This is a genomic window from Deltaproteobacteria bacterium, assembly GCA_016933965.1.
Classification (GTDB): domain Bacteria; phylum Desulfobacterota; class Syntrophia; order Syntrophales; family UBA2210; genus JAFGTS01.
In genome coordinates, this window is the sequence record JAFGTS010000030.1 from 1 (window position 1) to 41,413 (window position 41,413).

The following is a 41,413-nucleotide window of genomic DNA, read 5'->3' on the forward strand; positions in this document are numbered from 1 at the left end:
ACGCCCACGATCCTGACGATCCTGGGCGTGATCATGTATCTGAGGATCGGCTGGCTGGTCGGACACCTGGGGCTCTATCGCATTATCATCATCGTCATCCTGGCCAACGCCATCACGTTGGTCACCACCCTCTCCTTCTCCTCTGTGGCAACCAATATACGGGTCGGTGTGGGCGGCGCCTATTACATCATATCCCGCAGCCTTGGGCTGGAGATCGGCGGCGCCATCGGCCTGCCCCTCTATCTGTCGCAGGTCTTTTCCGTTACCCTCTACGCATACGGTCTTGCCGAATCCTTGCGGTTCGTCTGGCCTGAGATTCCCGTGCAGACGGCCACCTTCGTGATCATTAGTGCCGTGGGTCTCCTGTCCATGGCGGGTGCCCGGCTCGCCCTGAAGGTGCAGATCCCCGTCATGGTCCTGATCGGTGTATCGCTCCTGGCCCTTGCCGCCGGCACGCTGTCACAGGGGTGGGGGAAACCGTTCCCTCTCGATTATCATTCCGGCGACCTGGGATTCTGGATCGGGTTCGCCATCTTCTTCCCGGCCGTCACGGGGGTGATGGCGGGCCTGGGCCTCTCGGGAGACCTGGAAGACCCCGGACGCTCCATCCCCATCGGGGCGATAGCGGCGGTACTGACCGGTTTTACTATATACCTCATCGTTCCCATTCTGCTTTTTATAGGTGTCGACGCAAAGGAGCTCCGCGGTAACGTCCTCGTCTGGCTTTCCCTTGTCCCCCTTGGAGCCCTGCTGATACTGCCGGGCCTGTGGGGGGCCATCTTTTCGTCGGCGGTCGGTTCCATGCTGGGTGCTCCCCGCACGCTCCAGGCCCTGGCAAAGGACCACCTGGCCCCCCGGTTCCTGGGGTGGACGACGGGGGACCGGCGGGAGTTGCTTCCGGGACTCGTTCTTTCCCTGATGATCTCCCTGGGGGCCGTTTTTCTCGGCGACCTGAACGCCGTGGCGACGGTGGTCACCGTGTTTTTCCTGACCACCTACGGCATGATCAATATCGTGGCGGCCCTCGAGACCCTGAGCGGCGATACATCATGGCGCCCGAAACTGAAGGTTCCCTGGGCCGTCAATCTCGCCGGCGGGATCGCCTGCATCGCCGTCATTTTTCTTATCAACGCCGTAGCGGGTGTCATTGCCATCATCTTTGAGCTGTTCCTCTGGCTTCTCCTGTCGAAACGGCATCATACCGCCCGGTGGGGGGACGCACGGCGGGGGATATACGAATCACTGATCCGCTGGGCCCTCCTGCGCCTTGCCGACCGGCCCATGAGCGCCCGGAACTGGCGGCCCCACGTCCTTGTCTTCGTGTCCGATCCCGTCGCGCACCTCGACCTGGTCAGGTTCGGCAACTGGTTCAGCCAGGACCGGGGTATCGTGACCGTCTGCCACCTGATGGTGGGAGACCTGCTCCAGGATGACGTCGACATTATGGAAAAGCAGCAGGAGATCCAGAGGCTGCTCAGCGGCGAGGGGCTTTCCGTCTTCGCGGAATTCCATGTCATGGAGAACATCGTGGAAGGTATCACCGATGTTTCCCAGGCGAACGGAATGGCTGGTATCGAGAGCAATACCATTCTCGTGGGATGGCCGAAGGAGCGCCCGTTGTTCATCGATTTTCTCAAGGTGATGCGCCGCCTTGAAAAACTGAAAAAATCCTTCATCATCGGTCGGATCAAGCCGCGGTACCTGTTCCCCCGCGAAGGGGTGGAACGGACGATCCATGTGTGGTGGGGCGGCCTCAAACAGAACGGGGACCTCATGCTGCTGCTCGGGTATCTGCTCACCCTCAATCCGGAGTGGGATGATGCGCGGATACGGGTCCTGAGCGTTGCCTCCAGCGAACTGGCAAAGACCAACACTGAGCGGTACCTGGAGAAACTGCTGCCCGAGATCCGGATCAAGGCGGAAGCGCAGGTCTTTCTGCGGTCACCGGAGAAAAGCATCCGTGATCTGATCCATCAGGAAAGCGCCAATGCCGAGGTCGTCATCTTCGGCCTCGCCATGCCGGCGCCCGGGGAAGAGGACGCTTACGCCCAGCGTCTGGAAGATCTGGCGGGTGACCTGCCGGTCGTGTTCTTCGTAAAAAATTCAAGTGTTTTTATCGGAGAACTCCTGCAGCCGAACGGCGAAGAAGAGGATGAGAAAAAAGGAATCGCCGCCGTGGAACCGGAGCGGTGACCGGGAGACCGGCCCGGCATTCCCCGGGACAGGTTCATTCTATTCCCTGCCACCCGGATTCTGTTTCATCGGCCGCCTGTTCTTGTCAAGCTCCATTTTCCGCAGGCGGATGTTCAGGGGTGTTACTTCCAGGAGCTCATCCTCGGCGATGAACTCGATGCACTGGTCCAGCGACAGGCGGCGCGGCGGCCGCAGTGAGACGGTGGCCTCCGCCGTGGAACTTCGCACGTTGGACAGATGTTTTTCCTTCGTGATGTTCACGTTCAGGTCGCCGCTCCGGTTCCGCTCACCGATGATCATGCCGCCGTACACCTCCGTGCCCACATCCACGAAAAGCTCGCCCCTGTCGGCCATGGCGATGCTGGCATAGGTGGTCACCCTGCCGGCCCGGTCGGCGACCAGGGCGCCGTTCGCCCGCTGGGGAATAGGCCCGAACCAGCGCTGATAGCCGTCGAATATCGTGTTCATGACGCCGGCGCCCTTGGTGTCGGTCAGGAAATGACTGCGGAAGCCGATCAGGCCCCGTGACGGTATGATGAATTCCAGCTTCGCCCGCCCGCTTCCCTTGTTGATCAGGTTGGTCATGCGACCCTTTCGCTCCGCCAGTTTCTCCGTGACGATACCGATGAACTCTTCCGGAATGTCGACCAGCAGCCGTTCCGTCGGCTCAAGGATCGTTCCCCCCTCTTCCCTGACGATCACCTGCGGCTTGGAGACCATGAATTCATACCCTTCTCTGCGCATGGTTTCGATAAGGACCGCCATCTGCAGTTCTCCGCGGCCGCAGACCTCGAACATGTCCCTGCGGGAGAGGGTCCTGATCCTCAGCGCCACGTTGCGCAGCGCCTCACGTTCAAGGCGTTCCCGCAGGTGGCGCGAGGTCAGGAATTTTCCTTCCCTGCCCGCGGGGGGACTGTTGTTCACATAAAAGATCATGGATACCGTGGGTTCGTCGATGGAAATGCGGGAAAGCGGGCGGGGGGACTCCGCCGATGAGATGGTGTCGCCGATGGCCATGGCCGCCACTCCCGCCACGGCGATGATGTCTCCCGCCTCGACACGGTCGACGGATACCCGCTTCAGACCGTTGAAACTGTATAGGGCCGAAAATGTTATTCCCGGAATGATCTCCTCCGCGCCGCACAGGGCATAGGTCCTGTTCATCTCAAGGGTCCCGTTCGTCAGGCGGCCGATGGCGAGTTGCCCCACGTACGGGTCATAGTCAAGATTGGTGATCAGAAATTGAGGGACCTCGGAATCATCCGCCTCGGGCGCCGGAATGGCGGCAAGGATGCTCTCGAACAGGGGCCGCAGGTCATCGGCACCGTCGTCCGGATCGCGATGGGCCACCCCCGTTTTTGCGTTCGTGTAAAGGATCGGGAATTCTATCTGTTCTTCGCTCGCATCGAGGTCGATGAAAAGGTCGTAGATTTCGTTCACCACCTCGCCGATCCGGGCGTCGGGGCGGTCTATTTTATTAACGACCACGATGATGGGAAGCTTTCTGGCGAGGGCCTTGCGCAGGACGAAACGCGTCTGGGGAAGGGGACCCTCGCTTGCGTCGACGAGCAGCAGGACCCCGTCAACGAGGTTCAGACTGCGTTCGACCTCGCCGCCGAAATCGGCGTGACCGGGGGTATCGACGATATTTATTTTCACGCCGCCGTACCAGATGGCCGTGTTCTTGGCCATGATGGTGATCCCGCGTTCCCTTTCGAGGTCCATGGAATCCATGACCCGCTCCATAACATCCTGATTTTCCCGGAAAATACCGCTCTGCTTCAGCATTCCGTCCACCAGGGTGGTCTTCCCGTGATCCACATGGGCGATGATCGCGATATTTCGAAAGGTTTCTTTGCGCATGTCCTTTTTCCGTTTCTTTCGCCGGCACCGGCCGGATCGAAAGACGCCTTGTAGCAGAAAGCGGGGGGAATAACCACTCGTTTTTTTACTCGACCGGGGTGATGATGAGACCCGCCGCAAAGAACGGTGCTCCCCGTAGCGGCTTCAAACGTGCGTTTCCCCCCGTTACGGGCAACCGGTTGTTGACAAATGTCCGGATCAGTGCGACAGTGCTCGGGGTTTACCGGGATGTGATCCACCATGATTTTTCATTGCGAGGCGAAGGAACAATAATGGGCGGGACCGTTCATTATGCTGATGTTCAGGGGATCACCGTTGTTTTCGCCGAAAGCCACCTCTGGCCGAATCCGGCGAATCTTTTTGTCATCCCCGATACAAACGGGTTTTCCATGATCGATGTGGGAGGAGGAGGAACGTCGGGGCGGGACCACCTTCATGCCGCCCTCGAAACACTGCACCTTTGTCTTGAAGACCTCCATACGGTCGTCCTTTCTCATGCGCACCCCGATCATATGGGCGCGATGAAATATGTGCTCGAGGCGGCCGCGCCGCGGGTGTACGTTCACACCCGGGATGTTGGATCATGCCGGGACCCCTCGAAATTGCATTATTCCTTCGATATTCCCCTTGCAAAGGATGTCTACGCACAGCGGGATCAGCACCAGGACTTTGATCTCTTTCGTTTTTTTGATGACTTCGGCTGTTCCATGTGCGCCGCTGACGAGGTCGAGGGAATACACGAAGGGGACATTCTCCGGTTGGGTGATCTCGCCTTTGAGGTGCTCCTGACACCCGGCCATGCACCGGGCCATATCTCCCTGTTTGAAAAAAATACCGGGATCCTGCTTCCCGGTGATCTGGTCGGAATAAGCCCGGCCTGGTATACGCCCTCATCGGGCGGACTGACGGCATATCTGGCAAGCCTCGATGCAATGGAATCGAAACACGCATCGCTTCTGATCCCCTCCCATGGACCGGTCATGGAAAGAGCCTCGCACAGCATCGGCCGGATCCGCGATAAGCTGATGAAACGGGAGGCGATCCTGCTTGAAGCCCTTTCAACGGGGTCGAAGACGTTCCTGGAATTGAACGCCGCCCTCTTCCGGGATGAGATCCTTCACTTTTTTCCCGGCTGCGGCATCATCGAGAGCCACCTTATCAAGCTCGAAGGAGAAGATCGAATAGAGCGGAACGGGCTGGGGCCGATACGGCTGCGGTAAAGAAATTCGTGACGCCGATCTAACGGATTATGGATTATGGATTACGGATTACGGGTTAATAGGATTAAGGGATTGCGGGATTATGGGGTCAGCGGTAGCGCCGGACCAGTTCGTACATGGCCCGCGTTCCGAATTCCAGCGCGTCGATAGGTATGCGTTCATCGGCGGCGTGTATCTTTTCAAAGAAGTTGAAATCGGGGGAAAGGTTCATGGGGGTGAACCCGTAGGTTTGAATGCCGAGCCGGCCGAAGAAACGTCCGTCCGTCACGGCGGGCAGCAGCATGGGAAGGGGTGTTCCGTCAGGGTCCGCGTCGCGCAGGATCTGTCCGAGGGTATCGAAGAGCCCCATGTCGATCGTGTCGGGACCGGGTTCGAAGGAGACCACCTTGATATCCATGTCGGTTCCCGCTATGTGCCGGAACTCTTCGAACATGTCCCCGGGAGTGAATCCTGGCAGGAGCCGGCAATCCAGATCGATGAATATCTCACTGGGGATGACATTGTGCTTGTTCCCGCCGTGGATCATTACGGCGCTGACCGTGTTTCGCAGCAGCGGGCAGAGGAACTGGCGCTTCTCGCCGAGGAGGTTCAGTATCACGTTCGTCATCGGGGGATGGAGCAATTGCTTCAGCACAAGATTTTTCGGAAATGGGAGGGCCGATACGATCGTTTCTATCATGCTCCGTGTCACGGGTGTCACGTGTACCGGAAGCATGTGCCGGTCAAGAGCATCGAGCAGCCGGGCCGCTTTCGCCATGGCCCCGCCTCTGATGGGACGGGCGCCGTGACCGCCGGGGCCGTGGAGCGTCACCCGGATATGGCAGGATTGCTTTTCCGAGACCTGGACCGGATAAAGTTTCCTGCCGCCGATGTACAGGGAAGCGCCGCCGAACTCTCCGATGGCGTACCTGATGTTCTCAAAATAGTCTCCGTGGTGTTCAACCAGATATCGTGCCCCGTAATGTCCGCCCGCTTCTTCATCGCTCAGAACGGCGAGAACCACGTCCCCGGCGGGCGTGAATCCCTCGGCTGCCGACCTGAGAAGGGCGCAGAGCATCATAACAACAGCGCATTTCATGTCGAGCGCGCCGCGACCCCAGACCGCCCCGTCGGCTACCGTTCCCTCAAAGGGAGGGTGGGTCCATTTCTGGCCTTCCGTTGTGACCACATCCACATGGCCGTACAGCATGAGAGGCGGGGAATCGCCCCTTCCCTTCAGCCGCGTGAGCAGGTTGGGCCGGTTCTCATCCTTTCCCACGAGCCGGGTGGAGAACCCGGCGCCGGTGAGCAGTGCGTCGATATGGTCAACGCAGGCCTTTTCGTTTCCCGGGGGGTTGGTGGTGTCGAAACGGATGAGGTCCCGCAGCAGAGCGGCGGGCTGTTCCCAGATGTCCTGCCTGTTTCTGAAGGAAACCATGAAAAACGGCCACCTTTCCTATCGTAATCCTGCCGGTATGAACATGGACTGCCCGTCCCGGTCGACGCACTTGACGCGGCATTTGCTTCCTACCACCGGAGGATCGGTGCGGATGACCGTGATGGTCCCCGGTTCATTCCGGACGGTCATTGACTGGTCGAAGGCTTCTTCGTTCCACCGGGTGTCCAGAAAAATGTAATGCTGTTTCTCTTCGTGGCACCGGCCTACGAAACGGCTCGCCAGATACCGGGCGGCGACATCGTATTCGGCCAGCGAATCCAGGTACCGGGACCGGTCGATACCCTTTTCCTCCATCATCCGGAGCGCAATGTACTGCGGGCAGATATAGGTCAGTCCCGCTGTCTGGAACCATTTCGGGAACAGTTCAAAAGGACGTACAATGCCGCCGGACCACTCCTGAAAACTGTTATCAACCAGAAAATGCAGGGTGAATCCCCGTTCCACAAGTTCCCCCGTGAACACGGCGGCACTCGCTTCGAGGAACTGGAACAGGGCGTCATCGACGACAACGATCTCGCGATTCGCCGCCTTGTAAAGTTCATCCACCATAATGGAGGCAAGGGCGGCGAGATGTTCGTCACTGAGGTCGGCCGTGTGAAGCACGACGGCTGCCCTGATGGCCGACAGTTCCAGGTCCCGTTCGGAGGGCCTGTGTCTGGCCAGTTCGCGGGAACGGCGGTACACGGCATCTTCCCTCTGGTCCCAGTATGCGAGGAGAAATTCCGACACCGCTGTCTTCCTTCCCTGCGCCGCGCGGCAGGACCCGACCCGCCGCGGTTTTAACATTGCCGTTCATGACCACATATACAGGAGTCTTTCCTTCTGTCAATGTCGAAGTGGCCGTTCCTTCCGGCGCCGTCGATCACTTTTGTGTCGCCCCGCGTCCTGATTTATGCTATTAGGCGTGAAAATACAAAAGGAGGGTGTTTTATGTCTGAAACGAAATTGGGGAATCCCGCGGTCGTGGGGCTCGCGGGGTTCGGTCTGACAACGCTCGTGTTGCAGTTTCACAATGTGGGGTGGTGCGGTGCCGGTCCGGTCGTTGCCCTGGGGCTGATCTTCGGGGGGTTGGCGCAGATGATCGCCGGATTGCAGGAAATGAAAACGGGTAATAATTTCGGCTACAGCGCTTTCACCACGTACGGAGCCTTCTGGATATCGCTTGCCGTTATTCTCCTTTTGAACCACTTTGAGATCTACAAGGCGAACACCACCGATGTGGGATGGTTCCTGGTGGCCTTTACCATCTATACGGCGATCATGTGGATCGGCTCGATGAGGATAAATGGGGCCCTCGCCATTACCTTCACGCTCCTGCTGATCGGGTTCATCCTTCTTGATTTCGCCCACTTCGGGCATCCGTCCCTTACGAAGATCGCCGGTTACGAACTGATGGCCTGCGCCCTGATGGCCTGGTACACAATGGCGCACATTATCCTGGGCGATGTCTTCGGGAGAGATGTCCTCCCGGCGGGCAAACCCTGGTTGAACTGATAAAGTGCCGGAAAAGGCCCGCGGGCATACATCGGCGGGCCTTTTTCTTTTTGAGGAGGCGGGTTATGTTATTGAAAAAGATCCTGATCGTGTCGGCGGCAGTGCTTGCCTGCCTGTGTTTTTCCGGGCCGGCGGCGGCGGCGGAGATACAACCGGCGGAAGAATTCGGGAGTCTTTTTGATGCCGTGGAGATGGAACGGGTCTTCCAGGATTCGAAAGCATTTTGCGACAGTCAGCCGAAGTACCCGCCCCGTGAGATCATGCAGAGTTACCGCCTGCTCCTGGAAATATTCGTAACGAAGCATTTTGATGTTCCCTCCGATGTTCCGGGAACGTTCAAAAGCGACCCTGCCATGCCGGTGGAGGAGCATATCGGCCGCCTCTGGCCGTTTTTGACCCGGCAGCTTGAAACGAAGGATGGGTCATCGCTCATTTCACTTCCTCACCCCCACATCGTGCCGGCGGGGCGATTTCGAGAGGCCTATTATTGGGACAGTTATTTCATCATGCTCGGCCTGCAGGCCCAGCGGCGCGTCGACATGATGGAAAACATGGTTGACAATTTCGCGTACCTGATCGATATGATCGGCTTTATTCCCAGCGGCAACCGCAGTTATTACAAAAGTCGCTCACAACCGCCCTTTTTCTCCCTCATGGTGTCGCTTCTCGCCGAAGAGCGCGGAGATGCCGTCTATGAAAAATATCTTCCCTTTCTTGAAAAGGAGTACCGCTTCTGGATGGACGGTGCTGAAAAACTGGGTCGTTCGAACAGGGAGGAACGCCGGGTGGTGCTGATGCCCGACGGCGGGATCCTGAACCGTTACTGGGATGACGATCCATCGCCGCGGCCGGAATCATATTATCAGGATGTCATGCGCGCACGTGACAGCGATCTCGACCCGCGGGAACTCTACCGGAACATCCGCGCGGCCGCGGAATCGGGGTGGGATTGCAGTAATCGATGGCTTGCCGCCGGCTCCGGGCTTGACACCATCCATACCACCCATATTATCCCGGTGGACCTGAACGCGCTTCTCTACAATCTTGAGATGACCCTCTCCAAGGCCCACGGTATCGCGGGCGACCGCAAGAAGGAACAGTATTACCGGTATATGGCGGAGCAGCGGATGTCGGCGGTAAACACCTATTGCTGGGACAAGGAAGACGAGTTTTACCGGGACTATGATTTCAGGTTGGAAAAACAGACCCCCGTTCTCTCCCTGGCCGGCATGTTTCCCCTGTTTTTCAGAATGGCCGACGAGGACCAGGCGGAGGCCGTCGCCGATCGGATCGAGGACGAGTTCCTGGGTGCGGGGGGGCTGGTAACGACGCTGGCCCTCGGGTCCCGGCAGCAGTGGGATGCTCCCTACGGCTGGGCGCCGCTCCAGTGGATCAGTGTTCAGGGCCTGCGGAACTATGATCACAAGAAACTGGCCGGCACGATCGTAAAGCGCTGGGTGGAGCTCAATCGAAAGGTATATAAAAATACCGGGAGAATGATGGAAAAGTACAACGTTATCGATACGACGCTCGCCGACGGGGGCGGTGAGTATCCTGATCAGGACGGCTTCGGCTGGACCAACGGCGTGTTCCTGAAAATGGTGTCGGAGGGGACGGGCAAATGATCAACTGGTGGTGTGTTTCCCGGTTTCGCTACCAGTAGCGTATGTTCCCCGTGTCGATGTGGACAAAGTGATTGCGCCGGTAATAGCCGACGCCTCCCGACCTCAACTGTACCGCCTTCTTGCGCAGGGTGGAGAGCGCGACATCAGGCAGGTACACATCAACAGCCTTCCCGGCTATATGGAGGCTGTTCCGGGCCACCTTCCGGCCGATCTTCCGCAAATATTCGTTCGTTTCACGGGTCCGATATGCCGAGACAACATGATAGGCTTCCTTTGTCTGCACGCCTGATTGGATTGCGTGAAGCAGGTCGAAAAGTTCCGGATCGATGCGCGTGACCTCCCCGGTCCGGTAGTCGCGAAGTATGCGGTTGAGCATCTCCAGGGATTCCGGCAGGTAGATACCCCGGGACCGGTAGACATCCTTGAAAAACTCTCCCGTATGGGTGTTGTAAATGTAGAGAAAGCAGTCCTTCTGCGATGACGGGGCCGTCGTTACGGCCGAAAGGACGGGACGTGGTATGTGAAGGATTGCGGCCGCCAGAAGCGTTGTCTTGAGAAAAGAACGGCGGCTGCACGGCTCGAAAAATGCCGCTACATCATTAAAGGTGCCGTTTTTCACCGGTCTCTTCTTCAAGTCAGCAGAATACCCTTACATTTCAAATAGTTACATCACTTCAGGCGCATGGTTCCGAATCGATCGGTTGCGTTCTTATAACAGAAAAACCGACCGATTACAAGAGTTTATATTGAGGGTACAAAGGAAAAGAATACGATCAGAATCCGGGTGGTTTTTCATGGAGGGCGGCGCTGAGAATGGTGTCCCGTTCATAGATGTCCTCCCGGAAATTCACCTGTCCGTTGTCATCCACCCAGGCCGTCCAGTAGAGAAGGTGAACGGGCACCTGTTTTTTCAGTTTGATCTCACGGCGTTTTCCGGAAGCGATGGTTTCTTCTATTGTTTTGCGGTTCCACGCGGGCTCTTCACAGAGAAGAAACTCTGCCAGATCCACGGCCTTTTCGATACGGATACACCCGGAACTGAATCCCCGCCGTATGTTTTCGAAGAGCTCCTTCTGCGGGGTATCGTGCAGGTACACGTCGAATTTATTGGGGATCATGAACTTGATTCGTCCCAGAGGATTCAGGGGACCCGGATCCTGTTTCAGAAGGTAGGGGAAGTTGTATGCCTGATAGGTTTCCCAGTTCACCGTGGCGGGATCGATCTCAGGAGCATCGTGCCGCCAGCTTTCCAGGACATGAATATTTCTGTCGGCAAGGTAGCGGGGGTTCCGCAATATCTGGGGGATGATGTCTTCGACGGCGATCGTTGCTGGCACGTACCAGGCGGGATTCAGTATGACCGATGTTATGACGCTGCTGAAAATTGGGGTCCGCCGGTAATTGGTTCCCACAATGACCCGCATGGCACGTTCCACCACCCGATCCCGGTATGCCTGCAGGGTAAAATCGGCGATATTGACCATGATGTATTCTTCACCAAAGTCTTCGGGGAGCCACCGCCAGCGCTCCATGTTCAGGATGATCTTTACCACCAGGTCTTCTGCCGGGATATTGAGGCGTGCCGTCGTCACCGGACCGATGACGCCGTCTTCCAGAATACCGTGGCGTTTTTGATAACGCCGGAGGGCCTGCTCGAACTCCTTGTCGAACACGGTCGGGTCTGCGGGATCGTTGAGCTCCAGGTCCCCCGTCCGGAGCAGGTGCTCCCTGATCGACGGAACGCGTTCGTCCCGGTCTCCCCGTTTCAGTGCGGGACCGGCGGGAACGGGCGGCCAGCCACCGCCAATGACGATCTCCCGGTATCGCGCCAGGGCCGTTCGCAGGAGCCGATACCCCTCATGGGGAGGGTTCATGCTGTCCAGGGTCGATTCGACATCGAAGGATCCGATGGCGGTGTTCAGAAGATGCACGGGATCAGCCTCGCGGGTCGATCCGTTCCAGATGATATATGTGATCTCGGGACTGACCCTGCCGGAGAGAAGGTTCGACGCGCAGGCGAAGAAGGCGTCCGTCAGCAGGATGTCAAGGTCCACGAAGAGATCGTAACTGCTGACCAGGGATTCGCTGTCATGAACGAGCGAGAGAAGCTCCTCGATGCGGGCTATGTGGTAATCATCAGGCCGCAGGCCGTCCCCGGACACCCTTCGTATCCTCGCGATCAGGGCGTCTGCCTGCGTGGAGATCCCCGTCTGGTCGAACCAGGCCGGCCTGAAGTCCCGTTCCTTGTAAAAACGGTGAAGAAGAAGGGGGTCACACAGGATCGCCGCATTGCCTGCGATTTCAGGAGAGAGCACGGGCCTGTCGAGCCGGGTTTGCAGGCCGTCCCGCAGGTGTGCCAGAAAATACCCGGCGACGGCATCACCGCCGTACAGCAGAAATGCGGCGCTCAGTATGATCACCGCCGCTCGAAATCGCCCGATACCCGTCACAGATAGTCCTTTTCCCCTCTCGTCATCGGTGCCGATAACGCTTTGTCGGTCGTGCCGGTGCAGGTTAGCATAGTCGGGAGCCCTTCTTCAAGCGGAGTCACCAGGCGCGGGAGGAAACAACCGGTAGGCTCCGGGCGTGATTTATGCTATGAAAGGGGCACCGCCCGGATCCCTCAGTGGACAGGGGGGCATGCTACGGTGGGAGAGATCATGATGAAGGAAGGATCCGTTTTTTTCAATGCCGGGACCATCAAACTCGAGGGGCTGATGGGCGTTGCCGGAACCGTAAAGGGGGCCGTTGTCACCCATCCCCATTCGCAGATGGGAGGCAGCATGGCCAACAACGTGGTCTCCGCCATGGTCGCCGCGTTTCAAGGCAAAGAGTACCGGACGCTTCGGTTCAACTTCCGGGGGGTCGGCCGGAGCGGGGGCTTTTTTGATAACGGCATCGGTGAACAGGACGATGTGGCGGCGGCCTGTGCCGCTCTCCGGAAGACGGGGGCCACGGAACTCGTTCTCTCGGGATATTCCTTCGGGGCCTGGGTGAACGCCCGGTTACTCGGTTCACAAGGGGGAGACTTTTCCGATGTTATCGTGGTCTCACCGCCGATCGATTTCATGGAATTCGATTTTTCTCCCCTGGCGGGCCGCTGCGGACTCATCATCTGCGGAGACCGGGACCAGTTCTGTCCTCTTGGCCCGTTGAAGGAGGCCGCGGGCGGCGTCGGTGCCCGCCTCGAGATCATACGAGGTGCAGACCATTTCTACTTCGGACATGAGCGGGCGATCTGCGAGTATCTTTCGGACTATCTGGAGAACAGTGCCCCCGCTCACTGATACCAGAGTTTTCCACCTTCTATGAACGGCGGGTCCTCCTCGTCGATGACGCGGATGATGGTGCGGTTCATCCGCCGTTTCATTTCACCGAAGACCGCGCGGTTCTTGTTCATCGACCGGGCGAACCGGAACACCTCCTCAAGGAGATGCTCCTCCGTGTCGCAGGCCTTTGTAATGACATGATGTTCCTCGAGGACCGCCGCCGTCATCCTGATGCCCGTATATTTCAGTTCTTCAAAGAGGTGACGCGGGACGGCCTTTGCCGTTATCTCGATCATTCCCGGCAGGAAGGGAATACCCAGATCGACCTCGGGGAACCGGGCGAATCCCCGGTCTTTCCGCATGAACCTGAAATCGCAGGCGCAGGCGAGCACCAGGCCGTTCGCCGCCACATGTCCGTTTATGGCGGCGATGACAGGCAGCGGATAGACGAGCATGGTTTTGAAAAGCTCATTGAGCGCGTAGAGAAACTCCCGGACCGAGCCCTGATCTCCTTCGGACAGCCGCTCCGCCACCCAGTCGACATCGACGCCGACCGACCAGTAGCAGGCGTCACTTGAGGTGAGAACAACGGAGGTGACCGCCGGGTCCCCGAGGATCTCGTCGAAAGTACCGCACATGTGCCGGGCGAAGGCAAGGTTGTGCCGGTTCTCACCCCGGGTCATGGTGACGACAGCGACGGTGCCGTTCCGCTCCCATATCGCTGTTTTCATTGGCCGTCGTCCTTTTCGACGCCGAAAAGCCGGGCGGCGTTCCTATAGAGCCACTTGTCCTTGACCTCTTCCTTCAGGGGAAGCTCCCTGACGCCGTCCGCCAGTTCCTTGATGCTTGCCCCCATGAACAGCCACGTGGAAGCAAAGAGGATCCGGTCCTGGAGAATGGAATTCCCGAACTTCATGAGCGGTTCCCAGCCGCTTCCCGGCATGGCCAGGTATTTCGGGATATAGGAGGCTATGTCAATGTATATGTTGGAGTTTCTCCATGCCACGGCCACCATTTCATTTACCCAGGGCCATCCCCCGTGCCCCGCGATGATCTTCAGCTCGGGGAAGTCCTGGGCGACGAGATCGAGATAGATGGGCCGTTCCACTTCCATGGTGTTAGTGGAATAATTGATGGAAAGGTGAAACCACACGGGGATGTCCAGTTCGACGCAGGTCGCATAGAGCGGGTACATTTTCGCGTGATGGGGAGGGATGCCGAACATGAAGGGGCGAACGGCGATGCCCCGGAGCCCCAGGTCGTAACTTCTCCTGATCTCCCGCACCGCGGCCATTCCCTTGAGGGGGTCGATGCCGGCGATGCCGATGAATCTGTCGGGATAGTTCCGGACCACCTCTGCGTAATAGTCGTTGGGCAGCCCGGGGATGCCGCTGGGGGTTTCCTCGTCGAGCTTGAAGATGACGGCGCGCTCGACACCCATGGTGTCGAGCTGCTCAACGAAGGCATCGACGGACATGGTAAGCGGCCGCATCTTCGGTGCGATCGCCTTTCTCAGCTCGTCCACCGTGAGGGACACTTTCATGTCGTAGAGTTCCGCGGCCTCCATCCCCAGCAGGGGACCGACCCGCGGCCCGAAAATATCCTTGAGGTAGCGTGCCATCTGGGGAGGCAGGGAGACGACCAGGTCCACCATGACCTCTTCCGTCGGGAGATAGCAGAGCGCGTCGATGATCCGGTATGATCCTGCCATGGCTACTTCCCTCCCGCGGCTTCCGAGAGGACCCGCATGACCCGGGTGACCACCGTCTCGATCTGGAGCTGCCGTCCCATGGATATTTCCGGGGCAAAGGTCCTGATGATCTCAAGCTCCCTTTCGCCGGGGAGTTCCGTTATTTCCAGTTCGTCGGCCACGGGGATGTCCCAGGGGATGTCCGCAAGCACATCATCGATGGTGACCCCTGGGTGAAGGCCGGCGAGGTACATTTCCTTCGTGTCGGCGGCATACTTGAAGACCCCCTTTGTGGTGATGAGAGCGCTGGGACCGGACCCCTCGGGCATACCGGCCTCATACCGGCTGGTGCCACCCGTTACATAGCCCGGTGTTGTGAAGTAATCGAGCTTCTCCACGAACTCTCCGCCGCGCATCGTTTGAACACCTCTCATGGCGTAACCGGCGAACTCGGGCGCCCCCCCGGCCCCCATCATGCGCATTTCGAAATCCTCGGGATCGCCGATGTAACTGCTGTTCATGTTGCCGAAGCGGTCAATCTGCCCCACGCCCAGGAAGGCCACGTCGGCGTACCCGTGGTTCATGATGGTCGAAAAGATGTCTATCATGTCGCACCCGTATGTGTATCCGCGCGTGCAGCTCGGGTCGGCGATATGAAGCGGAACCTTGAAGGGGTCGATTCCCACCATCCCCGCTTCGGTCAGGATGATCGTGTTCGGTGCGTGGGTTCTCTGCGCCAGCACCCCGGCGGCCATGGGGATTCCCTGGCCGATGACCACCATCTCTCCGTCGTTGATCTCCTGTGACGCCCGGTATACGATCAGTTCGTCGATAGTATATCTGATAGTCATGATAATGCGCTCCTTTTCGTGGATTCCTTATCCTTCAAGCAAGACGCCCCGCTCGTCGAGCATCTTGAGAAATTCCGCCATGTTCACTCCCAGTTTTTCAGAATATCCCTGGTCATCCCATTCCCGAGTGAAGGGGAAGCCGTAATCCGCCGGTACGCTGGGGAACGGTTGTGCCAGCAGGCGGTCCATCTGTTTTTTTCCGAATTTCTCGAGGTAATGGGATACATATTCAGGCCGGCCGGGGATGTTGTAGATCCACTCGTCCATCCAGGCCTTCATCGCATCCGGTGAGCCCACCGAGGCATAGAAGAGGGCACGGAAGATCAGGTCATAATCATAGTATCCTGCCACTTCGGAGGGGTGGGCCCCCCAGGGACATTCCACGACGGCGCAGACCTTGTGGGCCGGTGCAATGGTCAGGTGAGGCGCGGACTGAATGACCTCCCGTTCCACGATCTTTTCCGTTGAGAGAATGATCTTCTTCGCCGCCAGGGCCGCCCACTTGCTGTTTATCATGGCGCCCCAGAGCTGGCCGTTGCCGGCCCGGTCGGCGCGCTGGACATGCATCAGGGCGCAGTCCGGATTGTATCCCTTCACGACGAGGACCGATTCGCCGTTGAAGGGGTCCCGCACTTCGCCGAAACAGTCATCTCCCAGGAGCCCTTTTCGTTTCACCACGTCCGTCACCCTGATGCCGGGCAGGACGGGGATGAAGTTATACCCCATGGCGCCGGCTTTCATCATGCTGAGCAGGGTGAAATTGGTCATTTCCTGGACGCGCACACGTTTTTCCTTCAAGGCCCGGTCAAGCGGCGGTGTCAGCCGCTTGCCGCCGACCCTGAAATTGTAGGCCAGCACCAGCCGGTCAATGATCCCTGCTTCGACCATGAGATCGATCTCCTCGATCCCGCCCTGCTGAAAGACCATGAGGTTCCGTTTGCCCGCCCTGATCACTTCATGCACCAGTGCCAGGGGCATCGCGGTGAGACAATTGGCAAAGACCAGTGAATCGCCGTCGGTGATGAATCGGTTGACGGCCTCCGTCGCCGTCATGACCTTGTCGCGTTCCATGTACTTTTCCATACCGGTCACCTCTCGTGCATCGTTGCCTGTTCGATTGTTGTATTGATTGCCGGGTCCGTTGCAAGCTCGATCCCTGGTGAATAACTCTGCACGAAAGCCGCACCCGAGTCAAGACCGGATGCGGTCCGGCCCGCATTTTTTCTTGACCGGGATCGGTATGCACGACAACGGGTCATGAGATTTCTTGACAGAATCAGGCGGGGAGGTGACGAACCGGACGACAAGACCCCGTCGGGCCTGTGGCCTTCGGATCACACGGGTGTTTTCGGGATTTTGACCATCTCTCTCTTTTCAAGGTAACGAACAGACTGGAGCAGGAGAAGATTCGCTGTGAAAACCTCCTCCTGCCCGTTTAAGCGATTCAATACATTTACCGGTGGGTTTCGACCTCAGCTGTCCGGCCCGACCCATTTGTCCGGTTTTCCATAGAGGAGAAAAAAGGCGGGATTTGCTATGTCGAAATTCCAGGCGAGACACCCAACCCCGAGATAGAGCCGGTCGTTTATCTTCCTGATCTCATCGCGCATGGAATGGTTCAGCCCTTCATTATACGCGGCATAAACGAGGTGAAAGGACTCATTCATGTCAAATCGGGAGGGACCGATGAAGGTGTCCATCTTCATCGTTCTCACCGTTGCGGCATTATACCCCTCGCCGACGGTGAAAACATTGTATCCCCATCCGGACTTTGATCCCGTGGGAATGAACGCCTTGGCCTCCCAGTGACCAGGTCCCATCATGTGGTGTGCATAAAATTCATTCATGAAGGCCTGGGTCCCTATATGGATGAGTTTTGCCCGGTATTCGCCCCGCATGCTCTTGAAATCGGGAGCCGGTGCCGCGAGAAAGAGCTGCGAGATTTCTGATTTTGGAAGAGCTTCTATATCCTCAACAGTGGCTGCCTCGGGGGATTTTTTCAAGATCCGTTCCATTGACCTGCCGTCATACCCGCCGACCCCGTTCTCAAGGATGTTGATCCCCGTCAGTACCAGATGCAGTATGATCAGCACCGCAACAAGAATCAGAATGTTTTTTACGATCTTCATGAAACTCCCTCCTTTATACCAACATCTATCCTTTTGTCTTTGCTTGTTCGTAGTACGGCATCACCTGGGGAATAAGGGCCTTAATATTTCTGATCCTGGTCTGGTCAGAGGGATGGGTGCTGATGAATTCCGGTGGTGATTTTCCGCCCTGTTTTTCCGACATCCGTTCCCAGAACGAAACGGCGCCGTTCGGGTCGTAGCCCGCCATGGCCATGAAAGTCAGGCCGAGTCGGTCCGCCTCGTTTTCCTGGAGACGACTGTACGGCAGGATGAATCCTACCTGGGAACCGAGACCGAATGCTATCATCCAGAGCTTTTTCGTTTCCTCCGGCTTGTCCGAGAGAGCGACGGAGAGTGCCATGCCGCCCAGTTGAACGGCCAGCATCTGGCTCATCCGTTCACTGCCGTGCTGGGCGACTGCATGACCGATCTCATGGCCCATGACGACGGCAAGCCCCTGTTCATCCTGGGTATAAGGAAGAATGCCCGTGTATACCACGACCTTACCGCCGGGCATGCACCAGGCATTGATCTCCTCGCTCTCTATGAGGTTGAATTCCCATTCGAATTCCTTCAGTGTGGAGGACATTCGGTTCTCGGTAAAATATTGTTCCACCGCTGCCTTGACGCGGCCCCCCACCTTGTTGACCAGCGCCGTCTGCTGTTCATCGGTACTCACGGTGTGTGCCTTAAGGAATTCGTCATATTGCTGGAGGCTCAGAGACAGCATGGTCTGTGCTGGTATCAGGTTGAGCTGTTTTCGTCCGGTTATGGGGACGGTGGTGCAGGCGAACAGAAAGAATGAAACAATGATGAACACACAGATAATCCGGGCTCGTTTTGTCATATCATGCCCCTTTCATGGTGTGATCCACCGTCAGGTGCTGTTCGTAATGTCCATGTAGGAACTTTTATACCATCTTTCCGGTCATTTTGTAATGGACATTCTTTTCGACGGTATATGGTGACGGTCCGGGTTGAACATTTCATCGGCGGGTGACCCTCCTTCTCTTACGAGCGCTTCAGGTGCAGGATCGACGAAAGGGCCGTGACCACCAGGTACACCAGGCCGGCAATGACGATCGTCGTGGCCCCCGCCGGCAGGTCCGGGCCATAGCTGCAGGCGAGTCCGGCGGTGGTGAAGAACACGGTCAGCAATCCCGATATGATCATCATGTGCCAGAGTTTTTTTGAGAAATGACCGGCCACGGCGGCGGGCAGGGTAATAAGGGCGATGACCAGGACGATCCCCACAACGGTTACCAGCAGGACCACCGTGAGCGCCGTGAGACAGAGCAGCATGAGATAGTATGCATCCACGTTCAGTCCTCGAAGGCGGGCGAACTCTTCGTCGAAGCACACGGCGAGAAGCTGATTGTAAAAGAAGAGCCCGACGATGATAATGATGACGTCAAGGCCCGCGATAAGCCGCAGGTCGTCGGCGGAAACGAGGAGGATGTTGCCGAAGAGATAGCTCATGAGGTTCTCGTTATAGCCGGGTGTCCGGAAGATGAACAGGATGCCCAGCGCCATACCGACGGCCCAGACGGCACCGATGATCGTGTCCTCCCGCTGTTTCGCCCTGAGGCTGACGGCACCGATGACGAGCGCCGAGATGATTGCCGCCGCCATGGCTCCAATGAGCGGATCAAACCATTCCCAGTGGTACACCACCTGGCAGTACCGCGCGAACCCGAGACCGGCCAGCACGCTGTGGGCGATGCTTCCGGCAATGTAGGTTATCCGCCGGGTGACCACGTAACTGCCGATGACACCGCAGGCTACGCTTGCCAGGATGCCCGTCAGAAGGGCATACTGGAGAAACGTCTGCCGGCCGAGATCCGTCAGAAATTCAGACATCGCATATCCTCTTCATGGTATCGCTGTCGTGTCGCACCATTCTGACATCGGTGCCGTAGATCTCATTGATCATTTCTCCCGATATCTCGCTGGTCGGATGGACCACCACTTTCCGGTTGACGCAGGCGACGTGCTTCACGTACTGGGAGACGAACCCGATGTCATGGGTGACCAGGACGATGGTGATCTTTCTGTTCATGTGGCTCAGCATATCGAACAGTTCCGTTTCCACGGCGATATCGATGTTCGAGGTCGGCTCATCAAGGAGCAGGATGTCGGGGCTTGAGACCAGGGCCCGGGCGATGAGGACGCGCTGGCGCTGCCCGCCGGAAAGTGCCGCGAAGGAACGTTTCGTCAGCTGGTCCATTTCGACCTCTCTCAGCGCCTTCATTGCCGCCTCCCGGTCTCCCTTTTTGAAGAACCCCATCCCTCCTCTCATGCCGAGGCGGCCCATGAGGACCACGTCAAGAACACTGACGGGGAACAGGGGATCAAGAGCGGTATGCTGGGGCATATAGCCGATCCGGTGACGGGCTTTCTCGGGGATCTGCCCGAACACCTTGACGGTCCCGCGGGATGGTTTGAGGAGGCCGAGGATCAGCTTGAGGAGGGTTGTCTTCCCCCCGGCGTTGGGACCGACAATGGAAAGAAAGTCGTATTCCATGACGGTGAGGTCCACCCGATCCAGAACGGGGAACCCGTCATAGGTGAACGAGACGTTCCGAACTTCTATAACCGGCTGATCTGTCATGTTACCGCATCCTCCTTATTCCCGCTGCCGGTTCAGCGATGTCCTGATGAGCGCGGCCATCTCCTTCAGGTTCTGCAGGTAATCCCCGGAAAGAGGATCGAGGGGAACGACGGCGCCGCCGATCTCGCGGGCGATGGTCTCGGCGCCCTTTCGAGAAAACTGGGGCTGTACAAAGATGATCCGTACTCCCTCCTGCCGCGCCCTTGATATCAGTCCTGACAATTGCCGGGGTGTCGGTTCCTTTCCCTCGATCTCCACAGCCTCCTGGACCAGGCCGTAAGAGTCACAGAAGTAGCCGAAAGCGGGGTGAAAGACATATATTTTCTGTCCCCGGTAGGGTTCGAGGACCGTTGCGATCTCGGCGTCGATGCGATCAAGGTCTTCCTGGAAGGCACGGAGATTATTGGAATAGTGCTCGCTGTCGGCGGGATCGATGGCGCAAAGCGCCCGGCAGATGGTCGCCGCCTGGATCTTCACCCGTTTTGGATCAAGCCAGATATGCGGATCCGGTTCCTCCGCTTCGCCGTGGTGCCTGAAGTACAGCAGCGGCACCCCTTTCCGGGTGTCGACGATCTCCAGTTTCTTGAAATTCCTCCATATTTTCTCGATGAATCCTGTTTCGAAGGGTGTCCCTATCCGGAAATACACGCGGGAAACACCAAGGTTCGCCATCTGTTTCGGCGTCGGTTCATAGGTGGCCGGTGACTGGCCGGGACCGACGAGCACGTTGACATCGACCTTATCGGTGCCGATCCGTTCAACGAAATACGCCTGGGGCAGAATGCTGACAAATATCCTGACCGGGGTCGCCTCCGCCCGTGCCGCTCCCGGCATGCCCAGGAGGATCAGCGCCGCCATAAATATCATTGATCTCCGAGCTGTTACAAAAAAGTCGCTCATGTCCGTTCCTTGCCCGATGCCGGTCTTCCCCGCCCGGAACGGTAACGGGATCGGCATTGTTCGCACAATCCCGTGATACTGATACTGACCGTTTCGACCCGGGAAGCCGCCAGTTCTTTCCATATGTCCCCGTCGCCGAAGATGTCCTGCGCTTCGAGACAGGTCATTTTCTTACAGAGCCTGCAATAGAAATGAGGGTGCGGGGGGTTGTGGACACAGGCCATTTCGTAGAAATTGACCCCGTCGCCCGTGGGGATTTCCCTGATAATGCCCTTTTCTTTCAATGTCGTTACCGTGCGATACACGGTTACCTTATTTATGCTTTGAACATTGTTGAGTTTTTCCATCATGTGCCCGGCCGTCAGGGGCCTTTCGGCGTCGATGAGCATTCCGAGAACGATCAAACGCTGTTTCGTCAGGTTCAGCCCCGCCCGTCGAAGGCTCGAAGCGGCATCGCACTGTCCGTTATTGCCGTTCATGATGGCCTATTATACGTTTATTGCAACTCGTTTGCAAAAAGAAAAATGAGCACCCCGTTCGGCGGGTGACGAAAAAAATCTTTGTTCTTGCCCTGGCTTTGGGTTATGGTTTCAGCATTCACCGGATGCGGGGGGCGTCATGAGCGATTCCAGGGCGGATGACATGACCGTGAAAAGGAGGATATGGTTTCTCTTCCTGCTTCTTCTGACCTTCTGTGTTCCGGTGGAGACATACGGTGACGGCTGTGAGTGCCGGCATGTGAAGGTTCTTGCCGATGGTGAGTATTACCCGGCCTTGATCGATGCCATCGATGGGGCGCAGCGAACTATTACCATGGCTTTTTTCCTTTTCAAGACGAGCGGTTACGAGAAAAGTTATCCTGATACGGTCGTCCGGCACCTGATCGAGGCGGTCCGGCGGGACGTCCGGGTAACGGTCATCCTGGAGCAGGACAGCGATGCCCGTTCGTCGGTAACCGCTGATAACCGGGAAACGGCTGAACGCCTGGAAAAAGGTAATGTAACGGTCCGGTTCGACGGTCCCGGCAGGACGACGCATGCCAAGGTCGTCGTTTTTGACGACCGTTATGTCCTTTTGGGGAGCCATAACCTGACGAACTCGGCCTTGAAATACAATCACGAAATGTCCCTTTTCATCGATTCTCCCGCCGTGGCCGGCGAGGTGTTGCGGTATCTCGGGGCACTTCATTGAACCTGAACCCGTCGTATCCATTACCATTGTGCGACGTTTCGCGAGGACATCGACCTTGAGAGGAACCCATACGCGACGGTCCCTGTCGACCATGCGGGGCGGAACATACGGTGCCTTCGGAATAATAGTGATACTGCTGCTGGTGATCAGCAGCTGTGCCACCCTGTTCCCGGCCAAAGAAGAAGCGCCGATCCTTCTGCCTGGAGAGGTGCCTGAATCGGTGCGGCCCCTCTTCATCATGGCCGAGGACGCGCTGGAGGGGAAGCAGTACGACGCGGCCCTTGTTCTCTATGGTGAACTGGCGGCGCAGGTCGAGGGAGGAAAGGTCCTGTGGTGGGCCTTCCTGAGAAAGGGCCAGATCTATCTTCACCAGGGGGAATACGGCAAGGCCCTGCGCGAGCTCGACCGCGTTCCGAAACGCCGTGAAGGTGATCCGCTGTACAATGAAGCACGCTATTTCCGTGCCTTGGCGTACAAGGAGCGGGGCATGCTCGATGCGGCGGAGTCGCTGACGAAAGAACTTCTGAAAGAACCCCTGACCTCCCGTCGTAAGGCCGAGCTCGAATACCTGCGGGGCGATCTTTTCATGGAACGGGAAGCCTATGACAGGGCACTGGAGGCGTACGTGGAGGCTCTTGCCGAACCCGCGTCCGGCGAGCTTGCAGGCACCCTCAGGGGAAGGATCGAGGATATCGTCAGGAACCGCCTGACCGTGAAGCAGCGGGAAGCGGCCCTGTCCCGGTATCAGCGCGATTATCCGTCGGACATCATTCTTCTTTCACTGGCACGCTCCTACCTTGCCGCCGATGACCTTGAAAAGGCACGCCGGGCCGTTGAGACCTTTCTTTCCCGGCATGAAGGTCATCCCTTCTTTGAAGAAGGAAGGATATTGAAGGAGGAAATAGAAGCGCGGGCCTCCGTCCGTCCCTTTACCATCGGGTGCATACTTCCCCTCACCGGCGAATATGCCGCCTACGGTATCCGGGCCCTCGACGCCATCGTATTCGCGGCCGGCATCTTTGAGCCTTCGCAAAAAAGTCGCGTTACCCTGATCTTCGAGGATTCAGGGAGCGACCCCGGCAGTGCCGCCGCGGCCGTCGACAGACTTGCCGCCGACAATGTGATCGGCATTATCGGTCCACTCGGAAGCGCTCCTTCCCTTGCTGCGGCCGAGCGCGCCCAGGAGGCGCACGTGCCGATCCTTACGCTGACCCAGCTCGACACCGTTGCGGAGACCGGTGATTATGTGTTCCGCAATTCAATGACGCCGAGGATGCAGATACAGACGCTCGTCGCCTATGCCGTCGACAACCTCGGCATGAAAAGTTTTGCCGTTCTTTACCCCGACGATCCTTCCGGGATCGGAATGGTTCATCTCTTCTGGGACGAGATCGACCGCCGGGGAGGCAGGATCAGGGGGATCGAGGGGTATGCCGTGGACCAGACCGATTTTGGAGAGGAGATCAAGGCGCTGACCGGGCTTAATGTTCTTGAAGAGGGGATCGCGGCCGGCGAAGAGGTGGAGCCGATCATCGATTTCGACGCCCTCTTCGTTCCCGATACGGCGGAACGCGTTTCAATGATCGCTCCCCAGCTTGCCTTTTACGATGTTACGGCGGTCCAGCTTCTGGGGACCAGTGAATGGAACGACGCGGAACGCCTGACAGCCGCCGGCGATTACCTCGAGGGGGCCGTATTCACCGATGGGTTCTTTGCAAACAGCAGCAAACCCGAAGTGCTTGATTTTATAGATGGATTCTATGCCGCCTTCGGGAGGGAACCGGTGACGCTGGAGGCGCTGGCCTTCGATGCGACCCGCATAATGATCCGGGTCATCGAGGATCGTTCCGTCAGGTCCAGAAGTGAACTGAAGGATGCCTTGCTCAACCTGGAACGGTTTGAGGGTGTCACCGGCGTGACGAGAATGACGCCCACGGGGGATACTGAAAAGACCCTCTCCATTCTCAGGGTTCACAATGATGAGATCGTACAGGTCCACTGAAATGATGACGGGTGATGCCGATGCGGGTTCTTCTGACGAATGATGATGGAATTTACGCCGATGGGCTGCGCTCTCTGTTTAATGAACTGTCGAAGGACGCGGACTGTCTGATCGTCGCCCCGGAGACGGAACAGAGCGCCGTCGGTCACGCGATCACCCTCGCCCGGCCGCTGATGGTGAGGAAGGTGAAGCGCAACGGGCGCTTTTACGGGTATGCCGTGGCCGGAACGCCGGCGGACTGCGTCAAGCTGGGCGTCAAGGAGCTGTCTGAAAAACCGGTGGATCTTGTTGTGTCGGGGATCAACGTCGGTGCCAACGTCGGCATCAATGTCATTTATTCCGGCACCGTATCGGCGGCGACGGAAGGAGCCATCCTCGGTATCCCCTCCATGGCAGTATCCCTTGACACGAGAACGGAAACGGCCGACTTCGCCGTGGCCGCCCGGTGGGCCCGGAAGCTGGTGTCGTTACTCATGGAGAACAGCTTCACCCGGATGGTGACACTGAACGTCAACATCCCCGCCCTGCCCGAAGACCGGATCAAAGGAGTGGTCGTTACGCGCCAGGGGCGGGCCCGTCTGGTCGAGGCCTTTGAACCCCGGGAGGACCCCCGGAACAATCTCTATTACTGGCTGGCGGGGGAAACGCTCCTTTCCGAGGGCGAGGACGAACACTCCGATGCCAGCGCTCTCGCGCAGGGATTCATATCAATCACGCCAATCCAGTTCGACCTGACCCGTCTGGAGGTGCTGGATGAACTGAAGGATCGGATCGGGGCCTTTCTCTCTACCGAATGAGCAGAACGGGAATGGTGCTGTTCCTGATGACGTAGGATGTGGTGCTTCCCAGGATCAGTTCCCTGATCCTGCTGTGTCCGTATGCTCCCATGATCAGCATGTCCACGCCGGGAGTTTCCGTGAACGAGATGATCTCCTGTTCCTCCTTGCCGTCCCGGATGGTGACGGTATAGGCGGTTTCACCGCCGGAAAGGGCGGCATCGATCCGAGCCTGCAGGTCCCTGGTATGGTCAGGGTCGCCCGATATGGAAATGACTGACAGGGGCCATCCCGCTGTCCCTGCCATGTCGGCAGCAATGTCCAGGGCCCGTTCCGCGGCCCCGCTTCCGTCGTAGGCAAGCCCCAGCCCCCTGATCTCCCTGTACTCGAGAGGTGTTATGATGACCGGCTTGCCCGACATGCGGACGACCGATTCCGACGTGGAGCCGAGAAGGCCGCGGCGGATGAACGCCGTATGCTCACCCCGCTGGGCCATCAGTATGCAGTCGGCTCCCTCGGCTTCTTCGACGATGATCTCACTGACGATGCCCGTCCGTTTTATTGTTTCCGCCTCCACTCCACCGCTTCCGCAGCGGTCATGGAAGCTTTTCAGGATCGCGTCCGCCCGTTCATTCAGGCTTTTCTCGATGAGCAGGACGACGTCCTGTGAAGTGGAGATCCCCGTGAACCCTGATATATCGTCGAGGAGCGGTCCCTGGATGACCTTGATGTCGATGATACAGAGCCCCCTGATCCGGGCACCGATAGCCCGGGCGAGGTGTATGCCGTATTCCAGGGAGATCGTGCTGTATTCCGACCCGTCAGTGGGTATCAGTACCGTTTTGTCCATACTCACCCCTTTCTCCGGCGGCCGGGCACAGATGCCGGCAAAAGCAGAGCCATTTCAAACACATGGGTTACTCTACCATGAGTTTTTTTCTGAATCCACCGTTTTTGTACCACAAAAAAACGGTTTTCCTTGCGGGAAAACCGTTCTTCACGTTCCGTGGGACCGGCGGCCCTCCGCCCCCGCCGGGCTTATTCGCTCTTTGCGTCGGTCGTGCGCCGTGAGGGGAGTTTCTTCTGCTTCATAGTGGCCTTCACTATGTCGATGATCGCGTTCATGCCTACATACTGTGTGTTGATGATCAGGTCGTAATGAATGGGGTCGTCGATATCGACCTTGAAAAGTTTCTTGATGAACGCCTTCCGTTCGGCCTCCATCTGGATCACTTTCCGCTCCGCTTCCTTTACAGAGATTTTGAGCCCCTCGGAGAGGTTCTGTATCTTTACTTCCATGGGGGCGATGAGCCGTATCCGGAGCGTTTCATCGGGAGGGAGGATCAGATTGGCCCCGCGGCCGATGATGACGGCACCCCCGTGCCTTCCCGCCGTGCCGATGACCTTTGTCAGGTGAAAGAGATACTTGTCCGCCATCATCCAGCGGGTGGTTTTCAGGAACTGGATCCAGTTGTCGAGAGTGCTCCGCATCTTTTCGTCCAGGGAAGCGATCACCTTTTCGCTCATGCGGGCGCTTTCGGCCACTTCATCGATTATTTTGTCGTCAAAGAGGTCGATTTCGAATTCCTCGGCGATGAGCGGGGCGATCAGGTGGGAACCGCTGCCCGGTTGGCGGGAAATGGTGATCACCGGTTTCGGGAGCTTTCCCCGTTTTTTGCGCGCGCTCTTCTCCAATTCCCACTTTCGAACCTGCTCCTCAATAAGTTTGTCTGTCCGTTGCTGCGTGTGCTCGGTAATCATGGCAACTCCTTGTTGTTCGCGTTTGTCGAGACAAAAGGTGGATGTGCTGAGAAACCCCGCTGACCTATCACTCAATCCTATGGTGCCATGGTAGTATACTCCCCGAGATGTTGTCAATAGCTTAATTGGACGGGTTTCCGTCCGGGCCGCCGGTCACGCCGGTGACCCTCGCTCGCAACCGGTACCACAGGGTCAGGAGCCTGACCGCTGCCAGCGCCATTACAAAGCGCGGCACCCAGAGCCAGAAGGCGCCGATGCCCAAAGGGAGGAAAAGGGTCGGGTCCTCGATCATGGAATGGTTGATGCCGATGGAAAGATGGAGCTCACGGAGCTCCTCTCTCGTGATATTGCCGGCGCGGGCCTCCTCGACGATGACGGCCCCGCCGTAAGAGAGTCCGAAAATGACCGCCGTCATCCAGAGGACGGCCACCTGCCGGCTGAGACCCATGATCTTCAGGAGCGGGGTGAAGGCGCGGACGATGTGGTCTGTCCAGCCCAGGGCCTTCAGGATCTCCAGGCTGGTGAGGATCCCCATGATGATCCCGAATATCTGGATGCTGAGGACCAGGGTCGTTCCCGCCCATTCGGTGAGCGCGTCCCGCAGAGAATGCTCGACCGTTTCCGCCGCCGCTACCGGTACCCCCGTTCCCGCTCCCTCCATCCCGAGAAAGGGTGCCACGATAAGGACGGTAACGGTGGCGAAACAGAGACGGAAAATAAGCGCCACGAAGGGATTCACCCCCGATTTGCCTTGAATGATACTTTCCTGGATAAGGTTATGGGCGATGAGCAGAAAGATGGCAATGAGGGTCATTTCTTCCGTGGTGAAGGGCAGGACGGCCATGGAGGCGATACCGCCGTAGATGCCGGTCAGCATGCCGATGAGCAGTGGCAGGGCCGCCGCCGACGGCAGGTGAAGCACGTTCATGGCGGGGCCGATGAGGGGATTCAAACGTTCGAGCACGCCGCTCCATGCCAGGAGCATCGTCAGGAACGAAACGGGGATGATGATCTTCATCATCCACAGAAAACCCGACCACCCCTTGCGCACACCTTCGGTGAGAGCTTCCCGTAATTGCATCAGCCGATTATTGTCACGCATGAAGGGGGATGGTTATGTTCTTGATCCGGGTTTCTGTTCTTTTCCCCGTAATTTGATCCTCTTTTTCCGTCGTCTCCGCCGACGGTCCAGTTCTTTCTTCCGCTCGATCTTTTTGTGCGCCATAGCCTCTCCCGCGATTTATTACTGTTCTCTCGCTTCGGGACCTCCGTGAACAGTGTTTCATGTATACACGAATGTTTCACATGGTGTCAATCGACCTTTCTTAACGGCTTCTTTCCCGCATCCCCAATCCCCCGTAATCCGTAATCCTCGCCTTGAATGTGCCTTTCAACGCCGGGGAGAGTGTGGTACTATACGGCGCGCTTTTGAAGCGGAGACGGGGGTTGCGGGCAGCCCCGAAACGGGAGGATGAGGCAGCATGTACGACCTGGCGATAGTCGGCGGCGGACCCGCGGGTTCCTCGGCGGGACGGACGGCCGCCCTTCGGGGGCTTCGAACCCTTATCCTTGAGAAGACCCATTTCCCCCGGTACAAGGCCTGCGCGGGCGGTCTTTCGCTTCGGATCCTCCGCCATCTCGACTTTTCCCTCCCTCCCGAACTTTGTGAAAAGAATATCACCGGCGGGTTTATTCATATCCGGGGCCGAAAGCTCGAAGGACGAGGGAAAATGCCGCTGGCCACGATGGTGACGAGAAGCGCCTTTGATGCCTTCCTTCTTGAAAAGGCCCGGGAAGCCGGCGCCGAGATCAGAATGGGTCAGCGGGTCATCGATGTGGAGGAACGCGGAAACTGCGTCGAGTTGAGCACGACGGGCGGGGCCTGCCGGGCGCGGTTCGTCGTGATCGCCGAGGGTGCGCAGGGACGTTTGAAAGAGCGTGTTCGAAGGCGTGATCGGAGGAACGAATACGGTATCTGTCTTGTAACTGAAATATCCGAGAGGAATGACGTCATCGACGACCGTCTCCCCGGCATGGTGGAGATCCACTTCGACGCCGTGTCGAACGGATACGGCTGGATATTTCCTCATGACGGGTATTATTCCGTGGGCATCGGCTCTCTGGCAGCCATTCTCCCGCGGCCGCAGAGAACAATGGCGGGATTTCTTCACGACCGCGGCTTTGAAAGTGCCTGCCGCGTGCGGGGCCATGTCATTCCCGCCGGCGGTATCAGGCGCAGGGTTGTTCGTTCCCGGGTAATGCTCTGCGGGGACGCGGCGGGTTTTGTCGATCCCCTGACCGGAGAAGGGCTCCCTTACGCGATCCGGTCCGGGCAGATCGCGGCATCCGTTGCGGCAGACACCCTGGCCGGGTCAGGTGAACCCGGTCCGGCACGAAGATATGAACGCCTGTGCCGCGGCGAATTCGGCGGCAATCTTCGGTACGCGCTCCTGTCCGCGAAGATCATTTACGGGACCCCGTCCCTTTTTTACCGGGTCCTGACGGGAACCGCGGGGTCCCTCGAAAAATATCTGGAAACATCCCTTGAAGAAGGACAGTACGCCTCCTATCTTCGCTGGCTCGTTCCCCGCCTCCCCGCTCGTATTTTCTCGCGGGGCCGCTGAACAGGTTGACCCTTCCGGAGCATCTGTGATACCCAACAGTTCGTATTCGAGAGAACAACGGGGTTCTGAATGAACAGCGTTATCGTCATAGTCTTTTTCCTGGGGATGATCCTCGTGGGCGTCCTCAGCATGCGACGCATCACAAGTGCCGACAGTTACTATGTGGCCGACCGCGGGGGCGGAACGGCGGCCATTACCGGATCATTGCTGGCCACCACCGTAGGAGGCTCCAGTACGATCGGCCTCGCCGGTCTCGGCTACCAGAAAGGTCTGGTCGGCGCCTGGTGGATGCTGGCGGGCGTCGTGGGCCTGACCGTTCTGTCATTGTGGCTCGCGGGACGGGTCCGGGAAAGCGGGGTCTATACCCTTCCCGGTATTCTCGAGCAGCAGTACGGGGAGCGGGGAACAAAAATAGCCGCCTCGGTCCTGATCGTGACGGCCTGGCTGGGGATCATCGCGGGACAGATCGTCGCGGCGGGAAAGATCATGGCCGTCCTCTGGCCGGAGAACCTCACGATGCTCATGGGCATCGCCGCCGCCGTTTTCATCCTGTATACCGTTCTGGGCGGCCAGTATTCCATCCTGCGGACCGACGGGATCCAGGCGCTTATCATCGGCGCGGGGACTCTGGTCTGCTTCGTTGCGAGCCTGCGCGCCGCAGGTACGGCGGGCATCGCGTACCACCTGCCCCGTTCCTTTTTTTCCTTTCCCGTCAATCCCGGCTTCGGCTGGATCGACCTCCTGGTCTTCCTCCTGTTCGTGGGGTCAACCTTCCTGGTGGGGCCCGATATCTATTCCCGGGTGCTTTGTTCGAGGGATACCCGGACGGCCCGCAGGGCGCTTCTGCTGACGGCCGCCGTCATGATACCCCTGGCGTTCCTGATCACCGCCATCGGCATGTCGGCGCGGGTGCTCTTTCCGGAAATAGCCCCGGAGAGCGCCTTCCCCGTCCTGATCGGAACGGTCGTCCCGGCAGGGTTCAACGGCCTTGTCATCGCGGCGCTGCTGGCGGCGGTCATGTCATCGGCGGACACATGCCTGCTGACGACGGGGACCATCATCGCCGTTGACGTCGTCGATCCCCTGTCCCGGTCCCGCATCAGCGGGGAGCGTCTCCTGTCCATCTCACGGGTGGCGATCATCCTGATCGGCCTGCTGTCCCTCTTTATCGCCCTGAAGCTGCGGGGGGTCATCGCTTCCCTGCTGCTCGGATATACGGTCTTTTCAGCGGGTCTGCTCATGCCCGTTCTGTTCGGTTTTTACAAGGATCGCTTTGCGTTGCGCGCCGCCGGGGTGTATGTGTCCATAGCCGGCTGCGGGGGGCTCGCCCTGGCTCTGAAGCTGGCGGGCTGTGACCGGGCGATCCTCATTACTCTTCCCCTTTCGGTGCTGCTGCTTTTTGCCGGGAGCCGCCTGGGCCGCCGATGGGAGGAAAGGACATAGAAGGCGCGGATATATGTGTGATCGGTGGATATGGGTGGACAAAACGAAAGAACTGGAACGAGCGCGAGCGCATATCGGGAACGCATCGATCATTGCCGTGGATACCGAATACGATTCGTTTCGATATTTTCGGGAAAAACTGTGCCTGATACAGATACGGGCCGAATCGGTCACCTATCTCGTTGATCCTCTTGCCGACATCGATATGGCGATGCTTCGGGAGCCCTTCGGAGATCCCCGCATCCTGAAGGTCATGCATGCCGGGGATAACGATATCCGCCTGCTGGGCCGTGATTACGGGTTCACGGTAAACCCGGTGTTCGACACGCACCGGGCGGCATCACTTCTGGGAAACTCCCACCTGGCCCTTTCTTCGATCGTGGCCGATTACCTGGGTGCGGAGCTGATAAAAACAAAGCGGCTGCAGCGGTCACGATGGGATCAGCGCCCCCTGTCGGATGAACAGATACATTATGCCGTGCGGGACACGATTTTTCTCATCGATCTTTACCGGGTGCTCGAAACCCGTCTGCGTGAAGAAGGTCTGGATGAAAAGGCCCGGGAAACCTTCACGGCCATGACGAAACTGCGCTGGAATGAAAAAACCTTTGATCCCGATGGATATTACAGGATACCGGGCGTTGAGGAACTGGACGGGGACCAGTGTGAACGGCTGCGGAAACTGTATCACTGGCGGTTTGAAACGGCTGAAAGGACGAACCGCTCGCGGTTCATGATATTCAGCGATCAGGAACTGCTCGCACTGGCGCTCCTGCCGGCCGGATCGCCGGATGACCGGGACCTCCGGCACATCCTTACGCCGCGGAAGATCGCCGAATACGGCGATGAGCTTGCCGAGATCCTTGGAGCAGCGGTTGTGGAGGGGCGGGGATGAAAGCCCCCCGCGGTTACTCGAGAACGATCAGGAGTTGGTCCACCTCGACCTTTTCCTTCGGGCTGACAAGAATTTCCTTCACCACGCCCGCCGAGGGCGCGCACACGGGATTTTCCATTTTCATCGCTTCAAGAATGAGAAGCTCGTCGTCTTCCTCTACCTCATCTCCCACAGCCACCAGGATCTCCACGATACTGCCCGGCATGGGGGCCCTGATCTCTTCCGCCATGCTGTCCACCTCCAAAAAATTTTTCAACGGCCGCTTCAAAAAGGACCCGATTCGGGAGAAGGGCCGTCACGCGATGATTACATACCATGACGCCGTCGTTAAGAAAACTGTTTTTCCATGCCGGCCGGTCTTTGAAGAATTATCTGACGGATCATGATGGATGGGTAAAAACGGAGGAATTCCGTGGTGGTGGACTGTGCGCCGTTTTATCTGTTGTCAAGGAAAATGAAATAATATATACAATCCACTTTTTGAGGGAGAATCTTCGAAACGCAAAAGGAGTGAAACAATTATGGGTAAACTTTTCGGTACCGACGGTGTCAGGGGAGTCGCGAACGAATATCCCATGACCGCTGACATGGCGTTGCGGATCGGCATGGCCGTGGCCCATCTTTTCAAGCGTGCCGGGCATCAGCCGAGGATCATTATTGGAAAGGACACGCGGCTTTCCTGTTACATGCTCGAGCATGCCCTTGTTTCCGGTATCTGCTCCATGGGAGTGGACGCTTTCCTGGTCGGTCCCATGCCCACGCCGGGGGTTGCCTTTCTGACGGGCAGCATGCGGGCCGACGCGGGCATCGTCATATCGGCGTCCCACAACCCTTTTCAGGACAACGGGATCAAGATCTTTTCCGGGGACGGCTACAAGCTGCCCGATGAAAAAGAGATGGAGATCGAAGAACTGATTCTTTCGAACGACATGGGGGGGCTTCATCCATCACCGCGGGAACTTGGCAAGGCTTATAATATCGAAGGAGCCCGGGGGCGCTACATCGTGTTCGCCAAGAACACCTTTCCGAAGGAAGTAACCCTCGAGGGCATAAAGATCGTGCTTGATACCTCGAACGGCGCCACGTACCGGGTGGCCCCGAGCACCTTTTTCGAGATGGGGGCCGACGTGCATACCATCTTTTCCGATCCCGACGGGGAGAACATCAATGACCGGTGCGGGTCCCAGCACCCGGAAGTGCTGGCCGCCGAGGTGGTTGAAAAAGGTGCCGACGCGGGCTTCGCCTTTGACGGCGATGGTGACCGGTGCATTGCCGTCGATGAGAAGGGGACCGTCCTGACGGGAGACCAGATCATGGCCATCTGCGCGAAGATGATGAAGGATGAGGGATCGCTCAAGAACAACCTGGTGGTTGAGACGGTCATGAGCAATATCGGGTTCGGCCAGGCCCTGAAACAGCTCGGCATCGAGAAGGCGACGGCGCCGGTGGGTGACCGGTATGTCCTTGAAATGATGAAGGAACGGGGATCGGTTCTTGGTGGAGAAGACTCGGGGCATGTCATTTTCCTCAACCATCACACCACCGGGGACGGCATCATAACGGCGATCCAGGTCCTCAGGGCAATGAAACGCGAGGGGAAGCCGCTTTCCGAACTGGCGAAGATCATGAAGGTGTTCCCCCAGAAACTGATAAACATCGACGTACGATCGAAACCGGACATCAAGACGGTCCCGGAGATCATGCAGGTGATCGGCGACGTTGAGAACAAGCTTGGCGACAAGGGACGGGTCCTTGTCCGGTATTCCGGCACCCAGAACATGTGCCGGGTCATGGTGGAAGGCCCCTCCGACGAGGAGACGGAGCGGTATTGCAAGCAGATAGCTGACGTAGTGAAGGAACGGATCGGATAACCGCCGGGGTGGCGATGCTGTCGGCGATCATGAAGGAGCCTCTGTCATGTTCAGAGTGATCATTACGAGAGATTTCGATCATATGAGCGAAGTGGCCGCGCGCCTGGTTCTCGATGATATCAGGAAACGATGTGACGGGCAGGAGCGCTATGTGCTGGGCCTCGCGACGGGGAACAGTCCCACGGGACTGTACAAGCATTTCGCGAAGGCGGCGAACGCTGGTCATGTGGACAGCTCGAAGATAGAAAGTTTCAATCTTGACGAATATGTGGGGCTTCCCGGAGAGAACGCCCAGCAGCGGGCGCTGCATCCCGAGAGTTACAGTTTTTTCATGGTCCAGGAACTCTTCGGCCTGCTTCGAAAGAAGTTCCGCGAGACGAACGTCCCCTGGGGTACGCTGATCGATCAGGAGAAGCTGATGGCGGAACTGGAGGCGAACCCCGATGACTGGGCGGAACAGGGGGCCGACAAGGGGAAGGCCATCGTGATCAGGAAAGACGCCCGCTCCGGGTACCTCCGGTGGGTGCGGAACGACATTCTTGATGCCTACGCGGCGAAGATAAAGGAACGGGGCGGCATCGATCTCCACGTCATCGGCGTCGGCGGCCGCGGTCACGTTGCCTTTCACGAAGCGGGGATCCCCTTTGAAGGCAACGAGATACTCCTGGTGAAGCTTGACGATAACACCGTTTCCAATGCCGTAAGCGACGGACACTTCGCGAGCATCGAGGAAAGCCCCCGCTACGCCATATCCATGGGTGCCGAACTCGTATACCGGGCCCGCACGGTCCTGCTTCTGGCCAACGGGCCGCGGAAAGCGGAACCCGTGGCGGCGTCCCTGCTGGAAGAGCCGTCACCGGCGGTGCCCATATCCTACGGCCAGAAGTTGGCGAAGCAGGGCGGCACCATGCTGTATGTCATTGACCGGGCCGCCGCCGAGCAGGTCATCGGCCATCGGGAGATCATTGAGGACCGGGGTGTCGTCATCGAGGACATCAGCGGTGAACGGCCGGAACGGATGGTCGCCGACCTCCGGTTTTCCAGGAATCCCGAGACCTGCCTCATGGAATGAAGGATCACCAGTTAAGGCGTGAGATCCATGATCCACAGAATTGAAGTAGGTTTCAAGGACGGCATCCGGGATGCCATCGGTGAAAAGACAAAGCGAAAGATCATCGAGCACCTGGGTATCACCGTCGAGGAAGTGAAAACCATAGAGGTGTACACCGTCGAGGGAGACCTGTCCCCGGCGCAGCTGGAAGAACTGGCCGGCGGCCCTTTTTCCGACCCGGTGATCCAGCGTTTTTCCATAGATGCATGCATCGCCCGGTCCTTCGACTGGCTTGTCGAGGTCGGGTTCCGGCCGGGTGTCACCGACAACGTGGGGAAGACGGCCACCGAGGCGGCCCGGCTCCTGTTCAACGGTGCCGGGACCGTTCACGTCTACACATCACGACAGTATGTCATCTCCGGCGACCTTTCACGGCATGAGGCGGAACAGATCGCATCGGGACTTCTGGCAAACGACCTCATCCAGCGTTACGAGATCTGCGACGGGCATGAATGGGACCCCCGGACGGGGATCAGGCCCTATGTTCCCCGGGTGGTCATCGATGACGAGCCCACCACCGATGAGATAGACCTGAACGTCGGGGACGATGAGCTCCAGGCGATCAGCAATACCCGGGTCCTGGCCCTGACCATCGACGAAATGAAGGTCATCAGGGATTATTTCAGTGATCCCCGGGTCGTGGAGCGCCGGAACCGGGTGGGCCTCGGCGAAAAGGTCACCGATGTGGAGCTGGAATCACTCGCCCAGACCTGGTCCGAGCACTGTAAACATAAGATATTCAACAGTTTCATCACCTATCGGGACGAACAGGGGGGTGTGGAGCAGATCGATTCCCTGTTCAAGAGCTGCATCAAGGCAGCGACAAAACATATCAGGGGAGACCTCGGCGACCGGGACTGGTGCCTTTCCGTGTTCGTGGACAATGCCGGTGTCATCGCCTTCAACGACGACCACAATCTGGTGTTCAAGGTGGAGACCCACAATTCTCCATCCGCCCTTGATCCCTACGGCGGGGCCCTGACGGGCATCGTCGGCGTGAACCGCGATCCCTTTGGAACAGGCCGGGGCTCGCGGCTCATCTTCAATACCGATGTCTTCTGTTTCGCCTCTCCCTATTACGCCGAGCCCCTGCCGAAACGCATCCTGCACCCGCGGCGCATCTTCGAAGGTGTCCGCGAGGGTGTCGAGCACGGGGGCAACAAGAGCGGCATCCCGACCGTCAACGGCTGCATCGTCTTTGACGATCGCTTCCTCGGCAAGCCCCTTGTCTACTGCGGGACGGGCGGGATCATGCCGGCCCGTATCGATGGGGTGCCGACCCATACCAAGGAGATCATCCCCGGTGACATCATCGTCATGACCGGGGGCAGGATCGGAAAAGACGGGATCCACGGCGCCACCTTTTCTTCCGAGGAGCTTCACGAAGGCTCCCCGGTAACGGCCGTCCAGATCGGTGACCCCATAACACAGAAAAAAATGACGGATTTTCTCCTCATCGCCCGGGATCGCGGCATGTACCGCGCCATCACCGATAACGGCGCCGGCGGGCTCTCCTCGTCGGTGGGGGAGATGGCCACCCTCTGCGGCGGGTGTGATCTGGACCTGGAGAAGGCGCCCCTGAAATACGCCGGCCTCAAGCCCTGGGAGATCCTTATATCCGAGGCCCAGGAGCGGATGAGCCTGGCCGTACCTCCCGAAAACATAAAGGAATTCATGCGCCTGGCGGCCGAGATGGATGTGGAGGCAACGATCCTCGGTGCCTTCACCGACTCGGGCATGTTCCACATCCGCTATGGCGACCGGACCGTTGCCTACCTGGAGATGGCCTTCCTCCATGAAGGCCTGCCCCAGATGCGCCTCGATGCGCGATGGTTGCCCCCCGTCCATGAAGAACCGGATTTCCCGGAACCCGACGACCCGGGAAGATCGCTCCGCGGGATGCTCGGACGGCTCAACATATGCAGCAAGGAATCCGTTGTCCGGCAGTACGATCACGAGGTCCAGGGAGGCAGCGTGATAAAACCCCTGGTAGGGATTGCCAACGACGGCCCCGGCGACGCGGCGGTCATCCGTCCCGTCCTCGAGTCCTTCGAGGGTATCGTCGTCGCGAACGGTATCTGCCCCCGCTACGGTGATATCGACACCTATCACATGGCAGCCTGCGCCATCGACGAAGCCATCCGGAACACCATCGCCGTCGGTGGGTCGCTCGACCGGACGGCCGGCATCGACAACTTCTGCTGGTGTGATCCCGTTGCGTCCGAAAAGAACCCCGACGGCCCCTACAAGCTGGCGCAACTGGTCCGCGCGAACCGCGCCCTGTACGATTATACGGTCCTCTTCGGTGTTCCCTGCATATCGGGAAAAGACAGCATGAAGAACGACTATATCATCGGGGGGACGAAGATATCCATTCCCCCGACACTGCTTTTTTCCACCCTGGGAAAGATCGATGACGTACGAAAGGCCGTCACCATGGACGTCAAGCAGGCAGGGGACCTGGTGTACGTTCTGGGAATGACCTTCAACGAACTGGGAGGGTCGGAGTGGTTCGCCTCGAAAGGGTATGTGGGAAACACCGTACCGAAGGTGAACGGCCCGGCTGCCCGCCGGCGTTACGAGGCGCTTGCCGAGGCCATGCGGCAGGGGTTGGTCGCTTCCTGTCATGACTGTTCGGACGGCGGCCTCGGCGTGTCGCTGGCGGAGACCTCCTTCGCCGGTGGCCTGGGTATGACGGTCGATCTTTCAAAGGTCCCTGCAGATGGCGTGGCAAGAGATGACCTTCTCCTCTTTTCGGAATCACAGAGCCGGTTCGTCGTGACCGTCAGTCCTGAAAACCGTGAGCGTTTTGAGGCAGTTATGGCAGATACGGTCTGCGCCGCCGTGGGCGTCGTTGATAGTGGCGACAGGTTCCGCGTCATCGGCATCGGCGGTAATGAGATCATTAACGAAACCATTCATGACCTGAAGCGGGCCTGGCAGGAACCGCTCAATTTTTAAAGGATGCGATGATACAGAACGTACGATCGATCGTCATTACGGGAAACGGCACCAACTGCGAGCGCGAGATGGCCCATGCGTGCAGACTCGCCGGCTCGGATCAGGTCGATATCGTCTACATCAGCCAGCTTCTGTCGGGGGAAAAGAAACTTGATGAGTATCATTTGCTCAACCTGCCCGGCGGGTTTCTTGACGGGGACGACCTCGGGTCGGCAAAGGCCGGCGCCCACCGGATCATGCACGCCTTCGTGAAAGGCGACGGTGAGAGGCTCCACGAGCAGCTCATGAAATTCATTCACGAGGGGAAACTGATCATCGGTGTCTGCAACGGGTTCCAGCTCATGGTCAAACTGGGGCTGTTGCCCGCCTTTGACGGTGATTATCACCGGCAGGCCGTCACGCTCACCTTCAACGACGAGGGACGTTTCGAAGACCGGTGGGTCTATCTCAAGGTGAACGACGGATCACCCTGCGTGTTCACAAAAGGTCTCGATGGCCTCTACCTGCCGGTACGGCATGGCGAGGGGAAATTTGTCGTCGCCGATGAAGCGCTCCGGCAGCGCCTCGCCGCGAGCGGCCAGATCGCCCTTCAGTACAGCGATGCCTCCTGCCGCACCGCGGTGATGGAATATCCCCTGAACCCCAACGGTTCCGAAGATGCCGTGGCGGGTATCTGCGATCCAACGGGACGTATCTTCGGCCTCATGCCGCATCCCGAAGCCTACCTCCACTACACGAACCATCCGCGCTGGACCCGGGAGAACCTTCCCGAAGAAGGCATGGGCCTGCGCCTTTTCAGGAACGCCGTCGATTTTATCAGGAAGGATCTCTGAACCCTGTAACCCTTGACCCCTTGAAACCTGAAAAAGACAGCACCTTTTCCGTTTTTAAACCGGTTGAAACGCGTTCATGTCTTCCAGATGGTCCAGCACACTGAGGTACAGTCGATCACGCTTATTAAGGATCTCTTCCTCGCTTCTCCCGTTATAGTCGTAAACACCCTTTGATGTCTTCGCGCCCAGGTGACCCCGCTTTACCTTTTGCTCGATGAACGTATTGTTCACCCCGTGACTCTTCATGACGTCCAGGACCAGATCGAGACCCGTGAAATCCATGTTCTGAACGACACCGACGATGGGCAGCCTGATACCCAGACTGGTTTTTACCGCCTGATCGATATCCTCGGCGGTCGCCCATCCATTTTCCAGTATTTCAAAATACGCGATGGCCATATAGTTCTGGATCCGGTTCACAATGAAGGAACGGACGAATTCCTTCATTACTACCGGTTTTTTGCCCAGCCGCTTCATCAGGTCTGCGGTAACCTGAACAGCCTCCGGAGCGGTTTTCGGCCCGGGAACGACCTCGACGAGCGGTATGATATGCGCCGGGGCGAACCAGTGGGCCACGACCAGCCTCTCCGGTCTTTTGATCTCCGCGAAGCTGAAGACATCCAGTCCCGAGGTGTTGCTTGCAATGATCGCATCTTCGGGGATTAGGCCGGCCAGCTCTGAGAAGACCTTCTTTTTTACATCTTCGACCTCAACGACCACTTCCATGGCAAAATCGACGTTTTGGGCTGAAGATTCGAGGTCTGTGGAAACCTGTATCCGGTCGATGATCGAAGGGATCTCGTCACCGGCGATGCTTCCATGGTCTGCCAGCGTGTTCAGACTTGACCGTATGAGCTTCAGTGCGCGGTCGAGGGTCTTTTTATTCACATCCACGAGGGCGACCTCAATACCGGCCTTTGCGAAGCTCAGGGCAATGGAGTTGCCCATTACGCCCGCTCCGACGACGATCGTTTTTTTAATATCCTCTGATCTCATATTGATATTCTCCATATTACCAGCATTTTATTGGCTGTTGTGTCGTTTGTCCCATTCAGCCTTGAGCTTTTTCATGTGTTCGATCAATGAAGGTGCTTCCTCGTCCATCCTGGCCCTGGCAATTTTGAATATCTCAGGATCGGTTATATCAATTTCCTCCGCCGATATTGCCATCCGGTCCACGATAGCCCAGTGAGGGGCCGGTTCACCCGGCGGACAGCCCTCCACGTGAATGCCTTTCTTTCTGAACTTTTTCAGGCAATCGCCAATGAGAATAAGCTTATCTGGCGGAATATCTTCAGGAATTTCCTTTTTTCGACCGACCAGGATCGTCACGTCACTGTTGTCTTCATATTGACCGAGTGACCTCAGCTTTTCCATGGTCAGGCCGACCAGGGCCAGGCAACTGCTGCAGGCTCCCGTAGTGTCGATCGTATATTCCGGGTATTTGTCAAAACCTTCCAGGTAAGGGAACCACAGGACCCGTCTGGTTTCTTCGATAGTGCGTCCCCGGATCTCGATCTGATCTTCCCTGAAATTTCCGATGCCGCGCTCGTGGGCAGGGCCGAAATAGGGCACGTTATCCAGGTCCAGGCCGGTCAACCTGCATGCCGTGGCGTCTACCGCCACCGGGTCTTTACCGGCGAGAACACACCCGAGATCAGTGGGCATGGTAAAATGCGGGCCGAACCCTTCGGCCGGACGGATCATATCCACAATGTTCAGATCGGCTTTGATGACCGACCAGATGTCCATCATGGCTTCCGCCAGATTTGTCTGATGCATCTGGTAGTGAACCTTATCCTGAACCACCCCTTTCATGTTTTTCAAGGCACAGGTAAACACCATGCTGCAGTGGGATTTGAAGATCGGCAGATTCACGATATGCTCAGCTTCAAGCAGGAACCGGGGAAGCAGGACCCGTTGAATATCTGATCTGGCATCCCTGATGGGTATCTTGATCAGGTCTTTGTCTTTTTTGATATCAATGATCTCATCCACCCCGGCCTCAAGAGCGGCCTTTTTTATCCCGCTTGTTTCCAGGCACTCCATCGTGTCGCAGCCGATGGCGGCCGCTTCGGCCAGAATGATCTTCCCGGGGTCCGCCTTCCGAATGATCTTGATCACTGCCGATACGAAATCCGGGCTGGTGTTTATGGACGTTTCGGCAGGTCCGGGATGACCGGCGTTTGGCTTTAAGACCACCGTTGAGCCTTTTTTGATCAAAGAGGTGACACCGCCCAGATGATCCAGAACGGTTTCGACCATCTTCACGGGGTCATCTCCCTTTACGATTGAAACGATTGATTTCGCCATATTACTTCTCCCTCTTTTTTTAATTGTACGGGATCCAGCACTCCATCAGTTCTTTGATCGGCCAGCGCGACAGGACCTCGTACCCGTCTTTCGTGACCAGAACATCCTCTTCCAGCCTGACACCGTGCTTTCCGCCTTTATGACCGGCATAGGTTTCCAGAGCCAGGATCATTCCCTCTTTCAGCTCAATTGGAGGCATGCCCATGGCTTTGGCATACGCGCTGATACCAGGGGGGTCGTGGAGCGTTAATCCCAGGCCGTGACCGACCGCATATGGCATCACCTCAGCCCAGTTACTGAAACCCCAATACTCCGGAGATTTCGGCCATTTTGTCAGCACATCGTGATC

37 protein-coding genes are annotated in these 41,413 nt (G+C 57.9%); 15 read left to right on the forward strand and 22 right to left on the reverse strand.

The genetic code is table 11. From position 1 onward, the window contains the following. Window positions 1-2,193: Na-K-Cl cotransporter (locus JXO48_07130; GenBank protein ID MBN2283647.1), on the forward strand; the 2,193-nt coding region annotated here is incomplete at its 5' end. 39 nt (window positions 2,194-2,232) lie between these two features. Here the strand turns inward: JXO48_07130 and typA are convergent. Continuing rightward, on the reverse strand, window positions 2,233-4,056 hold the full coding sequence (gene typA / locus JXO48_07135) for a translational GTPase TypA (GenBank protein ID MBN2283648.1): 1,824 nt from the start codon (window positions 4,054-4,056) through the stop codon (window positions 2,233-2,235). A gap of 272 nt (window positions 4,057-4,328) precedes the next feature. Between typA and JXO48_07140 the strand changes: the two genes are divergently transcribed. Further along, window positions 4,329-5,276 (forward strand): MBL fold metallo-hydrolase, encoded by a 948-nt coding sequence (locus tag JXO48_07140; GenBank protein MBN2283649.1) that lies wholly within the window; start codon window positions 4,329-4,331, stop codon window positions 5,274-5,276. A gap of 88 nt (window positions 5,277-5,364) precedes the next feature. On the opposite strand, the gene JXO48_07145 is transcribed toward JXO48_07140, so the two are convergent. Together JXO48_07145 and JXO48_07150 are read right to left on the reverse strand one after the other, a co-directional pair. Next, a complete protein-coding gene (locus JXO48_07145; protein ID MBN2283650.1) occupies window positions 5,365-6,693 on the reverse strand; it encodes a M20/M25/M40 family metallo-hydrolase in 1,329 nt (442 codons plus the stop codon). 18 nt (window positions 6,694-6,711) lie between these two features. Then, on the reverse strand, window positions 6,712-7,443 hold the full coding sequence (locus JXO48_07150; protein ID MBN2283651.1) for a hypothetical protein: 732 nt from the start codon (window positions 7,441-7,443) through the stop codon (window positions 6,712-6,714). A gap of 201 nt (window positions 7,444-7,644) precedes the next feature. Here JXO48_07150 and JXO48_07155 point away from each other — a divergent pair, with 201 nt between their 5' ends. Together JXO48_07155 and treF are read left to right on the forward strand one after the other, a co-directional pair. Further along, a complete protein-coding gene (locus JXO48_07155; GenBank protein MBN2283652.1) occupies window positions 7,645-8,208 on the forward strand; it encodes an acetate uptake transporter in 564 nt (187 codons plus the stop codon). Window positions 8,209-8,273: 65 nt separating this feature from the next. Further along, window positions 8,274-9,833 carry an alpha,alpha-trehalase TreF gene (gene treF, locus JXO48_07160; protein MBN2283653.1) on the forward strand — a complete coding sequence of 520 codons (1,560 nt, stop codon included), beginning with the start codon at window positions 8,274-8,276 and terminating at the stop codon, window positions 9,831-9,833. Window positions 9,834-9,861: 28 nt separating this feature from the next. Here the strand turns inward: treF and JXO48_07165 are convergent, their stop codons facing one another. Together JXO48_07165 and JXO48_07170 are read right to left on the reverse strand one after the other, a co-directional pair. Further along, window positions 9,862-10,353, reverse strand: a complete 492-nt coding sequence (locus tag JXO48_07165) for a DUF882 domain-containing protein (GenBank protein ID MBN2283654.1) — start codon at window positions 10,351-10,353, stop codon at window positions 9,862-9,864. Window positions 10,354-10,606: 253 nt separating this feature from the next. Next, entirely contained in the window at window positions 10,607-12,283 is a 1,677-nt protein-coding gene (locus JXO48_07170; GenBank protein MBN2283655.1) for a L,D-transpeptidase family protein, read from the reverse strand. 210 nt (window positions 12,284-12,493) lie between these two features. Here JXO48_07170 and JXO48_07175 point away from each other — a divergent pair, with 210 nt between their 5' ends. Then, the gene (locus tag JXO48_07175; GenBank protein MBN2283656.1) at window positions 12,494-13,120 is read left to right on the forward strand and encodes an alpha/beta hydrolase; all 627 of its coding nucleotides are present in this window, start codon (window positions 12,494-12,496) and stop codon (window positions 13,118-13,120) included. Here the strand turns inward: JXO48_07175 and JXO48_07180 are convergent. From JXO48_07180 to JXO48_07225, 10 genes are all read right to left on the reverse strand, one after another. Further along, complete coding sequence (locus JXO48_07180) at window positions 13,114-13,833, reverse strand: enoyl-CoA hydratase/isomerase family protein (protein ID MBN2283657.1); 720 nt, start codon at window positions 13,831-13,833, stop codon at window positions 13,114-13,116. The two genes, JXO48_07175 and JXO48_07180, sit on opposite strands and share 7 nt — an antisense overlap. Continuing rightward, window positions 13,830-14,813 (reverse strand): amidohydrolase, encoded by a 984-nt coding sequence (locus JXO48_07185; protein MBN2283658.1) that lies wholly within the window; start codon window positions 14,811-14,813, stop codon window positions 13,830-13,832. The genes JXO48_07180 and JXO48_07185 overlap by 4 nt, the downstream gene beginning before the upstream one ends. 2 nt (window positions 14,814-14,815) lie before the next feature. Then, a complete protein-coding gene (locus JXO48_07190) occupies window positions 14,816-15,643 on the reverse strand; it encodes a hypothetical protein (GenBank protein ID MBN2283659.1) in 828 nt (275 codons plus the stop codon). A gap of 27 nt (window positions 15,644-15,670) precedes the next feature. Then, window positions 15,671-16,726: a hypothetical protein gene (locus JXO48_07195; protein MBN2283660.1), complete on the reverse strand. Its 1,056-nt coding sequence runs from the start codon at window positions 16,724-16,726 to the stop codon at window positions 15,671-15,673. Between the two features lie 389 nt (window positions 16,727-17,115). Next, window positions 17,116-17,772 carry a hypothetical protein gene (locus JXO48_07200; protein MBN2283661.1) on the reverse strand — a complete coding sequence of 219 codons (657 nt, stop codon included), beginning with the start codon at window positions 17,770-17,772 and terminating at the stop codon, window positions 17,116-17,118. A 25-nt stretch (window positions 17,773-17,797) separates the two neighbouring features. Beyond that, the gene (locus tag JXO48_07205) at window positions 17,798-18,619 is read right to left on the reverse strand and encodes a M48 family metallopeptidase (GenBank protein ID MBN2283662.1); all 822 of its coding nucleotides are present in this window, start codon (window positions 18,617-18,619) and stop codon (window positions 17,798-17,800) included. A 164-nt stretch (window positions 18,620-18,783) separates the two neighbouring features. Beyond that, complete coding sequence (locus JXO48_07210) at window positions 18,784-19,632, reverse strand: metal ABC transporter permease (GenBank protein ID MBN2283663.1); 849 nt, start codon at window positions 19,630-19,632, stop codon at window positions 18,784-18,786. After that, window positions 19,625-20,383, reverse strand: a complete 759-nt coding sequence (locus JXO48_07215) for a metal ABC transporter ATP-binding protein (GenBank protein MBN2283664.1) — start codon at window positions 20,381-20,383, stop codon at window positions 19,625-19,627. The genes JXO48_07210 and JXO48_07215 overlap by 8 nt, the downstream gene beginning before the upstream one ends. 15 nt (window positions 20,384-20,398) lie before the next feature. After that, on the reverse strand, window positions 20,399-21,283 hold the full coding sequence (locus tag JXO48_07220; GenBank protein ID MBN2283665.1) for a zinc ABC transporter substrate-binding protein: 885 nt from the start codon (window positions 21,281-21,283) through the stop codon (window positions 20,399-20,401). Further along, window positions 21,280-21,762 (reverse strand): transcriptional repressor, encoded by a 483-nt coding sequence (locus JXO48_07225; GenBank protein ID MBN2283666.1) that lies wholly within the window; start codon window positions 21,760-21,762, stop codon window positions 21,280-21,282. The genes JXO48_07220 and JXO48_07225 overlap by 4 nt, the downstream gene beginning before the upstream one ends. 139 nt (window positions 21,763-21,901) lie before the next feature. Here JXO48_07225 and JXO48_07230 point away from each other — a divergent pair, with 139 nt between their 5' ends. Genes JXO48_07230 through surE form a run of 3 tightly spaced genes read left to right on the forward strand, consistent with a single transcriptional unit; the run spans window position 21,902 to window position 25,273 of the window. Continuing rightward, the gene (locus JXO48_07230) at window positions 21,902-22,474 is read left to right on the forward strand and encodes a phospholipase (GenBank protein ID MBN2283667.1); all 573 of its coding nucleotides are present in this window, start codon (window positions 21,902-21,904) and stop codon (window positions 22,472-22,474) included. 55 nt (window positions 22,475-22,529) lie between these two features. Then, window positions 22,530-24,476: a penicillin-binding protein activator gene (locus tag JXO48_07235; protein ID MBN2283668.1), complete on the forward strand. Its 1,947-nt coding sequence runs from the start codon at window positions 22,530-22,532 to the stop codon at window positions 24,474-24,476. A 20-nt stretch (window positions 24,477-24,496) separates the two neighbouring features. After that, window positions 24,497-25,273 (forward strand): 5'/3'-nucleotidase SurE, encoded by a 777-nt coding sequence (gene surE / locus JXO48_07240; GenBank protein ID MBN2283669.1) that lies wholly within the window; start codon window positions 24,497-24,499, stop codon window positions 25,271-25,273. On the opposite strand, the gene JXO48_07245 is transcribed toward surE, so the two are convergent. From JXO48_07245 to JXO48_07255, 3 genes are all read right to left on the reverse strand, one after another. Then, window positions 25,263-26,102, reverse strand: coding sequence for a universal stress protein (locus JXO48_07245; protein MBN2283670.1), 840 nt, complete (start codon window positions 26,100-26,102; stop codon window positions 25,263-25,265). The genes surE and JXO48_07245 overlap by 11 nt on opposite strands. A 188-nt stretch (window positions 26,103-26,290) precedes the next feature. Continuing rightward, the gene (locus tag JXO48_07250) at window positions 26,291-27,013 is read right to left on the reverse strand and encodes a cytidylate kinase-like family protein (GenBank protein ID MBN2283671.1); all 723 of its coding nucleotides are present in this window, start codon (window positions 27,011-27,013) and stop codon (window positions 26,291-26,293) included. A gap of 121 nt (window positions 27,014-27,134) precedes the next feature. Continuing rightward, entirely contained in the window at window positions 27,135-28,115 is a 981-nt protein-coding gene (locus JXO48_07255; protein MBN2283672.1) for an iron transporter, read from the reverse strand. Between the two features lie 379 nt (window positions 28,116-28,494). On the opposite strand from JXO48_07255, the gene JXO48_07260 reads away from it, so the two are divergent. The 3 genes from JXO48_07260 to JXO48_07270 all read left to right on the forward strand — a co-directional run bounded on the left by JXO48_07260 (window position 28,495) and on the right by JXO48_07270 (window position 31,975). Further along, complete coding sequence (locus tag JXO48_07260) at window positions 28,495-29,637, forward strand: geranylgeranyl reductase family protein (GenBank protein ID MBN2283673.1); 1,143 nt, start codon at window positions 28,495-28,497, stop codon at window positions 29,635-29,637. A gap of 69 nt (window positions 29,638-29,706) precedes the next feature. After that, window positions 29,707-31,080 carry a sodium:solute symporter family protein gene (locus JXO48_07265; protein MBN2283674.1) on the forward strand — a complete coding sequence of 458 codons (1,374 nt, stop codon included), beginning with the start codon at window positions 29,707-29,709 and terminating at the stop codon, window positions 31,078-31,080. Between the two features lie 34 nt (window positions 31,081-31,114). Further along, the gene (locus JXO48_07270) at window positions 31,115-31,975 is read left to right on the forward strand and encodes a ribonuclease D (protein MBN2283675.1); all 861 of its coding nucleotides are present in this window, start codon (window positions 31,115-31,117) and stop codon (window positions 31,973-31,975) included. Window positions 31,976-31,988: 13 nt separating this feature from the next. On the opposite strand, the gene JXO48_07275 is transcribed toward JXO48_07270, so the two are convergent. Next, window positions 31,989-32,204: an acetyl-CoA carboxylase biotin carboxyl carrier protein subunit gene (locus JXO48_07275; GenBank protein ID MBN2283676.1), complete on the reverse strand. Its 216-nt coding sequence runs from the start codon at window positions 32,202-32,204 to the stop codon at window positions 31,989-31,991. A gap of 292 nt (window positions 32,205-32,496) precedes the next feature. Here JXO48_07275 and JXO48_07280 point away from each other — a divergent pair, with 292 nt between their 5' ends. The 4 genes from JXO48_07280 to JXO48_07295 are packed head-to-tail and all read left to right on the forward strand — an operon-like array spanning window position 32,497 to window position 38,751. Further along, on the forward strand, window positions 32,497-33,846 hold the full coding sequence (locus JXO48_07280) for a phosphoglucosamine mutase (GenBank protein ID MBN2283677.1): 1,350 nt from the start codon (window positions 32,497-32,499) through the stop codon (window positions 33,844-33,846). Between the two features lie 46 nt (window positions 33,847-33,892). Next, on the forward strand, window positions 33,893-34,918 hold the full coding sequence (locus tag JXO48_07285; protein ID MBN2283678.1) for a 6-phosphogluconolactonase: 1,026 nt from the start codon (window positions 33,893-33,895) through the stop codon (window positions 34,916-34,918). 27 nt (window positions 34,919-34,945) lie between these two features. Continuing rightward, the gene (locus tag JXO48_07290) at window positions 34,946-37,918 is read left to right on the forward strand and encodes a phosphoribosylformylglycinamidine synthase (protein MBN2283679.1); all 2,973 of its coding nucleotides are present in this window, start codon (window positions 34,946-34,948) and stop codon (window positions 37,916-37,918) included. A gap of 8 nt (window positions 37,919-37,926) precedes the next feature. Next, a complete protein-coding gene (locus JXO48_07295; GenBank protein MBN2283680.1) occupies window positions 37,927-38,751 on the forward strand; it encodes a phosphoribosylformylglycinamidine synthase subunit PurQ in 825 nt (274 codons plus the stop codon). A gap of 54 nt (window positions 38,752-38,805) precedes the next feature. On the opposite strand, the gene JXO48_07300 is transcribed toward JXO48_07295, so the two are convergent. From JXO48_07300 to JXO48_07310, 3 genes are all read right to left on the reverse strand, one after another. Beyond that, entirely contained in the window at window positions 38,806-39,747 is a 942-nt protein-coding gene (locus JXO48_07300) for a 3-hydroxyacyl-CoA dehydrogenase family protein (protein MBN2283681.1), read from the reverse strand. 27 nt (window positions 39,748-39,774) lie between these two features. Continuing rightward, window positions 39,775-41,064 (reverse strand): DUF362 domain-containing protein, encoded by a 1,290-nt coding sequence (locus tag JXO48_07305; GenBank protein ID MBN2283682.1) that lies wholly within the window; start codon window positions 41,062-41,064, stop codon window positions 39,775-39,777. 19 nt (window positions 41,065-41,083) lie between these two features. Next, a partial coding sequence (locus tag JXO48_07310) for an aminopeptidase P family protein (GenBank protein MBN2283683.1) occupies window positions 41,084-41,413 on the reverse strand: 330 nt, incomplete at its 5' end.

Excerpts from the sequence above, each read along its gene's own strand:
- JXO48_07225 (MBN2283666.1), bottom strand. The coding sequence starts at position 21,762 with ATGAACGGCAATAACGGACAGTGCGATGCCGCTTCGAGCCTTCGACGG.
- typA (MBN2283648.1), bottom strand. The coding sequence starts at position 4,056 with ATGCGCAAAGAAACCTTTCGAAATATCGCGATCATCGCCCATGTGGAT.
- JXO48_07305 (MBN2283682.1), bottom strand. The coding sequence starts at position 41,064 with ATGGCGAAATCAATCGTTTCAATCGTAAAGGGAGATGACCCCGTGAAG.
- JXO48_07195 (MBN2283660.1), bottom strand. The coding sequence starts at position 16,726 with ATGGAAAAGTACATGGAACGCGACAAGGTCATGACGGCGACGGAGGCC.
- JXO48_07175 (MBN2283656.1), top strand. The coding sequence starts at position 12,494 with ATGATGAAGGAAGGATCCGTTTTTTTCAATGCCGGGACCATCAAACTC.
- surE (MBN2283669.1), top strand. The coding sequence starts at position 24,497 with ATGCGGGTTCTTCTGACGAATGATGATGGAATTTACGCCGATGGGCTG.
- treF (MBN2283653.1), top strand. The coding sequence starts at position 8,274 with ATGTTATTGAAAAAGATCCTGATCGTGTCGGCGGCAGTGCTTGCCTGC.
- JXO48_07275 (MBN2283676.1), bottom strand. The coding sequence starts at position 32,204 with ATGGCGGAAGAGATCAGGGCCCCCATGCCGGGCAGTATCGTGGAGATC.
- JXO48_07190 (MBN2283659.1), bottom strand. The coding sequence starts at position 15,643 with ATGACTATCAGATATACTATCGACGAACTGATCGTATACCGGGCGTCA.
- JXO48_07280 (MBN2283677.1), top strand. The coding sequence starts at position 32,497 with ATGGGTAAACTTTTCGGTACCGACGGTGTCAGGGGAGTCGCGAACGAA.
- JXO48_07265 (MBN2283674.1), top strand. The coding sequence starts at position 29,707 with ATGAACAGCGTTATCGTCATAGTCTTTTTCCTGGGGATGATCCTCGTG.
- JXO48_07140 (MBN2283649.1), top strand. The coding sequence starts at position 4,329 with ATGGGCGGGACCGTTCATTATGCTGATGTTCAGGGGATCACCGTTGTT.
- JXO48_07285 (MBN2283678.1), top strand. The coding sequence starts at position 33,893 with ATGTTCAGAGTGATCATTACGAGAGATTTCGATCATATGAGCGAAGTG.
- JXO48_07215 (MBN2283664.1), bottom strand. The coding sequence starts at position 20,383 with ATGACAGATCAGCCGGTTATAGAAGTTCGGAACGTCTCGTTCACCTAT.
- JXO48_07210 (MBN2283663.1), bottom strand. The coding sequence starts at position 19,632 with ATGTCTGAATTTCTGACGGATCTCGGCCGGCAGACGTTTCTCCAGTAT.
- JXO48_07200 (MBN2283661.1), bottom strand. The coding sequence starts at position 17,772 with ATGAAGATCGTAAAAAACATTCTGATTCTTGTTGCGGTGCTGATCATA.
- JXO48_07255 (MBN2283672.1), bottom strand. The coding sequence starts at position 28,115 with ATGCGTGACAATAATCGGCTGATGCAATTACGGGAAGCTCTCACCGAA.
- JXO48_07245 (MBN2283670.1), bottom strand. The coding sequence starts at position 26,102 with ATGGACAAAACGGTACTGATACCCACTGACGGGTCGGAATACAGCACG.
- JXO48_07300 (MBN2283681.1), bottom strand. The coding sequence starts at position 39,747 with ATGAGATCAGAGGATATTAAAAAAACGATCGTCGTCGGAGCGGGCGTA.
- JXO48_07295 (MBN2283680.1), top strand. The coding sequence starts at position 37,927 with ATGATACAGAACGTACGATCGATCGTCATTACGGGAAACGGCACCAAC.
- JXO48_07145 (MBN2283650.1), bottom strand. The coding sequence starts at position 6,693 with ATGGTTTCCTTCAGAAACAGGCAGGACATCTGGGAACAGCCCGCCGCT.
- JXO48_07155 (MBN2283652.1), top strand. The coding sequence starts at position 7,645 with ATGTCTGAAACGAAATTGGGGAATCCCGCGGTCGTGGGGCTCGCGGGG.
- JXO48_07205 (MBN2283662.1), bottom strand. The coding sequence starts at position 18,619 with ATGACAAAACGAGCCCGGATTATCTGTGTGTTCATCATTGTTTCATTC.
- JXO48_07220 (MBN2283665.1), bottom strand. The coding sequence starts at position 21,283 with ATGAGCGACTTTTTTGTAACAGCTCGGAGATCAATGATATTTATGGCG.
- JXO48_07180 (MBN2283657.1), bottom strand. The coding sequence starts at position 13,833 with ATGAAAACAGCGATATGGGAGCGGAACGGCACCGTCGCTGTCGTCACC.
- JXO48_07230 (MBN2283667.1), top strand. The coding sequence starts at position 21,902 with ATGAGCGATTCCAGGGCGGATGACATGACCGTGAAAAGGAGGATATGG.
- JXO48_07185 (MBN2283658.1), bottom strand. The coding sequence starts at position 14,813 with ATGGCAGGATCATACCGGATCATCGACGCGCTCTGCTATCTCCCGACG.
- JXO48_07290 (MBN2283679.1), top strand. The coding sequence starts at position 34,946 with ATGATCCACAGAATTGAAGTAGGTTTCAAGGACGGCATCCGGGATGCC.
- JXO48_07250 (MBN2283671.1), bottom strand. The coding sequence starts at position 27,013 with ATGATTACCGAGCACACGCAGCAACGGACAGACAAACTTATTGAGGAG.
- JXO48_07260 (MBN2283673.1), top strand. The coding sequence starts at position 28,495 with ATGTACGACCTGGCGATAGTCGGCGGCGGACCCGCGGGTTCCTCGGCG.